The 57,671-nt window shown below is 43.9% G+C and carries 52 protein-coding genes (2 of these 52 running past the window's edge); 27 read left to right on the forward strand and 25 right to left on the reverse strand.

Annotated elements, in window-relative coordinates; genetic code table 11:
- Window positions 1-140 carry the end of a hypothetical protein gene (locus M3P07_RS13210; protein WP_249970400.1) on the forward strand. The gene continues 349 nt to the left of window position 1, outside the view, so the window shows 140 of its 489 coding nt (coding positions 350-489); its start codon lies off the left edge, out of view; its stop codon occupies window positions 138-140.
- Between the two features lie 69 nt (window positions 141-209).
- Here the strand turns inward: M3P07_RS13210 and M3P07_RS13215 are convergent, their stop codons facing one another.
- Both M3P07_RS13215 and M3P07_RS13220 read right to left on the reverse strand, forming a co-directional pair.
- Window positions 210-740 carry a lipid-binding SYLF domain-containing protein gene (locus M3P07_RS13215; RefSeq protein ID WP_249970401.1) on the reverse strand — a complete coding sequence of 177 codons (531 nt, stop codon included), beginning with the start codon at window positions 738-740 and terminating at the stop codon, window positions 210-212.
- A gap of 86 nt (window positions 741-826) precedes the next feature.
- Window positions 827-1,441 carry a DinB family protein gene (locus tag M3P07_RS13220; RefSeq protein ID WP_249970402.1) on the reverse strand — a complete coding sequence of 205 codons (615 nt, stop codon included), beginning with the start codon at window positions 1,439-1,441 and terminating at the stop codon, window positions 827-829.
- A 316-nt stretch (window positions 1,442-1,757) separates the two neighbouring features.
- Between M3P07_RS13220 and katG the strand changes: the two genes are divergently transcribed.
- From katG to M3P07_RS13240, 4 genes are all read left to right on the forward strand, one after another.
- Window positions 1,758-3,974: a catalase/peroxidase HPI gene (katG, locus tag M3P07_RS13225; RefSeq protein ID WP_249970403.1), complete on the forward strand. Its 2,217-nt coding sequence runs from the start codon at window positions 1,758-1,760 to the stop codon at window positions 3,972-3,974.
- Window positions 3,975-4,064: 90 nt separating this feature from the next.
- Complete coding sequence (locus M3P07_RS13230) at window positions 4,065-4,547, forward strand: ankyrin repeat domain-containing protein (RefSeq protein WP_249970404.1); 483 nt, start codon at window positions 4,065-4,067, stop codon at window positions 4,545-4,547.
- A 5-nt stretch (window positions 4,548-4,552) separates the two neighbouring features.
- Window positions 4,553-5,176, forward strand: a complete 624-nt coding sequence (locus tag M3P07_RS13235; protein ID WP_249970405.1) for an NUDIX hydrolase — start codon at window positions 4,553-4,555, stop codon at window positions 5,174-5,176.
- 4 nt (window positions 5,177-5,180) lie between these two features.
- The gene (locus M3P07_RS13240; protein ID WP_249970406.1) at window positions 5,181-5,954 is read left to right on the forward strand and encodes an amidohydrolase; all 774 of its coding nucleotides are present in this window, start codon (window positions 5,181-5,183) and stop codon (window positions 5,952-5,954) included.
- Here M3P07_RS13240 and M3P07_RS13245 read toward each other — a convergent pair.
- Window positions 5,941-7,560, reverse strand: a complete 1,620-nt coding sequence (locus M3P07_RS13245) for an Ig-like domain-containing domain (RefSeq protein WP_249970407.1) — start codon at window positions 7,558-7,560, stop codon at window positions 5,941-5,943. The two genes, M3P07_RS13240 and M3P07_RS13245, sit on opposite strands and share 14 nt — an antisense overlap.
- A gap of 63 nt (window positions 7,561-7,623) precedes the next feature.
- On the reverse strand, window positions 7,624-8,319 hold the full coding sequence (locus M3P07_RS13250) for a ComF family protein (protein ID WP_249970408.1): 696 nt from the start codon (window positions 8,317-8,319) through the stop codon (window positions 7,624-7,626).
- Window positions 8,320-8,367: 48 nt separating this feature from the next.
- Here M3P07_RS13250 and M3P07_RS13255 point away from each other — a divergent pair, with 48 nt between their 5' ends.
- Both M3P07_RS13255 and M3P07_RS13260 read left to right on the forward strand, forming a co-directional pair.
- A complete protein-coding gene (locus M3P07_RS13255) occupies window positions 8,368-9,264 on the forward strand; it encodes a hypothetical protein (protein WP_249970409.1) in 897 nt (298 codons plus the stop codon).
- 35 nt (window positions 9,265-9,299) lie between these two features.
- Window positions 9,300-10,841, forward strand: coding sequence for a glycine--tRNA ligase (locus tag M3P07_RS13260; RefSeq protein ID WP_249970410.1), 1,542 nt, complete (start codon window positions 9,300-9,302; stop codon window positions 10,839-10,841).
- Here M3P07_RS13260 and M3P07_RS13265 read toward each other — a convergent pair.
- The 3 genes from M3P07_RS13265 to dinD all read right to left on the reverse strand — a co-directional run bounded on the left by M3P07_RS13265 (window position 10,838) and on the right by dinD (window position 15,110).
- Window positions 10,838-12,505, reverse strand: coding sequence for a formate--tetrahydrofolate ligase (locus M3P07_RS13265; RefSeq protein ID WP_249970411.1), 1,668 nt, complete (start codon window positions 12,503-12,505; stop codon window positions 10,838-10,840). The two genes, M3P07_RS13260 and M3P07_RS13265, sit on opposite strands and share 4 nt — an antisense overlap.
- 217 nt (window positions 12,506-12,722) lie before the next feature.
- A complete protein-coding gene (locus M3P07_RS13270; protein WP_249970412.1) occupies window positions 12,723-14,132 on the reverse strand; it encodes an SUMF1/EgtB/PvdO family nonheme iron enzyme in 1,410 nt (469 codons plus the stop codon).
- Between the two features lie 138 nt (window positions 14,133-14,270).
- A complete protein-coding gene (dinD, locus tag M3P07_RS13275) occupies window positions 14,271-15,110 on the reverse strand; it encodes a DNA damage-inducible protein D (RefSeq protein WP_249970413.1) in 840 nt (279 codons plus the stop codon).
- A 151-nt stretch (window positions 15,111-15,261) separates the two neighbouring features.
- Between dinD and M3P07_RS17805 the strand changes: the two genes are divergently transcribed.
- Window positions 15,262-15,384, forward strand: coding sequence for a hypothetical protein (locus M3P07_RS17805; protein ID WP_284042166.1), 123 nt, complete (start codon window positions 15,262-15,264; stop codon window positions 15,382-15,384).
- Between the two features lie 96 nt (window positions 15,385-15,480).
- Here the strand turns inward: M3P07_RS17805 and M3P07_RS13280 are convergent, their stop codons facing one another.
- The 8 genes from M3P07_RS13280 to M3P07_RS13315 all read right to left on the reverse strand — a co-directional run bounded on the left by M3P07_RS13280 (window position 15,481) and on the right by M3P07_RS13315 (window position 23,588).
- Window positions 15,481-16,005: a hypothetical protein gene (locus M3P07_RS13280; RefSeq protein ID WP_249970414.1), complete on the reverse strand. Its 525-nt coding sequence runs from the start codon at window positions 16,003-16,005 to the stop codon at window positions 15,481-15,483.
- 550 nt (window positions 16,006-16,555) lie between these two features.
- On the reverse strand, window positions 16,556-18,184 hold the full coding sequence (locus tag M3P07_RS13285) for a sulfatase family protein (RefSeq protein ID WP_249970415.1): 1,629 nt from the start codon (window positions 18,182-18,184) through the stop codon (window positions 16,556-16,558).
- Window positions 18,185-18,245: 61 nt separating this feature from the next.
- Window positions 18,246-18,650, reverse strand: a complete 405-nt coding sequence (locus tag M3P07_RS13290; RefSeq protein WP_249970416.1) for a hypothetical protein — start codon at window positions 18,648-18,650, stop codon at window positions 18,246-18,248.
- Window positions 18,651-18,701: 51 nt separating this feature from the next.
- A complete protein-coding gene (locus tag M3P07_RS13295; RefSeq protein ID WP_249970417.1) occupies window positions 18,702-19,217 on the reverse strand; it encodes a Crp/Fnr family transcriptional regulator in 516 nt (171 codons plus the stop codon).
- Window positions 19,218-19,247: 30 nt separating this feature from the next.
- Window positions 19,248-21,311 carry a TonB-dependent receptor family protein gene (locus M3P07_RS13300; protein ID WP_249970418.1) on the reverse strand — a complete coding sequence of 688 codons (2,064 nt, stop codon included), beginning with the start codon at window positions 21,309-21,311 and terminating at the stop codon, window positions 19,248-19,250.
- Window positions 21,312-21,344: 33 nt separating this feature from the next.
- A complete protein-coding gene (locus M3P07_RS13305; RefSeq protein ID WP_249970419.1) occupies window positions 21,345-22,451 on the reverse strand; it encodes a Gfo/Idh/MocA family protein in 1,107 nt (368 codons plus the stop codon).
- Between the two features lie 38 nt (window positions 22,452-22,489).
- Window positions 22,490-23,041, reverse strand: a complete 552-nt coding sequence (locus M3P07_RS13310) for a cysteine hydrolase family protein (RefSeq protein ID WP_249970420.1) — start codon at window positions 23,039-23,041, stop codon at window positions 22,490-22,492.
- A gap of 28 nt (window positions 23,042-23,069) precedes the next feature.
- Window positions 23,070-23,588 carry a hypothetical protein gene (locus M3P07_RS13315; RefSeq protein WP_249970421.1) on the reverse strand — a complete coding sequence of 173 codons (519 nt, stop codon included), beginning with the start codon at window positions 23,586-23,588 and terminating at the stop codon, window positions 23,070-23,072.
- A gap of 128 nt (window positions 23,589-23,716) precedes the next feature.
- Between M3P07_RS13315 and M3P07_RS13320 the strand changes: the two genes are divergently transcribed.
- From M3P07_RS13320 to M3P07_RS13330, 3 genes are all read left to right on the forward strand, one after another.
- Entirely contained in the window at window positions 23,717-24,481 is a 765-nt protein-coding gene (locus M3P07_RS13320) for an exodeoxyribonuclease III (RefSeq protein WP_249970422.1), read from the forward strand.
- Window positions 24,482-24,544: 63 nt separating this feature from the next.
- Complete coding sequence (locus tag M3P07_RS13325; protein WP_249970423.1) at window positions 24,545-25,585, forward strand: aldo/keto reductase; 1,041 nt, start codon at window positions 24,545-24,547, stop codon at window positions 25,583-25,585.
- 98 nt (window positions 25,586-25,683) lie between these two features.
- Window positions 25,684-27,138: a hypothetical protein gene (locus M3P07_RS13330; protein WP_249970424.1), complete on the forward strand. Its 1,455-nt coding sequence runs from the start codon at window positions 25,684-25,686 to the stop codon at window positions 27,136-27,138.
- Here M3P07_RS13330 and radA read toward each other — a convergent pair whose 3' ends face one another.
- The 5 genes from radA to panC all read right to left on the reverse strand — a co-directional run bounded on the left by radA (window position 27,139) and on the right by panC (window position 31,976).
- The gene (gene radA, locus M3P07_RS13335; protein WP_249970425.1) at window positions 27,139-28,500 is read right to left on the reverse strand and encodes a DNA repair protein RadA; all 1,362 of its coding nucleotides are present in this window, start codon (window positions 28,498-28,500) and stop codon (window positions 27,139-27,141) included.
- A gap of 126 nt (window positions 28,501-28,626) precedes the next feature.
- Window positions 28,627-29,769: an alpha/beta hydrolase gene (locus M3P07_RS13340; RefSeq protein ID WP_249970426.1), complete on the reverse strand. Its 1,143-nt coding sequence runs from the start codon at window positions 29,767-29,769 to the stop codon at window positions 28,627-28,629.
- 26 nt (window positions 29,770-29,795) lie between these two features.
- Complete coding sequence (locus M3P07_RS13345; protein WP_249970427.1) at window positions 29,796-30,761, reverse strand: lysylphosphatidylglycerol synthase transmembrane domain-containing protein; 966 nt, start codon at window positions 30,759-30,761, stop codon at window positions 29,796-29,798.
- Between the two features lie 2 nt (window positions 30,762-30,763).
- Window positions 30,764-31,114 carry an aspartate 1-decarboxylase gene (gene panD / locus M3P07_RS13350; protein WP_249970428.1) on the reverse strand — a complete coding sequence of 117 codons (351 nt, stop codon included), beginning with the start codon at window positions 31,112-31,114 and terminating at the stop codon, window positions 30,764-30,766.
- 13 nt (window positions 31,115-31,127) lie between these two features.
- Window positions 31,128-31,976, reverse strand: coding sequence for a pantoate--beta-alanine ligase (gene panC / locus M3P07_RS13355; RefSeq protein WP_249970429.1), 849 nt, complete (start codon window positions 31,974-31,976; stop codon window positions 31,128-31,130).
- Window positions 31,977-32,078: 102 nt separating this feature from the next.
- Here panC and M3P07_RS13360 point away from each other — a divergent pair, with 102 nt between their 5' ends.
- From M3P07_RS13360 to M3P07_RS13385, 6 genes are all read left to right on the forward strand, one after another.
- Window positions 32,079-32,888: a glycogen/starch synthase gene (locus M3P07_RS13360; RefSeq protein ID WP_249970430.1), complete on the forward strand. Its 810-nt coding sequence runs from the start codon at window positions 32,079-32,081 to the stop codon at window positions 32,886-32,888.
- 5 nt (window positions 32,889-32,893) lie between these two features.
- The gene (locus tag M3P07_RS13365) at window positions 32,894-34,747 is read left to right on the forward strand and encodes a DUF4270 family protein (RefSeq protein WP_249970431.1); all 1,854 of its coding nucleotides are present in this window, start codon (window positions 32,894-32,896) and stop codon (window positions 34,745-34,747) included.
- A 113-nt stretch (window positions 34,748-34,860) separates the two neighbouring features.
- Entirely contained in the window at window positions 34,861-36,708 is a 1,848-nt protein-coding gene (glmS, locus tag M3P07_RS13370; RefSeq protein ID WP_249970432.1) for a glutamine--fructose-6-phosphate transaminase (isomerizing), read from the forward strand.
- 207 nt (window positions 36,709-36,915) lie between these two features.
- Entirely contained in the window at window positions 36,916-39,675 is a 2,760-nt protein-coding gene (locus M3P07_RS13375; RefSeq protein ID WP_249970433.1) for a TonB-dependent receptor, read from the forward strand.
- 164 nt (window positions 39,676-39,839) lie between these two features.
- Window positions 39,840-41,348, forward strand: coding sequence for a F0F1 ATP synthase subunit beta (gene atpD, locus M3P07_RS13380; RefSeq protein WP_249970434.1), 1,509 nt, complete (start codon window positions 39,840-39,842; stop codon window positions 41,346-41,348).
- Window positions 41,349-41,432: 84 nt separating this feature from the next.
- Window positions 41,433-41,711 carry a F0F1 ATP synthase subunit delta/epsilon gene (locus tag M3P07_RS13385; protein ID WP_249970435.1) on the forward strand — a complete coding sequence of 93 codons (279 nt, stop codon included), beginning with the start codon at window positions 41,433-41,435 and terminating at the stop codon, window positions 41,709-41,711.
- A gap of 54 nt (window positions 41,712-41,765) precedes the next feature.
- Here the strand turns inward: M3P07_RS13385 and M3P07_RS13390 are convergent, their stop codons facing one another.
- Both M3P07_RS13390 and M3P07_RS13395 read right to left on the reverse strand, forming a co-directional pair.
- On the reverse strand, window positions 41,766-42,299 hold the full coding sequence (locus tag M3P07_RS13390) for a GNAT family N-acetyltransferase (protein WP_249970436.1): 534 nt from the start codon (window positions 42,297-42,299) through the stop codon (window positions 41,766-41,768).
- A complete protein-coding gene (locus M3P07_RS13395; RefSeq protein ID WP_249970437.1) occupies window positions 42,296-44,089 on the reverse strand; it encodes a M61 family metallopeptidase in 1,794 nt (597 codons plus the stop codon). The genes M3P07_RS13390 and M3P07_RS13395 overlap by 4 nt, the downstream gene beginning before the upstream one ends.
- 62 nt (window positions 44,090-44,151) lie before the next feature.
- Between M3P07_RS13395 and M3P07_RS13400 the strand changes: the two genes are divergently transcribed.
- Genes M3P07_RS13400 through bioD form a run of 3 tightly spaced genes read left to right on the forward strand, consistent with a single transcriptional unit; the run spans window position 44,152 to window position 46,324 of the window.
- On the forward strand, window positions 44,152-45,339 hold the full coding sequence (locus M3P07_RS13400; protein WP_249970438.1) for an aminotransferase class I/II-fold pyridoxal phosphate-dependent enzyme: 1,188 nt from the start codon (window positions 44,152-44,154) through the stop codon (window positions 45,337-45,339).
- Complete coding sequence (locus M3P07_RS13405) at window positions 45,336-45,713, forward strand: SPOR domain-containing protein (protein ID WP_249970439.1); 378 nt, start codon at window positions 45,336-45,338, stop codon at window positions 45,711-45,713. Before M3P07_RS13400 ends, M3P07_RS13405 begins: the two co-directional genes overlap by 4 nt.
- Complete coding sequence (gene bioD, locus M3P07_RS13410) at window positions 45,710-46,324, forward strand: dethiobiotin synthase (RefSeq protein WP_249970440.1); 615 nt, start codon at window positions 45,710-45,712, stop codon at window positions 46,322-46,324. Before M3P07_RS13405 ends, bioD begins: the two co-directional genes overlap by 4 nt.
- Here bioD and M3P07_RS13415 read toward each other — a convergent pair.
- Window positions 46,316-47,800 carry an ArnT family glycosyltransferase gene (locus M3P07_RS13415; RefSeq protein ID WP_249970441.1) on the reverse strand — a complete coding sequence of 495 codons (1,485 nt, stop codon included), beginning with the start codon at window positions 47,798-47,800 and terminating at the stop codon, window positions 46,316-46,318. The genes bioD and M3P07_RS13415 overlap by 9 nt on opposite strands.
- Window positions 47,801-47,880: 80 nt before the next feature.
- Between M3P07_RS13415 and bioA the strand changes: the two genes are divergently transcribed.
- From bioA to M3P07_RS13445, 6 genes are all read left to right on the forward strand, one after another.
- Window positions 47,881-49,149: an adenosylmethionine--8-amino-7-oxononanoate transaminase gene (gene bioA, locus M3P07_RS13420; RefSeq protein WP_249970442.1), complete on the forward strand. Its 1,269-nt coding sequence runs from the start codon at window positions 47,881-47,883 to the stop codon at window positions 49,147-49,149.
- Window positions 49,150-49,160: 11 nt separating this feature from the next.
- Window positions 49,161-50,318 (forward strand): beta-ketoacyl synthase N-terminal-like domain-containing protein, encoded by a 1,158-nt coding sequence (locus M3P07_RS13425; protein ID WP_249970443.1) that lies wholly within the window; start codon window positions 49,161-49,163, stop codon window positions 50,316-50,318.
- 63 nt (window positions 50,319-50,381) lie between these two features.
- Entirely contained in the window at window positions 50,382-50,960 is a 579-nt protein-coding gene (locus M3P07_RS13430; RefSeq protein WP_249970444.1) for a hypothetical protein, read from the forward strand.
- A gap of 4 nt (window positions 50,961-50,964) precedes the next feature.
- A complete protein-coding gene (locus M3P07_RS13435) occupies window positions 50,965-52,398 on the forward strand; it encodes a flotillin family protein (RefSeq protein ID WP_249970445.1) in 1,434 nt (477 codons plus the stop codon).
- A 120-nt stretch (window positions 52,399-52,518) separates the two neighbouring features.
- Window positions 52,519-53,619, forward strand: coding sequence for a biotin synthase BioB (gene bioB / locus M3P07_RS13440; RefSeq protein WP_249970446.1), 1,101 nt, complete (start codon window positions 52,519-52,521; stop codon window positions 53,617-53,619).
- Window positions 53,620-53,680: 61 nt separating this feature from the next.
- Window positions 53,681-54,550, forward strand: a complete 870-nt coding sequence (locus M3P07_RS13445) for a cupin-like domain-containing protein (protein WP_249970447.1) — start codon at window positions 53,681-53,683, stop codon at window positions 54,548-54,550.
- A 4-nt stretch (window positions 54,551-54,554) separates the two neighbouring features.
- Here M3P07_RS13445 and M3P07_RS13450 read toward each other — a convergent pair whose 3' ends face one another.
- Complete coding sequence (locus tag M3P07_RS13450) at window positions 54,555-55,043, reverse strand: regulatory protein RecX (RefSeq protein ID WP_249970448.1); 489 nt, start codon at window positions 55,041-55,043, stop codon at window positions 54,555-54,557.
- The gene (locus M3P07_RS13455; protein ID WP_249970449.1) at window positions 55,043-57,412 is read right to left on the reverse strand and encodes an alpha-L-rhamnosidase-related protein; all 2,370 of its coding nucleotides are present in this window, start codon (window positions 57,410-57,412) and stop codon (window positions 55,043-55,045) included. Before M3P07_RS13455 ends, M3P07_RS13450 begins: the two co-directional genes overlap by 1 nt.
- 240 nt (window positions 57,413-57,652) lie before the next feature.
- Here M3P07_RS13455 and M3P07_RS13460 point away from each other — a divergent pair, with 240 nt between their 5' ends.
- Window positions 57,653-57,671 carry the start of a hypothetical protein gene (locus M3P07_RS13460; protein ID WP_249970450.1) on the forward strand. Its footprint extends 1,622 nt past the window's final position, so 19 of the gene's 1,641 nt are visible here — the first part of the coding sequence; it begins with the start codon at window positions 57,653-57,655; its stop codon lies off the right edge, out of view.

Below are 57,671 nucleotides of genomic sequence, written 5' to 3' on the forward strand. Positions count from 1 at the left end.
ATGTTGGAATAGAATATAATTTTAAAATCCCCTTGTTGCTGTCGATCGATGTTCGGCCGGAATTTGGTTTGGCCGATGATGATTTCTATGGCGACGGGTTCGATTTTGACCTGGGATTGGGGATACGCTATCAATTCTAGTATCAGTTAGAGAAAATAAAAAGGGGGGCGGTTAAAAACCGCCCCCCTTTTTCAATACTATCTATTTTGCTAAAAAGGCCTGTAGCTAAATTTTTGCCCCCCTACTGAGGCATCGGCCATTAAGCCTGCTTTGGGCAGGGCAAACACGGCCACCCCATCCTTGTATTTGGCATTAAAAGCAATCCCAGATTTTAGGGCCACCGCACTGGTTTCGGCCGCAAATTGGAATTTACCCTCCTTAAAGCGCTCCAAATCCACAGCAGTTTCAAAAAAGATGATTTCGATTATCGCCTGGCCCCCAGCTTGGAGTCCTACATTTAATTTTTTAAGCCCGGCCATCCCAGCTGCTTCTCCCCCTTCATAAAGCACACCATTGCCCGAGGCACCTCCTATAATAAAACCGCCTTTGCCCACATTGGGAAAAAGAACGTAACCGGCAGATTTATCAAAGAACCGCTCCAGTCCACTATCCGCTTTCAAAAGGGTTTTTTTGGCCCGTTTGGCATCGTTCATGATTTTGCGGTCTTTTTTATTTTGGGCAGTAAGGGTGAAGGCAAAAAGCATTATTCCTACCAACACCAGCGATTTAATTAGTCTCATGTTCTTGTGATTTTTTATCAGACCAAAATTAAAAAATAAACCCCTTCCGATTTGGAAAGGGTTTGCCAATAATTGTTAAACCAACCTTAGTCTACATTAGTGGGAAATAGCTTGTGGGCCATCACCTCCTTCATTTGGTTTGTATGTCGTTCCGTATGGCCAGACATGAACATGATAAGCTGTACGCCGTCGATGGTTCCGAAGGGCAGGTCACTGTTATACAAATTTCTTAGATCATCCTCCGTACTTTTCATATAATCAATATGCTCGTCCCTTTTGGCCATAAACGCTTTAATGGTTTCATCATGGGAACCAAATTTGCCGGAAGGTTCAAAAGCTTCAGATGTTTTAACCCGGTTGGAGCGGTCCTTAATTATCCCCATAAGCTGCTCATCGTTCATTTTAATGGAATCTTTTAAAGCAGGATTAGGGCCGGCAGCAATCGTTTTTTGGATCAATCCGCCAAAGGCATTTTCGGAAATGGTCAAATGCTCAACACATTCCGCAATAGACCAGGCATCTTCCCACGGCTTAAAGTTCAATTGTTCCTCGCTCAGACCCTTAAGAACCTTGGCCATTTGATCACGCGTTTGGGTAAGGTGATCTACAACCATTTTTCGGTCATCCTTGGATAATTTGGTCGTATCTGCACTAAAACTAAGAAGTAGTAGGGCGACCAATGGCAATATTAATTTTTTCATGTGTGATAGGTATTAGAATTAATTATGGGATTCTATCAATCTATAGGAGTGACGTTTAAAGATACTCCAATTGGACAGGTCGGGAATTTTTTTTGAAAAGCCCCCGTCCTGCTACCTTCAAAGATAGTGTATAATTTGACCACTGAAAGGGGTAAATCTGCCAAAATAAGGGAAACAATGTGCTTGCTTCCATGTTTTCAATCATAGATAATATTTATGTTTTTATAATATTTTAATATAAATTATCTATAATTGTCGGAGTAGCTTTTTTAACTTTATAAAGGTTTAAAAAATCATATTAAAACAACATACTATCATGAGCAAGGAATTAGCAGATTCAACGGGAAATGGCATGGATGAGAGCATGTGCCCTTTTCTTAACGGAACACTCCAGCAAGGAGCCGGTGGAGGTACCTCAAACAAAGATTGGTGGCCCAACCAACTCAACCTAAACATCTTACGTCAGCACTCCAATTTGGTTGACCCGATGGATGAAGATTTTGACTATGCAGAGGAATTTAAGTCATTGGATTTGGACGCTGTGAAAAAGGACCTTACCGATTTAATGACCGATAGCCAGGATTGGTGGCCCGCGGATTATGGACATTATGGCCCCTTCTTTATCCGAATGGCTTGGCACGCAGCAGGAACCTACCGAATCGCAGATGGTCGTGGAGGTGGGGGAACCGGTGCCCAGCGTTTTGCGCCCTTGAACAGTTGGCCAGATAATGCCAATCTCGACAAGGCCAGATTACTACTTTGGCCCATCAAACAGAAATATGGCAAAAAAATCTCCTGGGCGGATCTATTGATTCTGGCAGGTAACATTGCCCATGAATCCATGGGATTAAAAATGTTCGGGTTTGCAGGAGGTCGAGAAGATATCTGGCAACCGGAAGAAGATATTTATTGGGGTTCGGAGGCTGAATGGCTCGGCAATGCCGATAGGTACAATGAAAAAGGGGAGCTCGAAAAACAAATTGGTGCGGCTCATATGGGATTGATCTATGTAAACCCTGAAGGGCCGAATGGAAATCCTGACCCCGTTGCTGCAGCACATGACATTCGCGAGACCTTTGGCCGTATGGCGATGAACGATTATGAGACCGTGGCCTTAATTGCAGGGGGACATACTTTTGGAAAAACACATGGGGCTGCCAGTGATGCCGAGTATGTGGAGGCCGAACCGGCCGGGGCATCCATAGAAATGCAAAGCATGGGGTGGAAGAACAACTTTGGCACCGGAATGGGGAGCGATACCATTACCAGTGGGATAGAGGGAGCCTGGACCGATACCCCTGCGCAATGGAGCCATAAATTTTTGGAAAACCTGTATGCCTACGAATGGGAATTGACCAAAAGTCCTGCAGGTGCACATCAATGGAAGCCCATAAACGGGGAAGGTGCTGGAACAATTCCGGATGCCCATGATCCGGAGAAAAAGCATGCACCATTTATGTTGACTACGGATTTATCCTTGCGAATGGACCCGGAATACGCGAAAATCTCCAAACATTTCTTAGATAATCCAGAGGAATTTGCTGATGCCTATTCCCGTGCCTGGTTTAAGTTGACCCATCGGGATATGGGACCTGTGAGTCGTTATCTGGGTTCCGATGTTCCGAAAGAGGAATTGATTTGGCAAGACCCGGTACCTGCGGTAGATCATGAGCTGATCAACGATAATGATGTTGTGGCTTTGAAGTCAAAGATATTGGATTCAGGATTGTCAATCTCCCAATTGGTATCGACCGCATGGGCATCTGCCTCCACTTTCCGTGGTTCGGATTTCCGAGGTGGAGCAAACGGAGCACGAATCCGCTTGGCTCCCCAAAAGAATTGGGAAGCGAATAATCCTGCGCAACTTGCGAGGGTTTTGGAGACTTTGGAAAATATTCAAAATGAATTTGGAAAGAAAGTATCCCTTGCCGATTTGATTGTTTTAGGAGGATGTGCCGCTGTTGAACAAGCTGCAAAGAATGCAGGTCACAACATTACAGTGCCATTTACCCCGGGACGAACCGATGCTTCTGCAGAACAAACGGATGCAGAATCCTTTGACGTTCTTGAACCGGTTGCAGATGGATTCCGAAATTACCTAAAGAGCAAATATTCGGTAAAGTCCGAGGAATTGTTGGTGGACAAAGCTCAATTGTTGACGCTTACCGTGCCTGAAATGACGGTTTTGGTTGGAGGCATGCGTGTTTTGGATACCAACGTAGATAAATCCCATAACGGTATGTTCACCCATAGAACGGAAACCTTGACCAACGATTTCTTTGTAAATCTGTTGGATATGGGAACATCCTGGTCTGCACAATCGGATGACGAAGAGGTGTTCGAAGGCCGAGATCGTAAAAGCGGAGAGGTAAAATGGACCGGGACAAGGGTAGACCTTATCTTTGGATCCAATACTGAACTTAGGGCCATTGCCGAGGTTTACGCCAGTAGCGATGCACAAGGAAAATTTGTTTCCGATTTTGTTGCCGCTTGGAGCAAGGTGATGAACTTGGACCGATTTGACCTAGCGTAAAAAGCTTAAAAAGAAAAAGAAAATTAACGTTAAAAGACTGTCACCACCGAAAAGGTTGTGGCAGTTTTTTGTTACCTTTCAATACTTAAAATGAGCAAAAAAGAAGACTTTTTCAATGCAATACGTAATGGGGATACAGCAACCATTTCAAGCCTATTGGAAGCGGAAAAAACCCTGCTTGAATCTAAGGACGATAGAGGGTCCACACCTTTAATTTTGGCTACCTATTACAATCAGCAAGAAATTACAAAACTGCTTTTGGAAAAGGGAGCAGGTATAGATGCCACCGATGGTTCGGGGAATACGGCTTTGTTGGGTGTTTGTTTTAAGGGATATGCAGAATTGGCAGAGCTGTTGATCAAATCCGGATCCAATGTCGACCACATAAACTCCATGGGAGCCACTGCACTCATATATGCAGTAACCTTTAATCGAGTAAATATTGCCCAATTGTTGCTTCAACATGGTGCGAATTCAGGTATTAGGGATGCACGTGGAAATACCGCTTTGGAACAAGCTAAAATGCAGGGGAATCAGGACTTGGTAAACCTATTGGAATCATCAACTCAATAAACAATATGGATTCAAAAGAGCAACTTAATCTTATCAAGCGCATAAAGGCTTTGGCCGAAACAGGATTGGTGTATACAGAAAACGATTATGACAAGGAGCGCTATGAGGAGCTCAAGGATATCAGTTTAAAATTGATGGCATTTGTTGCTGATGAACCGATCTCTGTAATTCAAGACTTTTTTATGCCCCAACAAGATTATCCCACCCCAAAGGTGGATGTTAGAGGGTTTGTGCTGAATGAAAAGGACGAAATTTTGATGGCTCGGGAAGGCATTGACGGCAAGTGGACCATTCCTGGGGGTTGGGCGGATATCGGCAATACTCCATCAGAAATTGCAGTGAAGGAAATCGAGGAAGAAACAGGAATACAAACCGAGGTGGTTCGGTTTTTGGGAGTCTATGATAAACAAGTACACCCTCACCCACCAGAACCCTACTATATCTACAAGTTGATGTTTTTGTGCAGAATTACCGGGGGCGAACTCAAAGCTGGGTTTGATATGCTCGATGCTAATTTTTTCCCCTTGAACCAATTACCCGAACTTTCTGAAGAACGTATTTTGGAGAGCCAGTTGAAACATTTGTTCCATTTGGCAAAATCATCCGAAGCAAAGGTTTATTTCGATTGATGGTATGGCAGGTCAACTAAAAATTGCGATTGTCCAAACCCCCTTGCTATGGGAGAACCCTGAAGGGAATCGTGCGATGTTTGAGGAAAAGATCAAGGGAATCCAAGATAAGGTAGACTTGGTCATTCTTCCCGAAATGTTCACCACTGGGTTCACAATGGAACCTGAAAACATTCCTGCCTCCGAAGGACCCAAAACATTGGAATGGATGGAAAGGGTAGCTGCCGAACAAGATATAGCCTTACTCGGAAGTATGGTATTTCGGGAAAACGGCAACAATTTCAATCGGCTTTATTTTGTTGCACCTAATCTGGAAACCCAGGCGTACGATAAAAAACACACCTTTACGCTGGCCGGGGAAGACAGAGTGTATACTGCAGGAAACGAAAGATTGATTGTCGATTTTAAGGGATTTCGAATTTGTCCTATGATTTGCTATGATCTTCGCTTTCCAGTTTGGGCCAGAAATACGGTTGACTATGATGTTTTGATTTATGTGGCCAATTGGCCAAAACCGCGAATTGTAGCTTGGGATACCTTATTAAGGGCAAGGGCCATCGAAAATATGGCATATTGCATTGGAGCCAACCGGATTGGGGAAGATAATCTAGGTCATGAGTACGCTGGACATTCCGCGGTGTATGATGTGCTAGGAGGCACCTTGGCGTATTCGGAAAAAGAAGAAGTTCTATTTGCTGAATTTGACAAATCGCACATTGCAACCTATAGAAACAAGCTCAAGTTTCTGGACGACCGGGATTCCTTTAGTTTGAAATAACGAAAGTTTGCTCCAATTCCCAATTGGCACGTACGTCAATGACATCGGGATAGTAGCTAACCTTTTCGGGCTGTATTTTCTGTAAATAACTTCCAGTGTCCCAAACCCCATTTCCATTAGCATCAAAAATTACGCGAAGGTTGTACTGGCTAGGCTCAAGATGCTTGAATTCGAAAATTTTCGGTTGGTCCGCATACAATTCGCGTAAAGTTTCCCCCCTATCGTTGGTCAACTGGGCTATAAGCGGATAGCTTACCGCTCCCCCTACATTGACCCGTAGGTTTCCAAAATCTGCATAGCTCCCCGTTGAAAACCTATAATTTATGGTGTCGTTCTGTATTCCAAAAAAGTCTGTGATTGCCCCGGGCATAACTTCCATGGAATAGTTTTGGTTGGGCTCCAACTCAAAATCAAAATCCACCTTGTTTTCAAGGGAATCCAAAACCATGGTATAGGGCATATTGATGGTATCGCTTACAAAAAGTGCAATTTGACTGGAATCTAAAGTAGCTATTGGGGTAGTGGCCAAAATGCTGAAAGTATCCTCAAAATTGATTTGCCCACCAGCTGACGAACTCAACCGAAGGGAATCCATGGGCAATTTTCTTGTTTTGACGGTAAAAGTGTCCACCATTTCCATTTTTTCATTACTTACCGTAAATATGATGGAATCCAATTCGGTTGGTGTAAACCAAAAATCCAAGGTGTCCTTTTCCCGATCTTTTAAGATGGTAGTTTTTACAGAATCGGCCAATTCAGTCAAGCTCTCAATTTTCATGTCCCTATAATCCCCTTGAAACCCAAACAAGATATGGTTGCTAGCTACAAAGCTCGGTACCGATGCACTGTAATCCGGTTTTTCCTGGAATAAGTTCAGCAGATAAACCGAATCTGTGGGAATGGTAATGGTATCATACAAAAAACCAATTTTGTCTTGCCGTTGGTTGAACTTGTTGTTTTTGTTCACATCCTTGATGGCCACCAAAGAATAGGTCCCTGCCTTTAAGTTTTTCAATTCAAAAAAGGGTAAACTGTCCAAGGTGTTGGTGATATAATTGGGAACCGATTTATACACCGTGGAATCCGTGTATGCGGTATCTATTTCATAGAGCATTACACTGATAAACTCATCGGCCTTTCGATTAAAAGCATCCTTTACTGCTCCGGAAAGGGATAGCGAGTCAATATACGTTCCTGTGGAGAACACATAGGTGAGAAAGCTGTTGGGATTTCCTTCATTGTTATCCACAATGCTTTGCCCAAAATTAAGGGTGTAAGTCGTGTTTTCCCGTAAAGTATCCTTTAGAATTATTTCGATATACTTGTTCGCTCCACCAAGGGGTCTTATTTCCGGAGGATATTCTAAGGGGGGGGAAACAATAAGTTGTTTCTGTACATCTTCCAGTTTAATGAGTTCGTCAAAGTACAGGCGTATTCTCTCGGCCTTAAATTCAGTGGTGAAATTCTCGGGTTCCGTACGGATTAATACTGGGGGAGTAAGGTCTTTGGGCCCTCCTGTGGGATTGCCCCGTCTTGCACATTGCCAAAGGGCCAGCCCCATCACTAGGAGAAATAATAAGCTCAACAGTTTTTTAACGTACCGCATGCAAAACTTGTGTGGGACAAAGAAACAACTAATTTAAAAAAGGAAAACAAGCCTTAAGAAATTTTAACCCGTGGGAACCACAGCCATACTTAAAATTGAGATTTTGATGGCTCCCAGGCCTTGCAGTGATTTGGCACAGGCCTCCAAGGTGGCTCCCGTGGTAATTACATCATCCACCAACAATAGGTGTTTTGGAAGGCTCCCTAATTTTGGCCCAAGTTGAAAAGCATCTTTGGTATTTTCCCAACGCAATTGCCTGTCTTTTTTGGTTTGGGTTTTGGTGTTGACACTTCGTAGTAAAATATCATCCCTGTATTCGGCGCTAATGGAAGTAGCAATATTTTGGGCAAAGAGAGCAACTTGGTTATACCCTCTTTTTCTTTGTTTTTTAGGGTGCAAGGGAACTGGAATTACCGCATCCACATCCTGGAGATGAGGTTCGTTCTCGAGGACAGAACCGCACCAATTTCCCAAAAACCCTCCTATTTGCTCTTGGTTTTTGTACTTTAAATGGTGCAAAAGGTTCTTAACAACCCCGTTTTTGGCAAAAAACACAAAGGATGCCGCTTTTTTTATAGGAATCCTCCCATAAAATATACGATCTATCGCATTTTCGTCACGGAAGTTATAATCGGTGAGTGGCACTTCATGTCGACAAACGGTACACAATACGCTTTCTCCTCTGGATAATTGCGCATTACATCCAAAACATACCATTGGCAATAGTATGTTGTGAATCTCGTTTAGTATCTTAGCCAACCTTTTAGGGATCAAATCTTATACGCGTTATAGTAGCCAATTAACCTCATGGATGCCCAAGATAACAATTTCAACTACAAGATTATCTTTGCTGCCCTAGTAGCAGTCATTGTGGGTATTCTCATAGCTTTTTACTACAGTTATGCCCAATCCAAGAACCAAATGAACTTTTTGGAGCAGGAAAAGTCACTCTTGGTGAAGGACCTTACCTTGATGAAAGCCGAAGTAGATCGCCTGTCAGGATTGAACGAGGTGAGTGAAATCGAGCTTCAAACTTCGCGATTTAGGGTGCAACAACTATTGGACTCTGTGGGAAGGTTGAATTTTAGCATCATGAAACTGAAGGAGACCCGGAAGGAACTGCGCATGTTGGAAATCAAATTTGATAGCCTTAAGCTCAAAAACAACTTCCTTAGATACAACAATAGCCTTTTGGCCGAACGTTATGAGGAGACCCAAAAGCAATTGGATGAACTTCGTGGACGTGCAAGCAATATGGAAAGGGCAGAATCCCTGCTAAGGGAAACCAACAGGGAATTGGCACGGGAACTCAAGATAAAAAGCTATCTAAAACTCCAGGATGCAGAGGGCAGTGGTTTTCGTTTAAGAGCAGGAAGACCGTTGAAGACCAACAAAGCTTCCACGATAGAAAAACTAAGGGGGTGCGTTACCGTAATGGGCGACCCCAACGAAGAAGGCAATGTTCGGGTATTATACCTGCAGTTTTTGGATCCCAATATGGCCGTGATCGAGGACAATGCCAATACCATATCGGTAAGTGGCAACACCTACAGCAAAAAAGTAGAGATTCCATATACTGGAAAAGAGATCAGTATCTGTGATGCCATTACGGTTCCAGAAGGCTCGCTTTCCGAAGGAATTTACACCCTAAATGTCTTTGAGGATGAAAGACTCTTGGCCTCTGCCGAATTTCAGTTGAAATAACCCTTGTTTTTTTGGTAAAGTTCTATTTTTGCCGCATGGCAAAACAAGAAGACGTTTTTAAGAAGGTAATCTCCCATGCCAAGGAGTATGGGTATGTGTTCCAATCCAGTGAGATTTATGATGGCCTGAGTGCAGTGTATGACTACGCACAAAATGGGGTTGAGTTAAAAAAGAACATCCGGGAGTATTGGTGGCAAGCCATGGTGCAGCTCAATGATAACATTGTGGGTATCGATGCCGCTATTTTTATGCACCCCACTACCTGGAAAGCTTCTGGACACGTGGACGCCTTCAACGATCCTCTAATCGACAATAAAGATTCCAAAAAGAGATATCGTGCCGATGTCCTAATAGAAGACCATGTCGCCAAAATAGAAGCGAAAATTGATAAGGAAGTGGCAAAGGCCGCCAAACGTTTTGGGGATAGCTTTGATAAAAAGCAATTTTTGGAAACCAACCAGCGCGTTCTGGACTATCAGACTAAGGCCGATGGCATTCTAAAGCGTATGGGAAAATCCCTTGAAAATGAGGATTTGGCCGATGTGAAAGCCCTGATTGAAGAACTGGGAATAGCCTGTCCGTTGTCGGGCTCCAAAAACTGGACGGATGTAAAGCAATTCAATTTGATGTTCGGCACCAAATTGGGTGCCTCCGCGGATTCTGCCATGGACTTGTACCTAAGACCGGAAACTGCCCAGGGGATTTTTGTGAACTTTCTTAATGTTCAGAAAACGGGACGGATGAAGATTCCTTTTGGAATAGCCCAAACCGGAAAGGCATTTAGAAACGAAATCGTGGCGCGCCAATTCATCTTTCGTATGCGGGAGTTTGAACAGATGGAAATGCAGTATTTTATTAAGCCTGGTACCCAACAGGAGTGGTATGAAAAATGGAAGGAAAAACGTATGAAGTGGCACCTTTCCTTGGGTATGGGCGAGGACAATTACCGTTTCCACGATCATGAAAAATTGGCCCACTATGCCGATGCCGCTGCGGATATCGAATTTAAATTCCCATTTGGTTTTAAGGAATTGGAGGGGATCCATTCCCGTACCGATTTTGATTTGAGCCAGCACGAGGAATATTCCGGGAAAAAACTCCAATATTTCGATCCAGAGGAAAACAAGAGCTATGTACCCTACGTTTTGGAAACTTCCATTGGATTGGACCGAATGTTCTTGGCCGTTTTCTCCAACTCCCTCAAAGAGGAGGAGCTGGAAAATGGAACTACCAGAACCGTCCTAAAAATTCCAGCGGTTTTGGCTCCAACAAAAGCGGCAGTACTACCGTTGTTAAAGCGTGATGGCTTGCCAGAAGTTGCCAACAAGTTAATCGATGAACTTAAATGGGATTTCAATGTGATCTATGACGAAAAAGATGCCGTGGGCCGTAGGTACCGAAGACAGGATGCCGCAGGAACACCTTTCTGTGTTACCGTAGATCACCAAACTTTGGAAGACGATACGGTAACCATCCGCCATAGGGATACCATGGAACAACAACGCGTAAAACTATCCCAGGTTAAGGAGATTATCTCCAAAGAAGTGGATATGCGGTATTGGTTGCAAAAAATCTAGAACAAACCTGTAATCTCCCCATCATCATTTACATCTATCCCTTCGGAAGAGGGTTGGGCGGGTAAGCCAGGCATCCGCATAATATCACCTGTGATCGGGACCAAAAAGCCCGCACCCACGGCAATTTCTATTTCCCTAACGGTAATGATAAAGTCTTTGGGCCTTCCTAAAAGTTTAGGGTTGTCCGACAAGGATTTCTGGGTCTTTGCAATGCAAACAGGCAAATGGTCCAAGCCCAAATTGGCAATTTTCCTGAGATGTGCTTTGGCCTTGGAGGTGTAATCCACGTGTTCGGCCCCATAAATTTCCGTGGCTATGGTGGCAATCTTGTCCATCACGGATGATTCCCAGTTGTACAAGGGGGTAAAGTTGGATTTCCTAGATTCCACCACCTCAATAATATGTTGTGCCAGTGCTTCGGCGCCCTCTCCACCTTTGGCCCAAACTTCGGCCAGAGCCACCCGGACACCCTTGGATTTGGCCAACTCCTTAATCACAGCAATCTCTTCGTCCGTATCGGTCACAAACTTGTTGATAGCAATCACAGGCACCACATTGAACTTGGCTATGTTCTCCAAATGTTTCTCCAAGTTGGGCAATCCCTTTTTCAGGGCGTCCACATTGGGTTCGGTCAGTGATTTTAGGTCGGCTCCCCCATGGTATTTTAAGGCCCGGATAGTTGCTGTAAGCACCACAGCTTTAGGTTTTAATCCCGCACTTTGGCATTTGATATCGAAGAATTTTTCAGCCCCAAGGTCAAATCCAAAACCGGCTTCGGTAACGGTATATTCAGAGTAGGACATCCCCATTCGGGTGGCAATCACAGAATTGGTCCCCTGTGCAATATTGGCAAATGGCCCGCCGTGGATAATGGCCGGATTCCCTTCTATGGTCTGCACCAAATTGGGCTTGATGGCATCTTTAAGCAAAGCGGTCATGGCACCTTCGGCCTTCAAATCCTTGGCATAGATGGGTTCTTTGTCAAACGTATAGCCCACAAAAATGTTCCCGAGACGTTTTTTAAGGTCGTTAAGGTCTTCGGCCAAACAGAGAATGGCCATGATCTCCGAAGCGGCGGTAATATCAAATCCGGTTTCCCTTGGAATCCCGGATGTGGTTCCACCCAAACCCACAATGATATGGCGAAGCGAGCGGTCGTTCATGTCCATCACCCGTTTCCAGCCTATGGTTCGTGGGTCTAACCTAAGCGAACGGGTCTTGCTTTGGATGTTATTATCGATGACAGCAGAGAGGAGGTTGTGTGCCTTTTCTATGGCTGCAAAATCGCCCGTAAAGTGCAGGTTGATGTCCTCCATAGGCAATACCTGGGAGTGACGACCACCGGTCGCCCCACCTTTGATCCCAAAAACAGGGCCCAGAGAAGGTTCCCGAAGTACTACGGTGGTCTTTTTGCCCAAACGGTTCAAACCCTCCGTAAGACCAATGGACATGGTGGTCTTTCCCTCGCCCGCAGGGGTAGGGGAAATGGCAGAGACCAAAATGAGGTTGCTTTGTTCTGCTTTTGCCTTATCAATCGCCTGTAAAGGCAGTTTGGCCTTGTACTTCCCGTACATTTCAATAGATTCTGGATCTACTCCAAATTTTTTCGCAATGTTCTCAATAGGCTGTAGGGTAACGCCTTTGGCGATTTCCAAATCGGTCATAGGTAGCTGTTTTGTATTAGTCAGGAGAACGAAAAAGCATTTCGTTTTTCACCTTACAAGATACTATAATAGCAGGAGTAATTTTTATGATAAACCCCACTTTTTGTATCCTTCCCTTTAGGATAGATACTAAATAAGGTTTAAGCGTTGTGAACAGTTTTGTTCGAAGACTAAACAGGCATCAAATAAGGATACGACAGGCCTTGATAGCGCCAATTTAATCGATACTTCTAACAAATCTCGCGCTATAAGCATTGTTGCGCATGGCGCCGTGCCAACCTCCGTAACGGCGATAAGCGACCGGACTAAACGGATTAAACTCCTGGTATTCTTGGTTATGCCCATAGAAACCTCCACCACGAAAACCGATACCCCCATCAGACTCACCATAGGGCCAATCCTGTACATCGGCAGTTCCGTTAGCGGACAGAACACCATCCCCATGCACACCGGTAAAAGCTCTTCCCTTTGAATGCCCAACCGTAATTACCCGTTCCCAAACACTTCCGGCCAGATCCATAACCCAATAGTAGGAAGCCCCGAAATGGGCTTTGGTCTCATCTGTCAAATGGGATTCATCCCAACTGTTCACCATGCCCAAGGTTCTGTCGGGATTAGGGATGCGTTGTATTTTTTCCTTGCTATGGGTGCCCCAAGGAAAATCATGTGCCTTTGGGGGGGAGGTCCCTCGTGCGGCCTTGGTATATTCAAATTCTGTCATAGGGCGTAATCCGGCCCAATCGGCAAAGGCCATGGCATCGTCCCATCCAAAGAACAAACAGGGTTTATTTGGGTTTGGGGTGATGTATTTCCCATTTTTAGGGGTGATGGTCCCGCCTTGGGAAGCATAACGCCTCTCCGTATGTATGATCCTCGCAGCGGATTGATCCGGCCGTAAACTGTTTAAAAAAGCCACATATTGGCCTTCGGTGGGTTCATATTTCATCATATAAAAAGGGGAAACACCCTTGGGATAGGTAGCTGGAATTGGACCCTGTTGGTCCCCTTCATATAAGTACTCGCCAGAATTGTAAAACAAGTCCCCGGTTTCCGAAACTGTCAACACTTGGTTTTGGGAAGTAATTTCGACCAGGCCCGAAGGCTTCCCTCTTTTGTTCGGGGCATAGAAACTGCCAAATTCTTGGGCTGCTGGGTCAGGGTCGCCCAAGGTAAATCCCCCTTGGGGAATATTGACCATCTCTATGCCATAGGCATTAAAATACCACCCTCTTTGGTCTACATCCCTAAAACTGGGTCTATCCAAATTTATTTTTAAGGTGACTTCCACACGGCCTCGAAATGTGTTACCAGGTTTTAGGAAAAGCCCTGTACCATCTTTGGGAACCTCAAATTCTAGCTTGGGATCATTGGAAAATACGGAAACCACTTTGTGCCCCTCTTGCGCCACCTTGATATGCGCATAACCCCCTTCTTCGGAAATGGACTTAAAAAACAGCCAGACCGCATCGTGGTTGTTGGTATTGTACCAAGAGTTGTCCCAGCTTACGTTGAACAGGGTATAGGCCTGTCCTGGCTCGATATAAAGCAAGGGTGTTGAAACTTTAAGATTGGAGGCCCCAACAGAAAGGGATAGGGCAAAAGCAAGGAGGGAAAAGCAGTACTTCATGGTAGTTTAGATTGATTGATGAATGTTTGCCCAAGAGGAATGTAGACCTGCTTGATGCTCTTTAAAGTTAGCGAATTCACCTGACTTTTAAGGCCAAGTGTATATTCTTGGCAACCTCCAATTAAAAATATGTTGGGGCTATTTTAGCTTGTCTGGATTATTGTCCAACTTTTTGGTTTCGGAGCCCACTCTGCGTTCCAATTTTTTCACGTCTTCTTCCGCTGGGAGTTCTTCTGGCTTAATACCTCTTTGTAGCATGATTTTACGAACAGATTGGTTGTTGGTAATGTGTTCAGCCGAGATTTGTTTTTCGGTTTCAAGGCTCTTGTCTTTGGTGTTGAATACCGTTATTTCCGTAGCAAAGTCCTTGGCCTTAATGGTTATCGTAGGTAGAAAATCGGTTAAAGCCCTGTTTTTTGGAACACCGAGTTTGTCCTTCATTTGCCGGGTACTTTTCCCAAATAATGCTTGATCTCCCTTACTGCGGATGATTCCAAAGTTTTTGTTGTTTCCGGTATATTCATAGATAAGCTCGGATAGTTCTTTTTCTGATAGGCTTAGTTTTTGCCTGGCCTGCAAACGCTCCCAATCTTTGATGCGTTGCTCAATGACCTCCAACTTTCGGGTCTGGATGGCAAAGTAGTTCTGTGCGAATGCAATTTGTTCCTTACGGGAATCCCCATTTTGGGCAATAAGATAACAGGCGTAGCGGGTTAGCATTATATCGTCTATCTCCCGCTCACTGCCAGAACCTAGATTTACCATTTTGTTGACGTCAACAAAATGGTCTGAGATAGTGTTACCGGATGCTTCGCACGCTATTTTTCCTTTAACGATAACTTTTTGGAAATTACGCCATTCGGTGTACCCCAATAGATGTTGCAAGTCCCTTGCAAACCAAAACTCAATGCCATTCTCCGTTGTATGGGAATGACCTTCAAAATTGTTGGATAATGATTTGATTACTTCTGATTTCATGTTGCCATTTGATTAGGTTAATAGATTTGGGGATGCTACGGGCTCATACAAGATAGCAAAAGAAGTGTGGACTCATTAAAACCATGAAATAAAAATGAAAAGCTACTAATTAGTAGTAATTATTTAATTCTCACATTAGTACATTAGTCCCATGCCAAAGGAGTCCCAAATCGAGCAATTGAACAATTTGATCAAAGATGGTTATGGTTCCCCGGAGCGTATGGCGCAGAAGTTGGACGAGCTTGTTTTTATGTTACACTATTTGGAGAAATAGGTTTTTACCTCGCGAGAGATTCGAAGTTCGGCAGATTTGCTACGGGCGTTGGGAGAGGTTTTGAGGTAATCAACCCACACTGAACCATAGCCATTGTCATAGATCATTATTTATACGTACGTCAATCAATTTCAAATAGCGTTGTCTATTTTTTCCACTCAAAATCGTTTCCGCCATCATTCTTTTGTCTTGGGTCGACTTGTAATAATTCTCAAAAGATTTAGCCCGGATATTCATGTGGTAATTTAGGTAACGTTCAGTGAACTTATAATATTCAAGACTTTTGGAATTCCATTGGTGTGTATTATACTCTTGGAAAATATTAGAATAGAACGTATCCGATTCTGGATTTTTAATAAGGCTTTCCACTTGATCGGGAAAGTTTTGCTCGAACCAGTTTAAGTATTTGTTCAAATGCCCCAGATAAATTTCAGAGTAAACATAATTGTCGAAACTGTTCCCTGTTTCGATGTTTTTCCGATCAACCGCTTTCAGATCAAAATCCCTCTCAATCAGCATTTGCTCCCAACAGGTCTTATAGTCAGATTTTACATCATAATCCAATTTGCCCTTGCCGATGCTATTTGAGTTTAAATAAAAGTCCCTCAATTGGACTTGCAAAGCACCAGAGTTATCCGGGCTACTTATAGAATCGATACTTTTTGTTTCTGTCCAATTTATGTTGATGCTCTCCTCATTTGAAATGTAAAAAGTAGGGATCGATGTGAAGAATTTTTCACAATTTCCAAAAAAATAGGTTTGTGGTGCTGTACTATATATTTGGTATGTAAATGGTTTGAATTTTTCGGTTGAAATTGAAACCAATTTTGAGTTTAGATCATGTCTTTTGAATTTAAACGCTCCATTTTTTAAAATTGCCGTTGAATCGATGGTGAAATTCTCGTTCAAGTTGTCAAAATGATCAATTTCATTTAGATAAACTGTCCCTGATTCAACGGAATTTATTTTTCCATAAATTATTGTCCCCGTTTTATTAGTTTCTTTTTTACAGGATAAAATGGTTGCCACTAAAAATAATATGAGGTACAGGCTTCTCATTAGTTGATTTGTAACTGGTTTGTAACGATGTAAGATGCATCTTTACATTCCAAATATAGGTTATAGACAGTCTAGAAGGTGACGGATATCTGTATCAAATGGGATTCTTTAGCTAAAAAGACACTAGAAACTCCACCACTTCGCTCGCCTTAAACCCAATCCGATGCGCCACAATTTCAAGTTGGGTTTCATTTTCCACGGTAAAGGGAGTACTGTACACTTGCCATTCAGATGGGATACTATCTTGTAGGGTTCGGTAGCCAATACTGGCTCCTTGGGTGGGGCATTCCATGCTAATTTCGCTGTCCACTTGGAGCACCACAGGTTTTTGAGTCACAGGTTGTTCGTCTGCGCCTTGCCAGAGCTGGGCAATCAGTTCCCGTTCGGGCAGGTTGGGCTGATCGCCAATTTCGGTGAGCCAACGGTCCATTTCTGTACTTAGCTCCTGGAGTTTTTCGGCATATTGGGGTTGGCCAGCCAGATTGTTTATTTCGTGGGGGTCGTTTACGCAATCGTAGAGTTCTTCTTTGGGTTTACTTTGCTTAAACCAAATAGACTGCACTTCGTTAAGCGTTCCCTTGTCGCGCATACGCAAGAGTTCCTGCATGGTAGGAATGCGCTCCCGATAGGTATTGGCTAAATAGTTGCCCTGTTCGGGTCTATAGTTTCGAACATATTTATAGCGGTTGTCCCGCACCGCCCGGATGGCATCGGTTACTCCATCAAATCGGTCTGCCGCCCCGTGGATGTATTGCCTTTGCTGCTCATCTTCCAAAAAGGTTTGGCCTTGTAAATAATCGGGTGGGGTTTGCCCGGCCAAAGTGAGTACCGTAGGTACAAAATCAATAAAACTGATAAGTTGGTCGTCAATGGTTCCGGCCTTCTTTTTGTCCGGGAAGCGTACGATCATGGGAACATTTAGCCCGGAATCGTATACCAATCTCTTTTGTCGTGGCAAGGGCCCGCCATGATCGGCATAGAAAAAGATAATGGTGTTGTCCATTAGCCCGTCTTCCTCCAACTGACCTAAAATTTCCCCAACCTGACGATCCATAAGCGCAATGTTATTGTACATTTTCCAAAGGTCGCGGCGCACCACTTCCGTATCTGGCAAATAAGGTGGAATGGGAAATGGAGTATCCTTGGAGATGACTTCTTCCCTTTCGTAAGGTTCAAAAAGCCCGGATTCATGGGTAACCCCAAAATTAAAAATGGAATAAAACGGTTGCCCGGGCTTTCGGTTTCTCCAATGGCCGTCTTTTCCATTTTGATCCCAAGCCGTTACGGGTGCTTTAAACTGATAATCGTTTTTGGCATTGTTGGTACAGAAGTAGCCCACCTTTCGCAATTGTTCGCTGAGCATTTTTACCTCGGGTGGGGGAATGGCCTCATAGGCTGGTAATCCAGTTACCTCAGTATAGGAATGCGTGCGCATATGGCTGGCCCCAATGCTGGTGGGGTACATGCCCGTAGCTATGGCCGCCCGGCTCGGCGCGCAAACCCCGGATGGCGAATAGAGATGGGTATAGCGAACCCCTTCGGAAGCCAATTTCCTAAGGTGGGGCGTAACCACCGTGGAATCCCCAAAGGGTGGAATATAAGGACCCATATCTTCAACCACCAACCACAAAATGTTGGGTGGTGGAGTATCGGCAATAGACTTTTCTTTGGGTTTTGGGTTGCAGGCCCCAATCAGGACCAAAAGGAAGAGGGCGAAGAAGCATTTCAATCGGAACATCATGTGATAAAGGAGGTTGGATGTTCAAATATAGCAATTAGTCGCCCCAAAGTTGTTGACGTAATTAATCAAAGGGCAATATATCAGGCTCCAAATAGCGTGCCTTGGCTTCTTCTGAGTTAAAGATGTCCATGGAATAATGCGAATTGATCAATCCCTTAAAATTGGTTTTCAGTTGGGGAAATTCCGTCAAAAAACCTGGAAAATGACCAGCCTTGGAGTTACCCATAAAATGATGGATCATTTGTATGGAGGCCACAGTCAAAGTGGTGTTGTATTTGTCGTCTGCTCCATGATGGGCAACGAAGGCCGTAAGTTGGGTGCAAATGTTTTCCAAGGCGATTTCCAGGCCATATTGCTTGAGATGTATCCAGGCCAACCTTAGGTGCGCTTCATGATCAAAATGCGTTACTGGTAAAAGGCATTCTCGAAAAGCCTGTTCAAATTCACGGTCTGTTAATGTATCCATTGTTTCAATTTTAACGAATACAAAGCAACGGACAACAGCCCTCTTTCCCGTTTACATTTGTTGAGAAAACTGTTTTCGAGCCCTACTTAATTGCGTGGGGGTGATACCCAGATAGTTAGCAATGTAGTAATGTGGAATCCTGTTGAGCAAGCCGGGATAATCCTCGAGAAAACGTTTGTATTTTTCCAAGGAAGTGAGATTGAGCAGTGACACCAATCTGGATTGCAATTGATGGTTCAACTTTTGGAATTCCCGGGTTATGATTTCGGTTATCTGGGGATCCTTGTTCACCCACGACATCACTTCTGCATAATTGGCAATGGAAATTCGGCAATCCATCATCGCCTGAATGGACATGTTCATTTTAGTATTGGGCAGAAAACTTCCCACCACCATATCGCCTTCTTGATAGAAATGGGTGGTGACTTCATTCCCGTCTTGGTCATAAACAAAACCTCGTAAAACCCCTTCCTCGATTTTGCCAATTTTGGAACAGGGCTTTCCGAACTCCAGAAAGTAATCTTCCTTATTTAGTTTTTCTATGCTATGGATGGATTCATTTAACATCAATTGCCCATAGATTGCTTTCCATCAAAATTAGAAAAGATAGCCTAAGCGTACCCCTCCGTAGACGTTGCGGCCATTTCCCGGATAAAAATAACGGGGTGGCGCTCCTCCAAAACTGGAGGCATTGATCAATACGCTTTGCGCATAATTGGTATCGAACAGATTGTTGATACCTGCATTCAATCCCAAAGAAATGCTGCTGGACAGACTAGTCTGATAGGCGAATTTAGCATGCAGTACATTAAAGGATTCACTGTTAAGTGAGTTGTTGTCCCTTAAAGGGATTTCATCCACAAATTGATGGGTAAGATTCAGTTGTAGGCCATTGGAATGCTGTAAGTCCAAGCCTGAACTAAGGCGGTGCTTGGGAACTCCGGTCAGTGGATTTCCGGAATAGTTGTTGTCCCCATCCATAAAATCCACAAAATTATGATCGCTAAAGGTATAGCTTAAGTAAGGAGATAGTTGAAGGCCTTCACAAAGAGGCAGCACATATTTGGCATCGAGTTCCAATCCTTGGTGACGGGTCTCCCCGGCATTCCTTCCAATAAATTGATCGTCGCCAACGCGCTGTGCCACCAACAGATTGTTGATGTTCATCCGGTAAAGCGCAAAGTTGAAATTAAGCCGAGGCTTTAAAAAAGTTAGTTTACCACCCAGCTCATAATTGGTGCCAGTTTCCTGGGCAATATTGGGATTGATCACCCCGTCTGGGGTCAAAGTTTCCTCCAAGCTCGGATTGGAAAATCCGCGACTCACATTGGCGTACAACCATCCTTTTTTCAACTGGTATTTTAGCCCCAAACTGGGAAGCAAAATCGCATCAAAATCCCTTTCGGCAGAAGTGTTGTCCACTCCCGTATTAAAGAGATCCCTAAAATCGTAATGGGTGCTGTTGAGATTAAGGCCTGCTTGGGCATAGAATGCATTGGACAAAGGGAGGGTAAAGGTACCAAATAGGTTTAATTGGTCCCGGAACTCCCGATTTCGACTTAGGCGGTCGCCCTGCAGGCTTCCATTTCCATTGTTGTCCCCAAACAAATTTTGAAAGGTGCCCCAATGATATTCGTCTTTGTACAATTCCAGCCCAAAACTGTATTCCCCCGTGAACAAATTCCCACCTTGGAACTGGCTTCGCAAACCAAATCCATTGGTAAATTCATCCAGAATATTGAAAGGTCGGGGCTCGTAATGGTCCAAATAGGTGTAGTAGATGCTGGTGGTGTTGCTAAAGTTCTCTGTAAACTCATGCGAATACGATAGTCCCATCAAAGAGTACTTATTGGCCTCGAAACCTTGGGCCGCCAACCAGTTTCCGGCGGCACGTGTTGGGTCTTCATCAAAATCACTTTGGTTGATGGAACTGGGAATCTGTGCTGTATAATCGATATAATTGACCAAAATGCCCAAACTGCTTTTGGCACCAAGATTAATTTCCGAAGCCAACAAAAATCCGTCCCGCTCAAAGTTGTTGTTCTGGCGATAACCATCAGTTTTAAAATGATTATAGCTAAAGCTTAACTCCAGATTTTCATCTGTATGTTGAAAGCTGAGATTATCCTTGACCATGCCATAAGAACCTAGGGTAAAACTGTTGGTAAGGCGGGTTTCGTTTTCAAAAGTGGATTTGGTGTCCAGTAAAATGGCCCCACCCAAATTGGACCCAAAAGCAGTTCCCTTAGGCCCTTTGATGACCTCCATGGATCCCAAATTTTCAAAATCGAAGGCTTCGATAGTTGAGGACCCTGTACCATTGGTCACAGGGATGCCGTTAAAATACAAGCGAAGCTTATCGGTGCCAAAAAGTGTACGCGCACCTACCCCACGGATGGTAATTCGGTTCGTATTTAAGGCTCCAGATAGGATATAAACCCCAGATACTTGATTTATGGCAGAGGCAATATCAATGGGATTGAATTTTTCAAAAGTGGATGGCCCCAAGGTGGAGGAAGCGGTAATCCCAGTTGCTCTTTTTGGGACCACATCTTCCAAGAGAATGATCTCATCCAATTGGGTAATGGTATCTTGTTGGGCCTGTTGAGCAACAGCGGAAAATGCCATCAGGCATAAGAGGCACGAAGTAAATTTTTTCATGAATGGGTCGAGTTATGGTAGCGATTGATGATCTTATTTTTTTAGCGTGATGGTCTTTCCTTTTTTGGCACTTTTGCGGGCAGCGTCCAAGATTTCCATGACCACGAGGTTGTTCTCTATGGAATATAGATTGTGGGGAGGAAGCTTGACTTTGTTTCGAATGACCGCCTCCAACAAAGCAAAAGGATCGTTATAGGGTGCCGGACGTTCTTCCAAAACCATTGTCTTTTCATCATAACCATCATAGCCTTCTGCCATTCGTATGCGTAGCGTATTTCGGTTATCGGCATAAATGGCTCCAGTAAGCCCGTAAATTTCCATGTCCTTGCGGCCTATGGGCCAATTCCATGAAGGTTCCAGAATAGCTTGGGCATCGTTATAGGTGAGGATGATAGTGGCATCATCATCCACTTTGGGATTGTTTTCCGGTTGCAATTGTTGGGTTACCGCTGTCACCGTATTGGGGCGTTCCCCATTGCGGAGCCAGGTCATTAAATTGGCCCCGTAACAACCAAAGTCCATGATAGCACCCCCACCATTTTCTACCGGGTCGAACAGCCAATCCAAAAATTCTTGGTTGATGCCCAATTTGGCCGGCCCTCGATGCCCATCCCGCACAATGACTTTGCGAAGCGCTCCCACCTTACCTTGATCCAAGAGTTCCTTGGCCTTATGGTTGGTAGGGTGCCAGGTGGTTTCATAATTGGTCAGCACTTGAACATTATGTTTTTGGGCCAAGGCCGCCATTTTTTTGGCGTGGGCAAAGCTTACGGCCATGGGTTTTTCCACCATCACATGAATGCCTTTTGGCGCACAGACCTCCACGACTTCCAAATGGCTAAAAATGGTTCCAAAAGCGGCAACTGCCTCCGGTCGAGTTGCAGCAATCATTTCGTCTAGCGTATCAAAAACCAAGTCCATGGAATATCCATATTGGTCGGCATACCGTTGTGCAAGTTCCCTGTTAGGCTCCACCATGCCCACAAGCTCAACATCCCCTTGGTCTTCCCTGCCCAAAATCCAATGCACATGGGTATGGGTCAAGCCGGCAATTCCAAGACGTAGGGGTTTTTCCTGTGAAAATGCTGATGGCAGAAATAGCAAAGCACAGAGGAGGAGGGCAATTGTGGTTCGGAACATGGGAGTTGAATGTTATATCGTATAAAAATAAGAAGGAATTAGCCAAGTTCCCGTAACAAAGTTTGGGTATCCTGTATGGTGGCAAACTCATCCTTTAGGTTGGCAAGCTCGATATTATGTGTAAGTTCGGCACTATAGTTCTCCCCATTTACCCCTACTTTATTGAAGGCGGCGGTAGCATCAGAAATCAAGGTTACCGTAAAACCCAAATTGGCGGCCATTCGCGTTGAGGTGGAAACGCAGTGTTCGGTGGTAAGACCCACAATAACCAAATCCGAAATATTTTGTGCTTTTAGCTGGGATTCCAAGTCCGTTCCAATAAAGGCGCTGTTCACAGTTTTCTGGAAAATGGGTTCACCTGCCTTGGGTTGGACCGAAGGGTGAAAATGGTTTCCTGGTTTATCGGGGTGCAATGGGGATTCCGAATTGACGGAACAATGCTGCACATGGAATATGGGCAGTTTCCTTTCCCGAAAAGCAGCTAGTATTTTGCCGCTATTGGCTTCGGCTTCGGGGTTGTTCCGCTCTCCGCCATAATAATCAAATTCTTGGAGTCCCAATTGGATGTCTATCAATAGTAAGGCTGTCATGGAATGGATTGAGCCTTAAAAATACGGCTTAAAACCTAAATCCAACAGACAGGGCCCCTCGAAACATAAAGGTGTCCTGGAATACTTCAGGGTTTACATTCCTCCCTACACCGCCATAGATTTCCAAAGTAAAATTATCACTGGGGGTCACCCATTTATTTCCCAATCCCAGTCCGAGGGCCACGGTACTGAATTTGTCATTTCTTAGGGAAATGTTGTTTTCCAAATCCACTTCATCCCAAGTGTAATAGAGACCAAACGCTTCCACAAAAACACCGCTACGGGGTTGATAGCCAAAATAGGCTCTAAGGTTGGGACCAATGCCGAAGTCGCCGTTATAATCCGTGGCATCGTTGTTAAAGTATACAGTGCCACCAAAACTGGTGTCTTCGGTAAAGTAGTATTCGTAGGAGCCTTCCGCAGAGCCTGTTGCCAAGAACATTCCGGCATTGAACTTCAGTTCATGGTTGTTGTCATATCTGGGATAAGCTTGGGCGTTTATTAAAAATCCGCTGAGCAAAATGCCCAAAAACAAGAGCTTTTTCATAATCCAAAATTTGATTTCACAGTGAGATAATCAATTAGTGTTCCAAATTCCTTGGGCGCTTTCGGAGCTTTGCCAATTCTATTTTTCCGTGCGCTACACTTTGGTTATTTTTAGAAAAAATTTCGTCCATGAAGATTGTTTCCTATAACGTTAATGGAATTCGTGCCGCATTGAACAAAGGCTTTATTGATTGGCTTACATCGGTTGACCCGGATGTGGTCTGCATACAGGAGACCAAGGCCATGAAGGAGCAGGTGGATGTCTCCCTTTTTGAAGCTGCGGGATATGGCCACCATTATTGGTTTAGTGCCGAAAAAAAAGGATATAGTGGGGTTGCCTTGCTTTGCAAGGAAAAACCCGACCATGTTGAATACGGTACAGGAATAGATTATATGGATTTTGAGGGAAGGAATATCCGTGCCGACTTTGGTGACCTTTCCATCATGAGCATGTATTTGCCCTCGGGAACCAACATGGCCCGCTTGGAGCACAAACTCATGTATATGGCCGATTTTCAAAAGTATGCCGACGGGCTTCGAAAGGAGCGTCCCAATCTCGTTGTATGCGGGGATTATAACATTTGCCACGAGGCCATAGATATCCATGATCCTGTTAGAAATAAAAATGTATCCGGATTTTTACCGGTAGAACGGGAATGGATCGGTAATTTCATTAAGAGTGGATTTATTGACAGTTTTAGACACTTCAACAAAGACCCCCACAACTACACCTGGTGGAGTTATCGTGCCAATGCCAGGGCAAACAACAAGGGATGGCGCTTGGACTACGGTATGGTCAACGATTCTTTAAAGGACAGGTTAAAGCGGTCGGTGATTCTTTCAGAGGCAAAACATAGCGATCATTGCCCCATACTTCTTGAAGTGGAAAAATAACAATTTACTTAAAAGGCGGAAATGAGGATTGAGTATTTTTGCCAGTCTAACACCCAATTATAAATGAAATACACCCGACTACCACATACCGATATCAAAGTCAGTAAAATTTGTTTGGGAACCATGACCTGGGGTCGACAGAATACAGAGGAAGAGGGACATGAACAAATGGATTACGCCTTTGACCAGGGCATTAATTTTTTTGATACCGCCGAACTTTATCCCATTCCACCTAAAAAGGAAATTTACGCGGTAACTGAAGAAATTATTGGGAGCTGGTTCAAGAAAACCGGGAATCGGGACAAGGTGGTGCTTGCCACCAAAATTGCGGGAAGGGCAGAATTTACAAAGTATATCAGGACCACAGGTTTTAGCAAGGATTCCATTATCAGTGCAGTAGAAGGGAGTTTGAAACGTTTACAGACCGATTATATTGATCTGTACCAGTTGCACTGGCCAGAGCGCAACACCAATTTTTTCGGACAACGTGGATTTAATGCACATTCCATAGATCCTTGGGAAGATAATATCCATCAGGTGTTGGAGACCCTTCGGGATTTGATTGTTGAAGGAAAGATCAGACATGTGGGATTGTCCAACGAAACACCTTGGGGAACCATGCGGTACTTGGAGGAGAGCAAGGTCCACCAGGATTTGCCAAGAATGCTTACCATCCAAAACCCCTATAGCTTGTTGAACAGGCTTTACGAAGTTGGGCTTTCCGAAGTTTCCATGCGCGAGGACATTGGTCTTTTGGCCTACTCACCCTTGGCTTTTGGAGTGTTGAGCGGCAAATATTTGGATGCCATACCACCAAGAAAATCACGTTTGGCCTTGTTTCCGCATTACGATCGCTATAGCGGGGAAACAGCCACCTCGGCAACCCAAAAGTACAATGAACTGGCGGCAGCACATGGTCTAACCCTGGCACAAATGGCCCTTGCCTTTATCAATACGAGGCCCTTTGTGACGAGCAACATTATTGGGGCAACTACCATGGAGCAATTGAAGGAGAATATTGGCAGCATTGATGTTGACTTGTCCGATGAGGTGATCCAGGGCATTGAGGGAATTCATAGCGCAATTCCGAATCCAGCACCTTAGTTCTTTTTCCCATTTACTCATTCATTTGGCGCTTTCACTCAATTGTGGTGGAATGATTATTGAGGAGGTTCTATTATTGAACCACAAAACCAATAGTCATGAAAGTCAGGTGCCTCTTTTTATTTTGCTTCGTTGGAATTTTTTGCTTCGCCCAAGAGTTTGAAACTTATGAAAATGGGCTGATTTATTCTCCATTTGCCATGGAAAGGCTCAAAGGTTTGGTAGGGGAAAAGAACAATGAGTTTAGGGTTTGTGAACTAAACAAAACTTACCATTCCCTACCTCAGACCAAGGGTCGCGTGTTTACCATTTACAGCCTCAACATCAAAAAACTTGGACAAGAACTTCGTAATGGTATTTCTTTACAAGAATTTGCAAGCATCTACGCAAAATCGGAAGATCTCGCACCAAGGCTCTTGGTGCAACGGGAATACGAGACCTACAATAACGAGGAGGTAATCACAATTCAGGAAAAGCCGGATGGGAACAAATTTGAAATCGCGGTTTCTAAGTTCGAAGCGTCCCAATCGGGAAAGTGGTTTTGGGATTTTTCCAATGAAGAATACGTGGATGTGGTTTATGTTGAAAGCCCATTTTCGACCCAGGAAATACCGGAAAAGTATGCAAGGATGATCCAATATTCCGAATGCCTGATCGACACCACCAGCCAGATTTTCAAACCCGGGGCCGAACGCGACTATTGGGTCGTTTCCGATAAAGGAAAGAGAAAGAATCAAAACAAATTGATGGATTATATTGACGAAAGATTTGGAAAGGAGAGACCTAGTACAGCTCCAGATGAAAATCTGACCACGGAAGAATTTGTTGCTAGAATGGAAAAATATGAGGCATGGGAAAAGGCCAAAGAAGAATTTGTGGAACAAGTGCTTTCGAAGGAAGATAAATTCAAAGCACTATTGGATGACGCATATCGGGAAGCCAAGGAAAACAAAAATTCCTATGACCAAATTGAATTTTACGTGGAACGCTTCCTATCCAAAGGAAAGGCACTTGAGTTGAAACGAAACCGCATTGTGGTCGGACAATGTAGTATGGACAACAGCCCAAGGGTACATGCCATGAATATAGCCCAGTTGGCCGGAGAGGCGGTGCAATGGGACATTTTTTTAAGAGCCCATTTAAATGTGCTCAACGACAATGTTAGTAGGGTTTCGGATGGGAGCTGGGCTTGGAAGGACAGGCACACTTATATAAAGGAGCTTGAAGAATTGAATATCCAAGTGGTCGATTTAATCTTTGGGATAGCATTTAGGGCACAAAATGTGGCCGAGGGACATTATTTTGGAAACATTGGAAGATTGGGAAGGGCTGTGGTGGAAAGCAAGGATGTTGCCAAATTCGAGGCGGAATTGACCCAGGCCTTTAGTGATGGGAATTTGGATGACTACAATAAGATGCTAATGTTCTATCTCTATGACCATTTGATCTATAATCGGGATGCTTCCCCAAAAAAGGAACTATATCGCGATGGACGTAAAAAAGCCATAGCCAAGTTGCCAGCTTATCTTCAAGCACCTTTAGCGAAAATTTAATCAGCCAAAGAGTTCCCGCACCACATCTTCAATTTTGGATACGCGTTTTATCTGAATAGCGGAATTCTTTAATCCGATTTTGTTGTTTTTGGAGACATAAATGGTTGCAAACCCCAGTTTTTCGGCTTCCAGAATGCGCTGGTCTACCCGTATGACGGGCCTAATTTCCCCTGCCAATCCGATTTCCGCAGCAAAACACACCCCTTTTTCGATAGGGATGTCGGCGTTACTGGACAAAATAGCCGCTACGACTGCCAAATCTATAGCGGGGTCATCGACAGAGATTCCTCCAGTGATATTCAAAAAAACATCCTTGGCCCCTAATTTAAATCCTGCGCGTTTTTCAAGTACGGCCAATAACATATTCAGCCGTTTGGCATTGAATCCGGTGGCCGATCGCTGTGGGGTGCCATATACAGCAGTGCTCACTAGGGCCTGAATTTCAATAAGTAAGGGTCGCATTCCTTCCACCGTAGCTGCGATGGCAGTTCCGCTAAGATCTTCCTCGTTTTTGGAAATCAATACTTCTGATGGATTGTTGACTTCCCGCAATCCGCTTCCCTGCATTTCGTAAATGCCTAATTCCGCAGTGGAACCGAATCGATTTTTTAGGGAACGGAGAATTCGATAAACGTAGTTTCGATCTCCTTCAAATTGGAGTACCGTGTCTACCATGTGCTCCAAAATTTTAGGACCTGCAATGGTGCCATCCTTGGTTATATGCCCGACTAGAATTACGGGGGTGTTGCTCTCTTTTGCAAATTTGATTAGTTCTGCAGTACATTCCCGAATTTGGGAGATACTTCCCGCCGCCGATTCAATATGGTTGGTATGCAAGGTTTGGATAGAGTCTATAATGACCAACTCGGGTTGCAAGGTGCTTATTTGTTGAAAAATGTGCTGCGTCTTGGTTTCGGTAAGCACAAAACAATTTTCGCTTTTGGGATCAATGCGGTCTGCCCGCATTTTGATTTGTTTCTGGCTTTCTTCCCCGGAAACATAAAGCGTTTTGTAATCCAATTTTAGGGCGATTTGAAGCAGCAAGGTACTTTTGCCTATCCCTGGTTCGCCACCTAAAAGCACCAAAGACCCCGGAACTATCCCCCCGCCCAAAACCCGGTTGAACTCCAAATCCTTGGAATCCATCCTAAGCTCTTTCTCATTGGAAATCTCTGAAATTTTTAAGGGATGTGATGTCCTCTTCGAGCTACCTGAATCGGACTTCCAACTTCTTTTTTCCTCTTTCTGGACCACTTCCTCCACAATAGTGTTCCATTGTTTGCAGGAGGAACATTGACCGGTCCATTTGGGGTATTGGGTGCCGCAATTTTGGCAAAAGAAAGCTGTTTTGGTCTTGGCCATTTGTTGTTAAAGAAGAACCCAAAGATATGGAATATGATCAACGGATTTTTAGATGGTTGGATTATTGGGTTTTGGGATCCATTTTTAGAAAAATCCAACCGTCCAATAAACTAACTATTCATCAGACTAATATCCAAAATCTGCCTTCAGGGCATCGATTTTATCAAGGGCCATGTCCTTGGTCAGGAAGTCGATTTCTTCCATTTGAAAAGCTTTTTCAAAGGTCTTGAATGCCTTTTTGGGTTCGCCGAGCTCCTCGTAGTACTCGCCTTCAAAATAGAAACCCATCATGGTGTCCGGATATTGTTTTTTGCAAATCTCGGACAAGGGTTTTAGGGATTCAAAGTCGTCCTTTTTAAGACATGCTGCATAAATGGCCATAATATCGTTGAGTTCAACAGGTTTTCGGAAACCAAGCAGATTTTCAATCATATCGTAACGATCTTGCAGGTATTTGAAGACCGGCTCGTCCGAAGTAAGGATTTCGGTTTTATATTCCTTGGGGCTAATGGGTCTGAAAATCTTGAACACATTGTCAAAAGCTTTACTGATACCATAAGCGGCAATGGAAACATGGTCAGCGTTATCGTATTCATCAAAGAAATAATGAAGGCTTTCCTTATCGATGGATTTAATGGAATTGTTCATTTGGAGGATTCGCTGTCGGTCTTCCGTTTTTTCTTTTTCCAAAACTATATTGTAGAAAATTTCCTGATTCAGATCTGACAACCTAGAAGGCACCCTACTTTCCATTTCGGTCGCCAAAACCGGGGATATGGACAAATAGGAATTGAACAAGGAGCGGTCCTTAAATAGAAAGTAGTTTCCAAAATTTGCCGTTATGTCATACCCAATAAACATCTTGAACGGGGCAATTTCATAACTGGTTTCCAAATAGGGAATAAGTTCGGTGCCCAAAAATTCATAGAATTTGGCACCTTTTTCGGTGGGCAATCCTGTGGTTTGTTCAAAATCGCAATCTTCCCATCGGATGTCCCCTTCCGCCTGATCTATTCCCACGATAATGGATTGGGGCATGCGTTGGTGTTCGCTATAGAACTTGGCATTGGCCACCACCAAATCGAACAGGTACTCGGCATCGAGAACCACAATCAGGGGATATTTTTTTTCTTCGGTATAATCTTCCGGGAAGTAGTAGGAAACCCCCCTTCTTTCTTGAAGCTTAAAAGATTCAAAGATTTCTTTTTTTACCTGTGCCCCAACGGAAAAGCACAGCAGGCCAATCATAACAAATAGCCAGTTTTTCATTGGAATTAGTATTTGATGGTAGGGGTTTACCGATTTCTATTCAATAACGGTAAGACGATGAAGGATATTGTGCCGAAAACGACCACCATTAAGGTCTGGGCCGTCCACATGATCCAGCCGTAGGCTTTGCCTGGATTTTCATCTATTCCGTAAACCATTAAGGTTGCCGCCACAGCAATCGGAAAGAACCCTAAGCCGCCGTTGGTTGTGGCCATTGCGAATGCCCCTGCTACAAATGCGACCAAAAAAGCACCCAAAGGGAGTTCTGTTGTCTCTGGCACCGTGAATTTGATTACCCAGAACATTGCGATATAACAAACCCAGATAAATATGGTGTGGAAGATAAAAGCACCCCTTTGTTTCATTTTGAAAATACTGAGTACACCATCCAAAAGACCGCTAAGAAAGGACTTGATTTTAACTGCTAATTTGGAGGTGGATTTTTTGATGAGCCGAATGGAAATAAAAAGGCCAACAACACCTGCCAATAATAGGACAAGGGAACCCACCAACCCTATACCGTTCTCCTCCAAAATACCAAGTATCACATCAGTTTGGACCAGCATGGCGATGGTTATGATCAATAACAGCATAACCACGTCAATGATACGCTCAGTAACGATAGTGCCAAAACCCTTTTCAAACGGCACATGCTCATAGGTGTTGAGCGCAGTTGCCCTAAGGAATTCCCCGGAACGGAGTATTAGGGTATTGGCAAAATATGCCGTAAGAATAATTAGTACATTATTGATTAATCTTGGCCTATAGCCCATTGGGCTTAAAAGGTAATTCCAGCGGATGGCCCTAGAGATATGGCTTAAAACACCTAGGAATACAGAAAGCAGCACCCAAACAGGGTCCGCGTTTTTTATGGATTCAAGAATAATGTTTCTGTCCTCGGGGGTTGTTGAGGCATATGAATAATAAACAAGCCCGAGTCCGATAAGAATCGGAACGGAAATTTTCAGGACTTTTTTAAGGGAAGTGCCCAAAACTAGTTTAGCATATTGGTTTCCTCGTTGGGGAAGACTAATGCGGGATTAAAGGCCTTGGCTTCCTCTATGTCCATCCATGCATAGGTGATCAAAATAAGTACGTCGCCCACGGCAACCTTGCGCGCAGCGGCCCCGTTAAGGGTGAGCTCCCCAGATCCCCTAGGTCCAGGAATGGCGTAGGTCTCCAGGCGTTCTCCATTATTGTTGTTCACAATTTGGACCTTTTCGCCCCGGATTATATTTGCAGCATCCATAAGGTCTTCATCAATGGTAATACTCCCAATATAATTGAGGTCGGCCCCAGTGACCTTTACCCTATGGATTTTTGATTTTACTACTTCAACTTGCATGGCGCAAAATTAATTAATTCAATCTTAGATTGTCTATCAATCGGACCCCATCCGCATAAACGGCAATAAAGGCCCGATATTTTTGGTTTGCCGTCTTTTCAGTCATCGGGGTCAGCGTATCTTCTTCCGCTATTTCAAAATACTCCAATTCCAAAGTACTGTTTTCGGCAAATTGGGAGCTTACCCAATCCGTGATTTCCTTTGCACTTTCCGTGCCAAATTTAAACTTGGCAGTTTTGAGGGTTTTATAGATAAATCCCGCTTCTTCCCTAGTCGTTTGGGAGAGTCGTTCATTACGGGAGCTCATGGCCAATCCGTGGGCCTCCCTTTCTATGGGGCAACCCACTATGGTATAAGGGAGTTGCCGGGTATCCACCAGTTTTTTTATAATCTGTAATTGTTGAAAATCCTTCTCTCCAAAATAGGCCCTATCCGGAGCCACTGTGGTAAGAAAGAGCTCCACAACGGTACCTACCCCGTCAAAATGTCCGGTTCTGAATGCACCTTCCATTACCTGATCCAATCCATCAAAATCATAGGATTTGGAAACCACGTCCTCCCCATAGATTTCATTCGCATTCGGGGTGAAGACTAAAATGTTGGGGCCCACACTTTTTAAAAGATCTAGATCCTGATCCAAATTTCTTGGGTACTTTTCAAGATCCTCTTTCTGATCAAATTGGGTTGGGTTCACAAATACGCTTACCACTACCACGTCGTTTTCCAAAACGGCCTTTTTTACCAGGGACAAATGCCCTTGGTGCAAAGCCCCCATGGTAGGAACCAAGCCAACGGTACGATTTTTGTTTCGTTCCAATTGTAGTTGGGCGATAAGTTCACCCTTGCGGTCAAATATGTGCATAGCGCGACTCAAAAGCGTGCAAAAATACTATAAATACTGCTAATCAGCATAATTTTTGTACTTTTGCGGCTACGTTTTTCGGATAAGCAAAAGAAAGTGTGTATGAATGGTAAAAAGATATTGTTTGTATCTTCTGAATTAGTACCCTACCTCCCAGAGAATCAAGTTTCCTTAATGTCGTATGAAGCACCCAGGATGGTCAACAGCAACGGGGGGCAAATTCGCATATTTATGCCAAGGTACGGTAATATCAATGAGCGGAGACACCAGTTGCATGAGGTAATCCGATTGTCGGGGATGAACCTGGTGATCAATGATATGGATATGCCCCTGATCATTAAGGTGGCGTCCATTCCAAGAGAGCGGATTCAGGTTTACTTTATTGACAACGACGAGTACTTTAAAAGAAAGGCCACTTTCGCCGATGCGGAAGGCAACCTTTTCCCTGACAATGACGAACGTGCCATTTTCTTTGCCAAGGGCGTAGTGGAAACCGTTAAGAAACTAAACTGGTCTCCAGACATCATCCATGTTCATGGTTGGATGGCTTCCTTACTTCCACTATATCTTAGGGAATACTATGCTGATGAACCTCTATTTGCAGACAGCAAAATTGTGACTTCGGTTTACGATAGGGGCTATGAGGGAGAGCTTGACGGTGAAATGAAGAATAAAATTGCTTTTGATGGAATTGAAGAGGATCGTATATCTTCCCTTTCGACCCCTGACTATAATAATTTGTTAAAAGTTGCAGTGGATTATTCCGATGCCATTATTTTAGCCTCGGAGGAGGTGTCAGAGGACTTAAAAAACCACATTGGAGGCCTTTCCAAACCCGTACTGCCCTATGTTTCCCTTCAGGAAGCCGAGGAGGCGTACACAAATTTCTATAAGACAGAAGTTTTAAAATAAATTGCATGAAATTTTTTAGGATTATAAGGCTTTCAGCCTGGGTTGGAGCTTTATTTCTTATCACAACATCTTGTGAAGAGGAATTGGGGACGATTGGAGAGGGTGTTGTTGCAGGTGAGCCCTTTACCACTGGTAAGGTCGAGTTCGATGTATTTGCCTTCAACAAAGGAATAAAAGCGGTACAGACCAATAAACTGCCACTGTATCAACTAGGTGCATTCAATGACCCTATTTATGGGAGACGAAATGCCATTATAATTTCACAACTTACATTGCCAAGTGGGCAAGGAAACCCAACCTTTGGGGATACTGCCCAAGATGTGGAGGATATTGCAGACGACGATGGTGAGGAAGGGACGATACCAGAAGAGGAAACAGTAAAAGAAGTATGGTTGAACATTCCGTTCCAGCGACCTCCGGCCTCTTTATTGGATAGCGACGGCGACGGTGTGGAGGATGTGTTCGAACCTGGGGAAGATGCCACTAATCCCAATTCGGATTGGGATGGTGATGGCGTATCTGATAATGAAGAACGAATTATCGGTTCCGATCCATTTGATGAGAACGAAGATGGGACGGGCGAAGATTTTGTGGCCAATACGTTCCGTAAAAGATTTGACCTTGACAGCATTTTTGGGAACCGCGCCTCCGAATTTGATCTGAAGGTGTTACGCTCCACCTTTTTTCTTAGGGACCTTGACCCCAATAGTAATTTTGAAGAAGCCCAGATGTACTTTTCCGATCAGGATTTTTCCGCATTTACTTCAAATGTGCTTTACGATTCCAGTGCATCTGCAGAAGACGCTAAAGTAGTCATCGACGAGTATGAGATTATAGAGTTTGAATCTGATGAGGACGATCCTGAAACAGATATTGATGAGACCACGCAAGTTGCGAATAGGATTCCTCCAGGAATCAGGGTCTCTTTAAGACCTGAATTTTTTCAAGAGATATTGGACAAGGAAGGGGACTCTGAACTATTGAGCCAGTCCAACTTTAACGACTATTTTAGGGGAATCCAGATTTCTGGTGAGGGAGTGACAAATGATTTAATGTTCCTGCTCGACCTTACCCAAGCCAATATTACCATTACGTACGAATACCAGAATTTCAATACCACGGAAGATGAACTCGAAACCTTGGAGCGGGATTTCGTACTCAACTTATTGGTCAATAATAATGGAGTAATTCAGGGAAATGCAGTAAATGTTTTTGAGGATGAACCCTTTGATCCGGCAATTATCAATGCGCTGGACAATGGAGAGAATGCATCCAAGATATATGCCAAGGGAGGTACAGGGACCTTTACGGAAATACGCTTGTTTGAAGAAACCATCAACGGGGGATCGGATATCATCAACGAGATCAAGCAGAATAACTGGATTATCAACGAGGCCAATCTCGTTTTTCATGTGGATAGGGAAACCTTGAACTTGGCTGGTGGGGAAATTGTGGAACCACCACGCTTATACCTTTATAACGCTGAAACGGACCAACCGATTTATAATGCAATTTTCGAGAACAGTGAAACCAACGAGCCTCTGGGCCTTTTCTTGGATTTTGATGGGATTCTGCAAAAAGAAGGTGACCTTGGGACCCAATATAAATTTCGAATTACGGACCACATCAATAATATTGTGGTAAGGGATTCCACTAATGCCCGATTGGCGCTTACTTTAACTTCCAATATTGGGGTGCCCAATGTGTCTGAATCCATGGGTTCTGTGGACGAGGTTATCAACCTGCCCATAATGGCGGCTATCAACCCATTAGGAACAGTGCTGTTCGGTAGCGACGTTGAGGGCGACGATGAGGACAAAAAACTTAAGCTCGAAATTTACTATACGGAGGCCAACTAGGCATACCATTCATAGACTTTTTTCGTTTTATGACATAGTGGTTATAGAAGTTTCCACTATTGCAATTACATTTGCCATTAAAATTGTTCCTCAAATAATTAAAAGTCAATCTTATGTGTGGAATTGTAGGTTATATAGGTCACAGAGATGCCTATCCTATTGTAATTAAGGGGCTGCAACGCTTGGAATACCGAGGCTATGATAGTGCCGGTATCGTACTATTTGATGGAGAAAATACCCACTTGTCAAAGACAAAAGGCAAGGTTGAGGATTTAAAAAAGAAAAGTGAGGCGACCATTGCCACAAAAGGCAAATTGGGCCTTGGTCATACCCGATGGGCCACCCACGGTGTGCCAAACGATATAAACTCCCACCCTCATTATTCCAATTCTGGAGATTTGGTAATTATCCATAATGGAATCATCGAGAACTACGAGGCTATAAAGAAGGCTTTGATAGAACGGGGGTATAGCTTCGAATCCGATACGGATACCGAAGTATTGGTCAACCTAATTGAGGAAGTAAAAAAGAAAGAGGGCGTTAAACTGGGACAAGCTGTCCAAATTGCTTTGAACCAAGTAGTAGGTGCTTACGCCATTGCCGTATTCGATAAAAACAAACCCGATGAGATTGTGGTGGCCAAATTGGGAAGTCCCTTGGCCATAGGTGTTGGGGAAAACGAATACTTTATCGCTTCGGATGCTTCTCCCTTTATAGAGTTTACCAACAATGCTGTGTACTTGGAAGACGAGGAAATGGCCATTGTTCGGATTGGGAAGGAAATAAAGCTGCGTAAGATTAAGGACGATGCCATAGCCTATCCAAATATTCTTGAACTTCAAATGAATCTTGAAGAGATAGAAAAAGGGGGTTATGACCATTTCATGCTAAAGGAAATTTACGAGCAGCCGCGTGCCATTTTAGATACCTATAGAGGACGTTTGTTGGCGGACCAAGGGATTGTAAAAATGGCCGGGATTGACCAGAACCTCGAAAAATTTATGAATGCCAACAGGATCATCATTGTGGCTTGTGGTACATCATGGCATGCAGGGCTGGTGGCTGAATACATCTTTGAGGATATGGCACGGATTCCCGTGGAGGTGGAATATGCCTCGGAGTTCAGATACCGAAATCCGGTGATTACCGAAAACGATGTGCTTATCGCCATCTCACAATCCGGTGAAACTGCCGATACCTTGGCAGCCATAAAATTGGCCAAGGAAAAAGGAGCTTTTGTGTTCGGGGTCTGTAATGTTGTTGGTTCGTCCATTGCAAGGGAAACCCATGCAGGTGCATATACCCATGCCGGACCCGAAATTGGTGTGGCTTCCACCAAGGCTTTTACCACACAAATTACAGTATTGACCTTGATTGCCCTAAAATTGGCACAAGAGAAAGGCGTCTTTTCGGAATCTCGCTACCATGAGATTTTGACGGAATTGGAGAGTATTCCATCCAAAGTGGAAAAAACCTTGGAGACCAACAAACTGGTAGAGAAGATTTCCGATATCTATAAGGATTCTTCAAATTGCCTCTATTTGGGCCGAGGCTATAATTTTCCTGTTGCCTTGGAAGGGGCTCTTAAATTAAAGGAGATAAGTTACATCCATGCCGAAGGTTATCCGGCTGCCGAGATGAAACATGGTCCCATTGCCCTTATCGATGAGCAAATGCCTGTGGTGGTTATCGCCACTAAAAAAGGTCATTACGAAAAAGTGGTGAGCAATATTCAGGAGATCAAGTCGAGAAAAGGACGAATCATAGCCGTAGTAACAGAGGGTGACGAGCAGGTAAAAGAGCTGGCGGACCACGTAATTGAGGTACCTGAAGCGACCGAAAGTCTTACGCCGCTGTTGACGACCATTCCGCTTCAACTATTGTCGTACCACATTGCAGTGATGCGCGGGTGTAATGTTGACCAACCTCGTAATCTCGCTAAATCGGTTACCGTGGAGTGACCTGGACAAATCGATAATACCTTAAAAAACCCTCGATTTTTGCATCTTTTTTGTTAAAACGGTAGATAATCCATGTTTTTTTTAACAAAAAAGTATTATGCATGCATAATTTTTTTTGATTTTGGCCTAATCATGTGAAAAAAAATGTATCTTCCGCCTGCAATGCCCCGGCATTTTTAAAACTAATTTAACTCAAATTATAAGCAGATGAGAAGACTAATGATCCTATCCCTATTGTTGTTTGGTTCCCTTACCTACGCACAAACAACAGTCCAGGGAACAGTAGTTGACGAAAATAACGATCCCATTCCCGGAACCAATGTGGTTTTGGTGGGTAAAGCAGAAGGAACGACTACGGATTTTGATGGGAATTTTACCTTTAATACTTCCGAACAACCTCCGTTTCAACTTCAGTTTACAGCCATAGGGTTTGCCGATTATGTGGCCAATGTTACCTCCAATAACCAAACATTATCTGTGGTACTGACGGAGGCCTCTACCTTTCTGGACGAAATCGTGATTTCTGCTTCCAGAACCCCAGAACGGATTTTTGAATCCCCGGTTTCGGTTGAACGTTTTGGGCTTAAGGAAATAAAGAATACAACTGCCGAGTCCTTTTATGGAGGCTTACAAAACCTTAAAGGGGTAGACATCAACACCAACAGTTTGACCTTCCAATCCATTAACACGAGGGGTTTTGCCACCTTTGCAAACAACAGGTTTCTGCAATTGGTGGATGGGATGGACAATACCGCTCCAGGACTGAACTTTGTACTTGGTAACTTGGTCGGGATGTCCGAATTGGATGTGCAAAGTGTGGAAATTCTTCCAGGTGCGTCTTCCGCGCTGTATGGAGCAGGTGCCTTTAATGGTATATTGTTTATGAGAAGTAAAAACCCTTTTGACTTTCAGGGAATCAGTGCATATGGGAAAACAGGGATAACCTCCCAAGAAGCTGCTGGCGATAATAATTACTACGATTTTGGAATAAGAGCGGCCCATGTATTTAGCGATAAGTTGGCTGTAAAAGCAAACATTTCCATTCTAAAAGGTGAGGATTGGCATGCCAATAGTATCGTGGACTTTGGCAACCCAGGTGCCGATCGTTCAAATCCAGCATATGACGGTTTGAACATCTATGGGGATGAGGTTTCAACCACCCTGGATTTTGATGCCGCTGCCGGCCTGCCCACTGGAACCGTTGGAACCGCAACAATCTCCCGAACAGGTTATGAGGAAAGGGATTTAGCCGATTATAATGCCGAAAGTGTAAAGACCGATTTTGCTGTTCATTACAGGCCTTTTGGGAATGATTTGGAGTTGATTTATAACGGACGGATTGGCCGAGGTACGACCATTTATCAAGGTTCAAATAGATATGCGGTAAGCGGATTTTCCATGCAACAACATAAATTGGAACTTAAAAATGACAACTTCTTTATAAGAGGTTACTTAGTATCCGAGAATTCTGGGAATGCATATGATACCAGGTTTGCAGCAATTAATATTAACAGAAGCTGGAAGGGGGATACACAGTGGTTTACAGAATATGCGGGGGCCTATATCCCAACGTATCTAGGGGGAATACAAGTAGGCGGACTTACCCCAGAACAAGCTTCGGTAGCGGCGCATGCTGCAGCTAGAACTGCTGCGGATACTGGAAGATTGATTCCTGGCACGGCAGCTTTTGAAAGTGCTTTCAACACGGTTACCAACGACGGGGATTTAACCACAGGAGCCAAATTTATAGATAATACCAAATTCCGTCATATAAATGGAAATTATAATCTAGCACATCTAATAGACGATTGGGCAGACATTCAAATTGGTGGGTCCTTTAGAGAATATGAACTGAATTCAGGAGGAACTATATTTACCGATTCAGATGGTCCCATTACCTATAATGAATATGGGGCTTACGTTCAGGTGCAAAAGAAATTTGCAGATGATCGCTTCAAATTTACTGGGTCTGCGCGTTATGACAAGAATGAGTTTTTTGATGGGTTTGTTTCTCCCCGGGCGGCCTTGGCATATACCGCTGGTGAAAACCGAAATCATAATATCAGGATATCTGCTCAGCAAGGTTTTAGAAACCCGACCACCCAAGATTTATTTATAGGTCTAGATGCGGGTGCCGCAATTTTGGTAGGGTCCGCTCCTGATAATTTAGATAGGGACGTAAGAACTTTTGATGTGAGTCAAAATGGTCAAAACCTAATTGGTCAATCAACTGTGGAGATAGTGGGAAGGGCTGCCTATGAAAATGCCTATTCCTTGAACTCCGTATTAAGTGGTGCTCCAGAAGCGGTTAATACATCAGTGATTAAGCCTGAGGAAATCACCACATTTGAAGCTGGTTATCGGGGACAGATCGGAAAGTTCACTATTGACTTGAGCGGATACTACAATAGATACAAGGACTTTATTGCCAACGTAACTGTATTGGTTCCATATTATGGTACCGCAGGTGATGGAGGTCTTTCGTTGTTGGCTTTGCAAAACGGCGATAGAAAACCTTATCAGACCTATACCAATTCCACGGTGGACATTAATTCCTATGGAGGTACTGTAGGTGTGGATACCAAGCTCGGAAATTTTGATCTCGGGGTTAACTATACCTACACAGAGTTAGATTTCGACAAAGCACAGTTCCCTGATTTCAGAACCAACTTCAACACGCCAAAGCACAAGGTTAAGGCTTCATTTGGAAATACTGAGCTTTTCAAGAACTTCGGATTTAACGTAAACTACAGGTGGAGTGACAGTTTCTTCTGGGAGGCTTCCTTTGCTGACGGTGATGTGCCTGCCTTTACAGTAGTGGATGCACAGATGAACTATACGGTTCCCAGTATTAAATCTGTCTTTAAAGTGGGTGGTTCCAACTTATTGGGCGATGAATACTTTACCGCTATAGGTACTGGAATGATTGGCTCAATTTACTACGTTTCTTGGACGATAAATCCATAACAAAAAGCATTAAAAAAGTGAATAAGGGCGCTGGTAAAATCAGCGCCCTTTTTGTTGCTAAAAAAAGCAGTTTTTAAGTTTTTGTTTAAAATGTAATAGTATATCTTTGCAGCCGGAAAAAAAGCAGTTTTTTCCATCGTATTCAATTAAAAATTAACACAATAATGTCTAAAGTTACAGGAAAGGTTGCCCAAATTATTGGCCCCGTTATTGACGTAGAGTTTGAATCAGGAGCAGAAATCCCAAAAATTTACGACTCGCTTGAAATCGACAAAGCCGATGGATCCAAATTGGTTTTGGAGGTTCAGTCGCATATTGGTGAAAATACAGTTCGTACCATTTCTATGGATTCTACGGATGGATTGAGCAGGGGAGTTGATGCGGTTGCCACTGGAAATGCCATCCAAATGCCAATTGGCGAGGATGTTTACGGACGACTTTTCAATGTAATCGGTGACGCTATTGATGGTTTGGAAAACCTTCCAAAAGAAGGAGATAATGGACTTCCTATTCACAGGGAAGCACCGAAATTCGAAGATTTATCTACCTCGACCGAGGTTCTTTTTACAGGAATCAAAGTAATCGACCTTATTGAGCCTTACGCCAAGGGTGGAAAGATTGGTTTGTTCGGTGGTGCTGGTGTAGGTAAGACCGTATTGATTCAGGAATTGATCAACAACATCGCCAAAGGTCACGGAGGTCTATCCGTGTTTGCTGGTGTTGGGGAAAGAACCCGTGAAGGAAACGATTTGCTTCGTGAGATGTTGGAATCGGGAATTATCAAGTATGGTGACGATTTCTTGCACTCCATGGAAGAAGGTGGATGGGATTTATCCAAAGTGGATAAAAAAGCCATGAAGGAATCCAAAGCGACTTTCGTGTTCGGACAGATGAACGAACCTCCTGGTGCACGTGCAAGGGTAGCACTTTCTGGTCTAACCATTGCCGAGTACTTCCGTGATGGAGCTGGTGATGGGCAAGGAAAGGACGTATTGTTCTTCGTGGACAACATCTTCCGTTTTACACAAGCTGGTTCTGAGGTATCCGCCCTATTGGGTCGTATGCCTTCTGCGGTAGGTTACCAACCTACATTGGCAACAGAAATGGGTGCCATGCAGGAAAGGATTACTTCCACTAAAAGAGGTTCCATTACATCAGTACAGGCGGTTTACGTACCTGCGGATGACTTGACGGATCCTGCTCCTGCTACAACTTTTGCCCACTTGGATGCAACTACAGTACTTTCCCGTAAGATTGCCGAGCTTGGTATCTACCCAGCTGTGGATCCATTGGATTCCACTTCCAGGATTTTGACCCCTGAAATTTTGGGTAATGATCACTATGCTTGTGCGCAACGTGTAAAAGAGTTGTTGCAACGCTATAAAGAACTTCAGGATATCATCGCCATTTTGGGTATGGAAGAACTTTCCGAAGAAGATAAATTGGCCGTAGGTAGAGCAAGGAGGGTACAACGTTTCCTTTCCCAGCCATTCCACGTAGCGGAGCAATTTACCGGAATCCCTGGTGTTTTGGTAGATATCAAGGACACCATTAAAGGATTCAACATGATCATGGACGGTGAGTTGGATCACTTGCCAGAATCTGCCTTCAACCTTAAAGGTAGCATCCAAGATGCAATCGAGGCAGGAGAAAAAATGTTGGCTGAAGCATAGCTTCATTCCTGCGAAAACAGGAAACTTTTGATAAATTGAGATTAATTTAATAAGATTCCCGCTTTCGCGAGAATTCCAAAGAATATGTACTTAGAAATAGTATCCCCAGAAGCAACATTGTTCGCAGGTGAGGTAACTTCGGTAACCGTACCCGGTATCAATGGTGAATTTCAGATGTTGCAGAACCACGCACCAATTGTTTCCCTATTACAACAAGGCGATGTGAAAGTTCATGGGGACATTCAGATTGAAGAGGAATTTGAAAGCAAATTTTCAAAAGGGGCCAACGGAGAAACAGTATTGTCCATCACCAGTGGTACTATCGAAATGAAGGACAACAAGGTAATTGTTCTTGCAGATTAGGGAGACTTCTTCAGAAAAACTTTATAAAAGCCGCTTGTTTACAAGTGGCTTTTTTTATTGCAATTGGATCAGAACCCATTCTTTTCCTTGTTCTCCCATATACCTTTTCAGTTCGGTAAACCCAATGGCAGCATGGGCATTTATGGAGCGCTGGTTTTTACCATCGACCTCGGTAATTATAGTGTCAATCCCTTGGGGTAATCGCTCCTTCATGGTGTTGTACAATCGGCGGAAAACCCCTTGGCCTCTATGGCTTTTGGCGACACAAATTTGACCCATCACCATATAGTTGTGTTTCCCTTGCACAACTTTGTTGATTTCGTGGAACATGGGCTTTAGCACTTCGATGCTTTCGGCAAATTTGGGATGCATGCAAAGGGCATAAGCGACTACTTTATCGCTATCCAAGGCTATGATATGACCACATACCTCGTTCATTTCCTTCAGGATTTCATAGGAATGCTCCACAGTTAAAAATCCCTCTTTATGCCGTTCTTCTTCTGTTAGATTTTTTGGCAGGTTTTGCCGCTGCAACTCAAGTATTTGTTCGAGCTGGGTTCTGGTAGACGCTTGGGTGCACCGAATCATTGTTTTGTCTTAAGCCAAGATTTTCTGAATGCCAACATAGCTTGGCTTGGTGTTTCTCCCATATCTTCCATCAGACCAATGGTATAGGACGGACTGGGCTTCAAAACTAAGGTTGTTTCCTTTTGCGCCCCGTGCCGGGAGTATGTTATCTGTAGTGGCTCATCAAGCTTATATTGTTCCAGATAGCTCGAGAATCCTTGTTCCCCGGCAACAGGAATATTGTTGATTGCCAAAAGTACATCTCCCTTGGCCAATCCTGCCTTATAGGCAGGGGACCCAATAACGGGATTGCTTGCCAGATTACCTCCTTCTGGGGATATGGAAACACGGGAACCAAAGAAGACCTTACTCTTGTCCTGAACCAAATACACTCCAGCCTCACCAAACAATGCAGTGTAATCCGGTATACCGCTTTCATAGATATAGGACTGAAAAAAATAATCCCCAAAAGCCTTACCGGCATATTGATTTAGGGTTTCATGAAGGTCGGTTATGGTATAGGGCACTTCTTTTTTACCGAATGTGTTCCAGACCAATTTCATATAGTCATCCAAATTTAGACCCTGCTTTCTAAGCGAAAGGTCTAAGGCCAACCCCAAAACACTACCATACGAATAATAGGAAATAAAGGTATTTTCCCGGTTTACAGGATCCACCGAAGTGGCGGCATCAACAAAAGGAGCTTGATAGCTCATTTCAATGGGATTGAAAAATTGCCGGGCTGGGGATGTCCAAACATAGTTGAATGTTCCGGTTAAACCTTCCACATATTCCTTAGGGGTAATTAAGCCTGCCCTGCAAAGGATCAAGTTGGTATAGTAACTGGTAAATCCTTCTGCAAACCAAAGTTCCCCACTCATGTTGGCTGCTTCAAAATTAAAGGGCTCCAAGCTTTTTGGCCGAATGCGTTCTACATTCCAAGCATGAAAAAATTCGTGGGAGACCGTTCCTACATTTCGTTCCAGCCCTCCATTGGCCAAGCTTCGGGTGCTCGTCAATATCGTGGAGTTTCTATGTTCCATACCATCACCAGAAGCATTGGGCACATAACAGGCCAAAAAGGTGTAGGTGCCATAATCAAATTTGGGAAGTTCCCCATAGACCTCCTTTTGCTCCAAAACAGTCTTGCGAACCTTTTCAAAATAGGTATCCGCTTCTTCCTCTGTTCCATTGTGATGCAAGGCCAATTGTATGATCTGGCCATCCAATTCAAAGGACTTGAGGGTAAAATTGCTTATCTCGGTAGGGCTGTCCATAAAATAATACAGATTTGGAGCGGAATAGGTATTCCCAGATTCCAATGGCAACTGGGTGGCCACTTTCCAGCCGAGGTCCTGCCTTACCTTAAAGGTCACTTCTATTTTTCGATTTGCTAAAGAAGGAGCATACATAAAAGTGGCCGGGATGTTCAGGTGCGCGTGTGTTTCATCAATTTGTGCATACGTACCATCCCCACGATTGGCATATAGGGTGTATTGAAGTATTACCGTTCCGTCATGTCCAGAGATTTGCCACTCGTATGGATTGGGTCTTTTTACCTCCAATATTTTTCCTTTGCTGTCCATGGCCTTAAGGGCATAGACGTTTTTTGCAAATTCGTGCAGTGCATAGCGTCCGGGAGAAGTTCTGCTCATCCTAACGGAAAGGATCTCGTTGGGAAGATCGGTAAAGGCAACCTTGACAACAGCTTCATGGTGTACTGCATTTTCAAAGGAGATTTCATATTGGGTGACCTGGGCAACTGATGAAAATGTGATTAATAGGAAAAAAAAGAAGGAAGATATCTTCATTTTAAAGCTTTTGAAAGCAACTAATTTAAACATTTAAAAACAGTATGCACTAAATTTGGGGCATGGGGAAACTACCTTCAAGATTGGAATCAAAACTGGCGAAAAGGAGAGCTGAGGATTCAGTTCGGAACCTTCCCGTTCCCAAGAATTTGATTGGTTTTTCTTCCAATGATTATTTAGGGTTTTCCCGAGAACCGGCTATACATCTGGAAGCGCTGGAAATTTTAAAGACCGTCGGATGTGATGGCAATGGGGCCACGGGATCCCGATTGCTATCGGGCAACCATGTCCTATACCCGCAATTGGAGAACTTTCTCGCCGAACATCATAAGGCTGAATCCGCCCTGGTTTTTAATTCGGGCTATGATGCCAACCTTGGTTTTTTCGCTTCAGTTCCCCAACGCGGGGATTTGGTCCTTTACGATGAATTGATTCATGCGAGTATCCGCGACGGTATTAAAATGGGAAATGCGAAAAGCCACAAATTTGCCCATAACGATTTGGAGGATGTAAAGAAGAAGGTAGTGGCATCACTTGATGGCCCCACCGGGAATGGCAAGCAAGGGCAGTCCTCGAATAATAGGCCCGAGGTATATATTGTGACCGAATCCGTGTTCTCTATGGATGGGGATTCTCCGGATTTACTGGCGTTTTCCCAGTTTTGTAGTGAACAGGGGTATCACCTGATTGTTGATGAGGCTCATGCCACTGGCATATATGGCAAGGGAAGGGATTTGGTTTGTGCCTTGGGAATCCAAGATCAGGTTTTTGCAAGGATTATCACCTTTGGAAAAGCCATGGGATGCCATGGTGCGGCTATTTTGGGTAGCGCTGCACTACGTATGTATCTCATAAACTTTGCCCGAAGTTTCATTTATACCACCGCCCTTTCACCCCATTCGGTTGCAACGATTTTGGCCTCGTACCACCATTTAAAAAATGCAGGAATTGAAAGTTTGGATGTTCTTGAACAAAATATTCGCCTTTTTAAGGCTGAAATAAATAAACTCGGGATTGCTGATCGGTTTGTTGAAAGCGATTCAGCAGTGCATTGCCTACTGGTCCCTGGAAACGGGACAGTAAAATCCCTGGCAGGGGCATTGCAGCAAAAGGGATTTGATGTGAAACCCATACTTTCACCCACGGTTGTGGAAGGCCAGGAGCGATTAAGGTTTTGCTTGCATGCATTTAATTCAGAAGAAGAAATTGTACAACTCGTAGAGGAAACTAAAAACCAGCTATCAATTTGAAGAAGGAGTTTTATACCCTAGCTTATTTTCATTTGGAGTCGGATGCCCAACTTGCCAAATCAAAATTGGAATCCGAAGGTATTCCAGCTTTTATCTGGGAGGAAAATTTGAACTATCATACCTTAACTAACAACTCTAGGGTTCGACTTCAGGTATACAAAAGTCAAAAAGATCAGGCTTTGGTGGTTTACAACGAAATTAAAGGATATGCGGCCGACCAAGACGGCAAGCCTATTGTATGCCCAAATTGCAAGGCAGAAAAGTCTGAAATTTATTATTCTAGAAAGGGCGTTTTTTACAAACTTTTCCCCTTCTTTGAAACCCGTAAATACCGCTGTACCAACTGTAACTTTATCACCAAACCCGAGCCATGAACTATTTTATTACTGGAATTTCAACCGAAGTGGGCAAAACCATTGTTTCTGCCATTGTGGTGGAGGCTTTGGAGGCGGACTATTGGAAGCCTGTTCAGGCAGGAGATTTGCATTTTTCCGATACCGATAAGATAAAAGGTATGATCAGCAATGCTAAAACGACGTTTCATGGTAACAGCTACGCCTTAAACACTCCTATGAGTCCGCACGCCGCCGCAGATATTGATAAGGTCAAGATTGATTTGACTAAAATCAATAGGCCAATAACTGACAATGAATTGGTCATTGAAGGCGCAGGAGGCTTATTGGTGCCTTTGAATGACACAGATACCATTTTTGATTTAATCCAACCAACAGATAAGGTGATTGTGGTGTCACGCCATTATCTGGGAAGTATTAACCATACCCTGCTAACTGTCCAGAAGTTGCAAGAAAAGAATTTGGATATTGGGATAATTTTCAGTGGTAATGAACATCCTACAACCGAAGCGATAATTCTAAAGAAAACAGGTGTTGTCTTTTTGGGAAGAATCAATGAGGAAAAGGGATTTGATAAGGAGGTTATCCGTAAGTATGCCCTTGATTTCAGAACTGCTTTGCAATCATTCTAGCCGTTGGTAGATGAGACCTCTATCAATGGTTTTTATCAGTTTGTAGTGTTGGTTCAAATAGGCGTCGATGTAGGTATTGTAATCCAACAGTTTTTTGTCAAAAATTTTCTTCCCTTTCCGGGCCACCACCACTTTGGGACGAATTTCTTCCATAATGTATTCAAGTTCCTCCATTCCAGTGGTTCGAGGATTGTTCATATAGGGAAATAATTTATCTCGTGTAATATTGCTCGGATGGGTGGCTACTTTCGTTGGTGGGTCCACTCCCAAAACCCAGTACCCGATATGGTATTCCGTAAAGAAAATATTTTGGGTGTCCATTTGGTTTTCGAGGATGTATTTGGGCACATCGATCCCCTCCCCATTAAAAAAGGAACTTTTAACACTTTTGTTTTTCACAATGTTGGCGTATTCTAGATAGGACTCCATGGGAATGAGAACCAGTAGCACGGCGGCCACAGTTTTTAGCCCTTTGCCAAGTGGAGGTAGCTTACTGATTGCAATGCCAACGAGTATCAGCACAAAAGGATACAACTGGATCAGGTAATGTCCGTTCACTTTTCCTGTTTGCAAAAAAGAGGCCAACACTCCCACGATGACCACGATCAAAATCTGAATTTCTTTGGAGGAAATATCGATCAGTTTCTTAACCGAACCCAGGGCAATGAGAACGGTGACTACCAATACCAAGGGGAGGGCCTTACCTATGGAATGAAATTTGGACTGTGAATAAGCCAAGGGGGCTTCAAATATAGACTCCCACCAAACCTGAAGTTCACCTTGAAGGTGGTAGGGAAATGCTGTAAGAAATACGAGCAAGATAAATCCTATGGCCATGAGCACCAGATTGCGGATATCGCTCCAAAATTTACCGCCAACAAGTGCCTTCCAAAATAGAAAGAGCCCCAATGTAAAAAGGGGATAGGCCATGTTCAATTTAGACATGACGGACAGTCCTAAGAGCAGGCCAATGATCATATACCACCACCATTTGTCCTTGGACAGTAAAAGGTATACGGCAATTACAAAAAAGAGGGTGCAAATATGTTCGGACATTACCCCTTGCAAACTGCCAAAAAGACTTTGAAAGAATACACAAAAAACCGCACACCAAAACGCCACTTTTCGAGACGTGATTCGGGAGGCGATACCATAGGCAAATAAGGAAGTGAGGACCACCATTAGGGTCCCAATCAATCGAATGGCCAAAAAGCTCTTACCAAATACGGAAATTATGCCGGCGAAAACCAAGAAGGTAATAGGAGGTTTCAGGTCCCATAATTTTGTGTAGGGTAAATAGCCATCTACCCAGGATTGTGCCATTATAATGAAGGTGCTTTCATCCCGATCCACATAATCCCGAAAGAAAAACGGAAACCGCACAAAAAGGGCAATAAAGAACAGGAACCAAAATACGCTTCTCCAGTTAAGCTTGTCGGTTTGGAAGGTGAAAAAATCAATAACTCTCTTTGGCACTTTTGGGTTGGCGTTTTTTAGGTTTTAATTACCATCTTTGCAAGATAGATAAATTGAAGCTTTTGACTAATCCCACTGCATTGGAAAAGTTATCTGAAAGGGACAAAAAACACCTTTGGCACCCGCTTACCCAACATAAAACCCATCCGGAAATGTTGGCCATTTCAAGGGCCGAGGGCGTAATGCTCTACGATGAGGACGGAAAAGGGTATGTCGATGGGATTTCCTCTTGGTATACCTGCATGTATGGGCATTGCAACCCGTATATCCTGGAAAAAGTCAGTGCGCAAATGCAGCGGTTAGATCAAGTGGTTTTTAGTGGTTTTACCCATGAACCAGCAGTAAAACTGTCTGAAGCGCTAATCGGAATACTGCCCCAAAATCAGCAAAAGTTATTCTTTTCCGACAATGGTTCCACAGCTACCGAGATTGGAATTAAGATGGCCCTGCAGTACCATTTTAACAAGGGACAAAAGCGTAATGTGCTTTTGGCTTTTGAAGAAGGGTTTCACGGAGACACCTTCGGTGCTATGTCAGTATCGGGTTTATCGGTATACAATGGGCCTTTCGAGGATTTCTTTATAGAGGTAGAGCGAATTCCAGTACCCACATCCGAGAACATCGACGAACTTTTAGCAACATTGAGAAGTCGGTTGGAGGATAATACCATAGCTGGGTTCATTTATGAACCACTTGTGCAGGGAGCCGCCGCCATGAAAATGCATGATGCCGAGGGATTGGAACAAATCCTTGCGTTGCTGAAGGAACATGGGGTGCTTACCATTGCCGATGAGGTGATGACTGGATTTGGAAAGACCGGGAAGCATTTTGCATCGGATCACCTGAAGACCCAACCCGATATTATATGTTTGTCCAAAGCTCTTACGGCAGGGTTGGTTCCCATGGGGTTGACCACCTGTTCACAAGAGGTTTACCAGGCTTTTTATAGCGATGAGATTACCAAAGGCTTGTTCCATGGTCATACTTATACAGCAAATCCATTGGCTTGCACAGCGGCTTTGGCCGCCGTTGAATTGCTGCAAACGGATGAAATTCAGGAGAATATCCAAAATATTATCCAATGGCATAAGGCTTTTGATGCGGAGATTAAAGACCATCCCAAAGTTGCCCGTACCCGGCAATTGGGGGTTATCTATGCATTGGATTTAAATGTGGAGACGGAACGCTACGGAAATTTAAGGGACCAACTATTTAATCATTTTATGGGACAAGGGGTATTTCTAAGACCTTTGGGGAATACCATCTATATTTTAGCACCCTATGTCATTTCCAAAACCCAGATGCAACAAATTTATAGCGCTGTTAAGGCTGCCTTGGAAATCGTGTAATTCTACAATAAATGCTCAAAGAACCCATAGCCATAACAGCCCTTTCCTCCATTTCCGCCTTGGGAAACTCTTCCGAAGAAGTTTGGGAATCCTATCAGAATGGGAAGCATCATATTTCCAAAACTAGGATTGGTAATCAAACGGTTTGGGCATCCGTACTCCCCGAATCCATACAATCTAACATTGAAGATTTAAGGCATTCTGATGCCAAGTACAAGGATTTGGATGCTTCCGTGCTCTTTGCGATGTATACGGCACGAAAAGCTATTGCCGCCGCAGGATGGAAAAGCGAAACCAATTTTGGGGTTAACATAGGATCTTCAAGAGGGGCGACCGCCTTGTTTGAAAAATTCCACCAGGAGTTTTTGGAAGAGGGGAAGTCCTCCACCTTGTCGAGTCCTACCACAACTTTGGGCAACATTTCCTCGTGGGTAGGCCATGATCTAAAGTCCAAGGGACCGGATATCTCCCATTCCATTACCTGTTCCACGGCCCTGCATGCTGTTTTGAACGCGGTAGCTTGGATCCAAAGTGGGCTTTCGGATAAATTTTTAGTGGGTGGTAGCGAAGCGCCCCTTACACCATTTACGATTGCACAGATGCAGGCCCTTAAGATTTATAGCAAGGAAGATGGCGACTACCCTTGCCGAGCCATGGATTTTGGCAAAAAACAGAACTCCATGATTTTGGGGGATGGTTCTGCACTTGCCTGTTTGGAAAGTGGCCAAAAGAACAATGCGTTGGGCTATATTTCTGGAATTGGATTTGCAACAGAACCCTTGGAACATAACGTTTCCATTTCTTCGGATGCGGTGTGTTTTCAAGATTCAATGAAGATGGCCTTGGGACATCTTGACCCTTCGAAAATTGATGCTATTATACTTCATTCCCCCGGAACGGTCAAGGGCGATGTATCGGAATTGAAGGCCATCGAAAAAATATTCTGTAACAAAATTCCTTTTTTGACTACCAATAAGTGGAAAGTAGGTCACACTTTTGGTGCCTCGGGACTTTTGAGCGTTGAGTTGGCCCTGCTCATGTTACAGCACCAAACCTATATCTCAACTCCTTTTTTTAATCAGGAACCGAATTCGAAAGCCATTAAAAACATAATGGTCAATGCTGTGGGCTTTGGAGGAAATGCCGTGTCCATTTTACTTTCCAAATAAGACATTTTTATTACATAAAGTCTTATCTTTTTTTACTCAAAAAACAACCTAAAACTATTGATTATGGAAGAATGGTATACCGCTCTGACCCTATTTGAAAAAGTGTATTGGATAACCGCCATTGCAGGTTCTGCCATACTCTTGATTTTGATGGTATTAACCTTTGTTGGGGGTGATGTTGACGATGTGAGTGGGGATATTGATGCCGATATTGATGGGGATAGCGGAATAGGTTTTCAGTTTCTCTCCTTTAAAAATTTAATGGGCTTTTTTACCATTTTTGGGTGGTCCGGAATATCATGTATGGAAAATGGCCTCTCAACAGGACTGACCATTTTGATTTCCGTGGTTTGCGGAATGTTAATGATGTTCATCATGGCATCCCTATTCTATTATTTAAGCAAAATGCAGAGCAGTGGAACCCTAAAACTCAAGAACGCTCTGGACCAAATAGGTGAAGTGTACCTAACCATCGGTGCCAATCGATCAAGTATTGGCAAAGTAAGCATCAACGTGCAGGGAACCTTGCGCGAGTTGCAGGCCCTGACTGATGAGGATGTGGATTTGAAACAGGGCAATGTGGTCCAAGTAAAAGAAGTGACCGATAACGGAATATTGATTGTTAAACTCCTAAATAAATAACCATATGCTTTTATTTCCTTTACAATTGGGCGGAGGTGCTTCGCTCTTAACCATAGGATTTGCCATTCTTTTTGGTTTTATTATCATCATCTCCTTCATACGGAGGTACAAAAGATGTCCGTCGGATAGAATTCTGGTGGTCTACGGAAAAGTTGGCTCCGGAAACTCCGCGAAATGTATCCACGGGGGTGCGGCCTTTATTTGGCCCGTAATCCAAGACTATGAATTTTTGGACCTGACCCCGATTTCCATCGAAGTGGATTTGACCAATGCCCTGAGTAGACAGAACATACGGGTAAATGTTCCATCCCGATTTACCATCGGTATTTCCACCGAACCCGGAATTATGCAAAATGCAGCCGAACGTCTTTTGGGATTGGGAATGCAAGAGGTACAAGATTTGGCCAAGGAAATTATATTTGGACAGTTACGTTTGGTTGTGGCTTCCATGGATATTGAGGAGATCAACTCAGATAGGGATAAGTTCCTGTCCAACATTTCACAAAGTGTGGAATCGGAATTGAAAAAAGTGGGTCTTAAGCTGATCAACGTAAACATCACCGATATTGTTGACGAGTCTGGATATATTGAGGCCTTAGGTAAGGAAGCTGCTGCCCACGCAATCAATGCAGCTCGTAAGTCGGTGGCTGAGAAAAACAGGGATGGTTCCATTGGCGAGGCTAACGCCGTTCAAGATGAACGTACCCAAGTAGCGGCTGCAAATGCGAAAGCCGTTGAAGGAGAAAACGTGGCCAAAATTGATGTTGCTAACTCTGATTCCTTGCGCCGACAGAGGGAAGCAGAAGCCGAACGTACTGCAATTGCTGCGGAAAAAGTCCAAGCAGCAAAAGCCCTTGAAGAGTCCTATGCAGCCGAAAAAGATGCGGAAATGGCCAGGGCCGAAAGGGAGAGGAGCTCGCAAATGGCAGATATTGTGGTGCCTGCGGAAATCGACAAGCAAAAAGTGGAGATTGATGCAGAAGCCGAAGCGGAAATGATCCGAAGAAAAGCCAAGGGGGAGGCAGATGCAATCCTATTTAAAGCCGAGGCCGAGGCAAAAGGAATCTTTGAAGTATTGACCAAGCAAGCGGAAGGTTTGGATCAAATTGTTAAAGCCGCCGGCAACAATCCCAAAGATGCTGTCCTGCTCTTGATTGCTGATAAACTCCCAGAACTTGTTGAAAAACAGGCTGAGGCCATTAAGAATATCAAGATTGACAAAGTAACCGTTTGGGATTCTGGAGCCAAGAACGAAGATGGTAAAAACTCTACGGCAAATTTTATTTCCGGAATGTATAAATCCGTTCCACCCTTGCAGGAGATGTTCAATATGGCGGGAATGCAATTGCCCGAATATCTAAAGGGCAAAGATGTAGCCGACCCTTCAGCTAAACCGAAGGACGGGGAATCCAAAGGAATTGATGAAAAACCTGAATAACACTCCTATTTTTTAAGAACAAGCCCATGACATATATCATGGGCTTGTTCCATTTAACGCTATATCCTTGTACGGTTAAAAGAATTAGGGCTATTTTTGAATTTGAATTACTTTCAACCCATGATTACACCACGACACGACTGGACCAAGAAAGAGATATTGGATATTTACAACAAGCCCCTGATGGAACTCCTTTATGAGGCGGCCACGGTCCACAGACAACATCACGACCCAAATACGGTTCAGGTTTCTACCCTACTTTCGATAAAAACTGGAGGATGTCCTGAAGATTGTGGATATTGCCCGCAAGCGGCAAGGTACCACACCGATATTGAAGGCAACGATCTAATGAGCGTGCAACATGTAAAGGCGCAGGCATTGAGGGCAAAGGCTTCAGGCAGTTCACGTGTGTGTATGGGTGCGGCTTGGCGTAATGTAAAAGATGGACCTGAGTTTGACCAAGTATTGGAAATGGTCCGGACCATCAATAAATTGGATATGGAAGTGTGCTGTACCTTGGGGATGCTTACCGAGAATCAAGCCAAAAGGTTGGCCGAGGCTGGACTTTATGCCTACAACCATAATTTGGACACTTCCGAGGACTACTATAAAGACGTTATTTCCACCAGGGCCTTCCAAGATCGGTTGGACACCATAGACAATGTTCGTAAGAGCAATGTCACGGTTTGTAGCGGCGGTATCATTGGTATGGGAGAAAAATTGGAGGATAGGGCTGGAATGTTGGTTGCCCTTGCTTCCTTGAACCCACAACCGGAATCTGTTCCAATCAATGCCTTGGTAGCTGTGGAAGGCACTCCCATGGAGGACATGGAACCGGTGTCCATCTGGGAAATGGTACGCATGGTCGCCACTACCCGAATTGTAATGCCCGAAACGCAGGTGAGACTGTCTGCCGGACGAACGGAGATGAGTCGGGAAGGTCAGGCCATGTGCTTTTTTGCCGGGGCCAATTCCATTTTTGCGGGAGATAAGTTGTTGACGACCCCCAATCCGGATGTAAACGAGGATATGGAAATGTTTGAACTTTTGGGCTTGAATCCCCAGAAGCCGTTCACAAAGATCTCACAGCCAAAAACCGTGGAAGCCGAAGACTCCGAATTCGAATCGAAGGGGGAAAAGCCGAAGTGGACACGTCCGGGGCACACCATTGAACGGAACGAGGAGGCCAAACAGAAAACAAAGTTGGTTACCGAGGAATAGACCTACAAGAAGCCGTTTAAAAACCTTTTCTTAATTTAGCTGTTTCAAAATCACTGAAATTTTGGAGCTTAACCTTGACCAAATTCCTAGGGAGAAAACCTTATCCAAGAAGGAGTTCATCCGAAAATACTTCAAACCGCAAAAGCCAGTGGTGATAGAAAGTTTTATCGAGGATTGGCCAGCGCATTCCAAGTGGAATTTGGAATATATCAAGGAAATAGCAGGGGAGAAAACGGTGCCTTTGTATGACGACAGGCCCGTGAAGCACGATGAAGGGTTCAATGAACCCCATGCCCAAATGAAAATGCGGGACTACATCGACCTGCTGAAAAGCAAACCCACCAAATACCGGATTTTTCTTTGGAATGTACTTAAGGAAGTACCTGAGCTTCAAAAGGATTTTACGTATCCCGATTTCGGCCTTCGCTTGATGAAAAAGTTGCCCATGCTCTTTTTTGGAGGAAGCAATTCGCACACCTTCATGCATTACGATATTGATTTGGCCAATATTTTCCATTTTCATTTTGAGGGAAAGAAGCAGTGCATTCTGTTTTCACAATCGGAGACCAAGTTTTTATACAAGATTCCCCATTCCCTGATTACTCGGGAAGATATTGACTTTGCCAATCCAGATCTTGATAAATGGCCGGCATTGCAGCACGCTAAGGGGCATATCGCCCAGTTGGAACACGGGAATGTGCTCTATATCCCCGAAGGGTATTGGCACCACATGAAATACATTAGCCCTGGCTTTTCCATGAGCCTTCGGGCCATAGCCCGTAAACCCAAGAATTTTGGAAAGGCAGTGTACAACATCTTTTTTATGCGACATTTTGACAACCTCATGCGCAGGTTAAAAGGTCAAAAATGGATTGATTGGAAGAATGAGCGGGCAATCGCTCGGACCCATAGCCTATTGTATCAGAAGTAGGGCGTTATTCTCGGGTAAGCTCCCTAAGCTTATCGTAAACTAGTTGACTTTCCCATCCTCTGTACAGCAGGTAGTCCACCAGCTTTTTTTTACGTTTTTGAGGACTTTCCCCTAGTAGTTGTTCCCATCTTTTAAGGGCAAGTTCATCCAAGGTTTTATCATAGTTCTCTTCGGAAATCTCTGAAAGTGCACTTTGTACATTGAACCTGGAAATTTGGCGCATCTTCAATTCGTTTGTAATGCGGTTTCTACCCCATTTTTTGATGTTAAATTTTCCCCGGGCAAAACTTCTTGCGAAGCGTTCTTCATTCAAATAATTTTCCTGGATCAAATGCGTAACAATAGCATCAATGGCTTGTGGAATCATGCGCATGTCCTTGAGCTTGTTTACCACCTCCTGGTGACAACGTTCCTGGTAGGCACAATAGCGCTCCATTTTTTTTTGTGCCTCTTGTACTGAGACGTGTTTTCTGCTTGGATATTGACCCTGCATCAAGATTTGGTTTTGGCCACCACTATTTTTTGGTCGGAAGTGCTGAATATGGCAGTTTGGGCATCTAAAGAAGTCTTGGCACTACCTTCTTGAATTGAATAATTGTCTTGTGGCAATTTCAGTTGTACAGTCCATTCCGGGTTAGTCTGCTGTACTTCAATTTGAATCCCATCCAAGTCTTTGCGATAAAAAATGGAAATTGTATTGTCCGCAATTTTTACATTTTCCAGGGAGGCACCTTCATCCCACGCAGTGGGCATTTGTGGTCTTACGATTACTTTTTTCTGACTTGCCATGGGTTGGATGCCGAAAAATTGCTGCACAATGGGAATGGCATAAGAATATATGTTCCAAGCCTGGGTCATCATGCCGTAATCCGGTGAGACTTCATAGATACTGCCTGGGAATGCGTAGCTAAAAGTTCGGGTCATTCGGATTAGATAGTCCAAGGCTTCGTTAGGTCTGCCATAATTGTTTTCGGCCACTGCCTGCACCCCTGTGGGAAGGGTCATAACTGCACCGGTATAGGAGAAAACCTTGCTGCCTTCAAAGGAACCAAAGTCCTTGCCTGCGGAATCGTCCCGATCTATTCCCGTGACAAAAACACCAAAGGGGTTGGTGAACTTTTTGGCAGTATCTAGACCAGTGATGGCTTTTTCGCTATCTGCAATTCCCATTTCCATAGGGGTATTTACCACCCAATTGTGATGGAGTACAAATGGCTTCAGCTCATGGGATGGCTGAGCCAAGATTTGTTTTTTTGTCGCTTTGAGCTCTTCAATGGCCCAAGGTTTGTCCAAGGTATCTGCCCTAACGATGGCATCTTCAATCAAATGTATAGCCTGTTCATCGGTGCCCAGAAAATCGGCATACGAACCGAACTCCTCGGACCACAATTCTGTATTGATCTTGTGTTTCAATTGTTTCGCTAAATCATGATACTCCTCTGCCACAGCATCCTTGCCCAATTCCCTTGCCATTTTGGAGGCGTCGTCGAACGCGCGTTGGGTATAGGCAGCCACATCGATCATTTCACTGTTCAAACCATGGATTTCCATCATCCCAAACCCATCTGGGAATAAATTCCCGTTACTGTCGTTCTCCTCCATTAACCAAGCAAGTCCCTTTTGTATGGTGGGAAAGTATTTTTCAAGGAACTTTCGGTCCCCGTTCCAAGTGTAGATATTCCAAATTAGGGAGGCAAACTGCGGTGTTTCATTTATGTTCCCTTTGTTAAAGACAAAGCCGTTGGTGGACATTTCATGTAGAATTTTGCCATTTTCGTTCACGGCCATGGAAACGCTATCCAAGAGCCGAATGGTCTTGTCAACAATGTTATCCTGGCCAATGGCCATATAGCCCTTTAAGGCATATTCACTATCCACACCAAACCACCATGGGTAGTCCGGAATCCCTGCCCCGATGCCAGTGCCAATTTCGGGGACGGTCCGTACGAGCCAATCGCAATTGTACTTGAGCCATTCAAAAGTTTGTTCCAACTGTTTGTCCGGAATGGTGAGCCGGGTCTGCGAAGCGAGTTTTTGGTATCGCTGTTTCTTTGCCAATACCAGGGATGCGTATTCTTTTTGGATAATATCGAAAGTGCGCTGTGCATCTTCTTGGGAGATGTAGGAACCAGCAATCACAAAAGTAAGCGACGATGAGTTTTGATGATTCAAGTTTAGGGCATAAGTGAGTGCATTCGACGAGGCATTGCCCTGTCCTCCCAAGGATTCATGGTCCATTGGATTTTGGTCCGCGCCAAAAATATTGAACCATGGATTATTGTCATCCTTAACCACCCACTTGTCCGTTTCAAAGGTTGCTGAATCTTTGGCATCAATCATTTGTGTTTCTTCTCCCAACCAGGTAGGGAGCAAATCGGTATGTCCTGTAAATTTAAAATTGGCCGTTGAGGAGTTTTGTTCCGATTTTATAACATATTGAACCAGCATTCCTTGCAATCCATCCGGCACAAATTGCCAACGTTCCACAGTAATGCCCTTTGAAGGCCATTTAAAGCTGTGCATATTGGCCATGGGATAGTTTACAAATTCAGTGGCCTTGTCCAGTGGCAAGGTGTCCTTCCCAATGATCAGCTGCGCATCGAACCCATCCATCAGCTTTATGGGGTGGTTCCAAATACCTCCCATTTCACCTTTGATATGCCAACCAAGGGGAGGGAAACTCCCATCTTGATGCCCTACCATGTAGACCCGGTCCCCAGCCGTGACAAAAGGAGATGCCAAGTAATTGGATTTCCCAGCTATGGACGATGAGTCCTCCATCAGGGAGGAAACGGTTTCCGGAGTGTTGGTAGCACATCCAAATAGAACAAGAACGACACAAAAGGAGTAGATGGTTTTCATGGCATTAAAGTAACAGGTGATATCCAAAAATACCATATTGCGACTAAATGGTCCACAGAATTTGTCTCAACTCCTTCTTTCAATCCAGTTCTTGGTGCTTTTAACGAGCAAGTTTTTTAAATTCAAGATTTATTAGGTAATTACCATACATTCCATCCCCAAGAAGCTATTAACATGACGCAAACTTGTTGGAATTAAGGGGGATGAAGGAAAACTAATTTTGACAACGGAAATCCCAATATGAAAAGAACAATTTTGT

Source organism: Flagellimonas myxillae (assembly GCF_023502235.1).
Classification (GTDB): domain Bacteria; phylum Bacteroidota; class Bacteroidia; order Flavobacteriales; family Flavobacteriaceae; genus Flagellimonas; species Flagellimonas myxillae.

What these genes read in the sequence shown, in the direction of transcription:
- M3P07_RS13305 (WP_249970419.1), bottom strand. Translation starts at nt 22,451, where the DNA reads ATGTTCCGAACCACAATTGCCCTCCTCCTCTGTGCTTTGCTATTTCTG.
- M3P07_RS13220 (WP_249970402.1), bottom strand. Translation starts at nt 1,441, where the DNA reads ATGAAAAAATTAATATTGCCATTGGTCGCCCTACTACTTCTTAGTTTT.
- M3P07_RS13365 (WP_249970431.1), top strand. Translation starts at nt 32,894, where the DNA reads ATGAAATTTTTTAGGATTATAAGGCTTTCAGCCTGGGTTGGAGCTTTA.
- bioB (WP_249970446.1), top strand. Translation starts at nt 52,519, where the DNA reads ATGATTACACCACGACACGACTGGACCAAGAAAGAGATATTGGATATT.
- M3P07_RS13325 (WP_249970423.1), top strand. Translation starts at nt 24,545, where the DNA reads ATGAAATACACCCGACTACCACATACCGATATCAAAGTCAGTAAAATT.
- dinD (WP_249970413.1), bottom strand. Translation starts at nt 15,110, where the DNA reads ATGAAATCAGAAGTAATCAAATCATTATCCAACAATTTTGAAGGTCAT.
- M3P07_RS13265 (WP_249970411.1), bottom strand. Translation starts at nt 12,505, where the DNA reads ATGACCGATTTGGAAATCGCCAAAGGCGTTACCCTACAGCCTATTGAG.
- M3P07_RS13385 (WP_249970435.1), top strand. Translation starts at nt 41,433, where the DNA reads ATGTACTTAGAAATAGTATCCCCAGAAGCAACATTGTTCGCAGGTGAG.
- M3P07_RS13290 (WP_249970416.1), bottom strand. Translation starts at nt 18,650, where the DNA reads ATGGATACATTAACAGACCGTGAATTTGAACAGGCTTTTCGAGAATGC.
- M3P07_RS13340 (WP_249970426.1), bottom strand. Translation starts at nt 29,769, where the DNA reads ATGAAAAACTGGCTATTTGTTATGATTGGCCTGCTGTGCTTTTCCGTT.
- M3P07_RS13455 (WP_249970449.1), bottom strand. Translation starts at nt 57,412, where the DNA reads ATGAAAACCATCTACTCCTTTTGTGTCGTTCTTGTTCTATTTGGATGT.
- M3P07_RS13240 (WP_249970406.1), top strand. Translation starts at nt 5,181, where the DNA reads ATGGCAGGTCAACTAAAAATTGCGATTGTCCAAACCCCCTTGCTATGG.
- M3P07_RS13450 (WP_249970448.1), bottom strand. Translation starts at nt 55,043, where the DNA reads ATGCAGGGTCAATATCCAAGCAGAAAACACGTCTCAGTACAAGAGGCA.
- bioD (WP_249970440.1), top strand. Translation starts at nt 45,710, where the DNA reads ATGAACTATTTTATTACTGGAATTTCAACCGAAGTGGGCAAAACCATT.
- M3P07_RS13255 (WP_249970409.1), top strand. Translation starts at nt 8,368, where the DNA reads ATGGATGCCCAAGATAACAATTTCAACTACAAGATTATCTTTGCTGCC.
- M3P07_RS13425 (WP_249970443.1), top strand. Translation starts at nt 49,161, where the DNA reads ATGCTCAAAGAACCCATAGCCATAACAGCCCTTTCCTCCATTTCCGCC.
- M3P07_RS13375 (WP_249970433.1), top strand. Translation starts at nt 36,916, where the DNA reads ATGAGAAGACTAATGATCCTATCCCTATTGTTGTTTGGTTCCCTTACC.
- M3P07_RS13320 (WP_249970422.1), top strand. Translation starts at nt 23,717, where the DNA reads ATGAAGATTGTTTCCTATAACGTTAATGGAATTCGTGCCGCATTGAAC.
- M3P07_RS13395 (WP_249970437.1), bottom strand. Translation starts at nt 44,089, where the DNA reads ATGAAGATATCTTCCTTCTTTTTTTTCCTATTAATCACATTTTCATCA.
- radA (WP_249970425.1), bottom strand. Translation starts at nt 28,500, where the DNA reads ATGGCCAAGACCAAAACAGCTTTCTTTTGCCAAAATTGCGGCACCCAA.
- M3P07_RS13270 (WP_249970412.1), bottom strand. Translation starts at nt 14,132, where the DNA reads ATGAAGTACTGCTTTTCCCTCCTTGCTTTTGCCCTATCCCTTTCTGTT.
- atpD (WP_249970434.1), top strand. Translation starts at nt 39,840, where the DNA reads ATGTCTAAAGTTACAGGAAAGGTTGCCCAAATTATTGGCCCCGTTATT.
- M3P07_RS13315 (WP_249970421.1), bottom strand. Translation starts at nt 23,588, where the DNA reads ATGAAAAAGCTCTTGTTTTTGGGCATTTTGCTCAGCGGATTTTTAATA.
- M3P07_RS13300 (WP_249970418.1), bottom strand. Translation starts at nt 21,311, where the DNA reads ATGAAAAAATTTACTTCGTGCCTCTTATGCCTGATGGCATTTTCCGCT.
- M3P07_RS13230 (WP_249970404.1), top strand. Translation starts at nt 4,065, where the DNA reads ATGAGCAAAAAAGAAGACTTTTTCAATGCAATACGTAATGGGGATACA.
- M3P07_RS13295 (WP_249970417.1), bottom strand. Translation starts at nt 19,217, where the DNA reads ATGTTAAATGAATCCATCCATAGCATAGAAAAACTAAATAAGGAAGAT.
- M3P07_RS13390 (WP_249970436.1), bottom strand. Translation starts at nt 42,299, where the DNA reads ATGATTCGGTGCACCCAAGCGTCTACCAGAACCCAGCTCGAACAAATA.
- M3P07_RS13285 (WP_249970415.1), bottom strand. Translation starts at nt 18,184, where the DNA reads ATGATGTTCCGATTGAAATGCTTCTTCGCCCTCTTCCTTTTGGTCCTG.
- M3P07_RS13430 (WP_249970444.1), top strand. Translation starts at nt 50,382, where the DNA reads ATGGAAGAATGGTATACCGCTCTGACCCTATTTGAAAAAGTGTATTGG.
- M3P07_RS13245 (WP_249970407.1), bottom strand. Translation starts at nt 7,560, where the DNA reads ATGCGGTACGTTAAAAAACTGTTGAGCTTATTATTTCTCCTAGTGATG.
- M3P07_RS13235 (WP_249970405.1), top strand. Translation starts at nt 4,553, where the DNA reads ATGGATTCAAAAGAGCAACTTAATCTTATCAAGCGCATAAAGGCTTTG.
- panC (WP_249970429.1), bottom strand. Translation starts at nt 31,976, where the DNA reads ATGCACATATTTGACCGCAAGGGTGAACTTATCGCCCAACTACAATTG.
- katG (WP_249970403.1), top strand. Translation starts at nt 1,758, where the DNA reads ATGAGCAAGGAATTAGCAGATTCAACGGGAAATGGCATGGATGAGAGC.
- M3P07_RS13330 (WP_249970424.1), top strand. Translation starts at nt 25,684, where the DNA reads ATGAAAGTCAGGTGCCTCTTTTTATTTTGCTTCGTTGGAATTTTTTGC.
- M3P07_RS17805 (WP_284042166.1), top strand. Translation starts at nt 15,262, where the DNA reads ATGCCAAAGGAGTCCCAAATCGAGCAATTGAACAATTTGATCAAAGAT.
- M3P07_RS13435 (WP_249970445.1), top strand. Translation starts at nt 50,965, where the DNA reads ATGCTTTTATTTCCTTTACAATTGGGCGGAGGTGCTTCGCTCTTAACC.
- M3P07_RS13400 (WP_249970438.1), top strand. Translation starts at nt 44,152, where the DNA reads ATGGGGAAACTACCTTCAAGATTGGAATCAAAACTGGCGAAAAGGAGA.
- panD (WP_249970428.1), bottom strand. Translation starts at nt 31,114, where the DNA reads ATGCAAGTTGAAGTAGTAAAATCAAAAATCCATAGGGTAAAGGTCACT.
- M3P07_RS13360 (WP_249970430.1), top strand. Translation starts at nt 32,079, where the DNA reads ATGAATGGTAAAAAGATATTGTTTGTATCTTCTGAATTAGTACCCTAC.
- M3P07_RS13310 (WP_249970420.1), bottom strand. Translation starts at nt 23,041, where the DNA reads ATGACAGCCTTACTATTGATAGACATCCAATTGGGACTCCAAGAATTT.
- M3P07_RS13260 (WP_249970410.1), top strand. Translation starts at nt 9,300, where the DNA reads ATGGCAAAACAAGAAGACGTTTTTAAGAAGGTAATCTCCCATGCCAAG.
- M3P07_RS13215 (WP_249970401.1), bottom strand. Translation starts at nt 740, where the DNA reads ATGAGACTAATTAAATCGCTGGTGTTGGTAGGAATAATGCTTTTTGCC.
- glmS (WP_249970432.1), top strand. Translation starts at nt 34,861, where the DNA reads ATGTGTGGAATTGTAGGTTATATAGGTCACAGAGATGCCTATCCTATT.